Raw genomic sequence first — 57,671 nt, 5'->3', positions numbered from 1 at the left:
ACCGGCCCACAATCGATCTCTCAACGCTGCCGTTCTGGCCTGCTCGCCTGCCATTTGTTCACGGGCTTCTCGAGCGGCTTCGCCCATTCCAACCACCTGATGGGTAGCCAGTGTTCCCGAGCGCATACCCCGCTCATGGCCACCACCGTGCATCTGCAACCCCAATTGAGACTGGCAAGCGCGGCGGACATAGAGCGCACCGACACCTTTGGGCCCATAAAACTTGTGCGCGGACAGACTCATCAAGTCCACATTCAGTTCATCCACACAAGTCGCCACTTTCCCCGCAGCCTGAGCCGCATCGGTATGCAGCAGTACCCCGGCCTCGCGGCACAGGGCACCAATCTCGGCGATGGGATTGATGGAGCCAACTTCGTTGTTGACCATCATCAAGCTGACCAGACGCGTATCGTCGCGAAGTGCTGACTGCACCTGACTGGAGTCGATGACTCCCTGTTCCTTGGGTGTCAGCCAGGTGACTTCAACGCCTTTCTCTTCGAGCCATTTGACCGGATCAATAATGGCCTTGTGCTCGACTACCGAGGTAATCAGGTGCCCTTTGAAATCCAGCGCTTCAAACACACCTTTTAATGCCAGATTGTTGGATTCTGTAGCACCACTGGTCCAGACCACCTCCCGTGGATCACAGCCCAGCAAATCGGCCACCTGCCCTCGGGCATTTTCCACTTTCTCTTCGGCCTGCCAGCCGAACATATGAGAGCGTGACGCCGGGTTGGCAAAGGTGGTTGGGAAGGTCAAACACTCGGCCATCGCCTTGGCAGCGGACTCCGACACCGGTGTCGTTGCTGCATAATCCAGATAAATGGGCGCTACCACTGATAAACCTTCTCTAAAAAATCTCTAATGCCTGCTTATTATGCCAAAGTCGCCTGAAGCAACTCTTGCTCACGATCCTGGCGAGCTGAAATTTCACGCACCTCGTTGCGATCGATCAAGTTCTGCAGGGTAATGCCCGACAAAAAATCATGTATCTGGTCACTCAGATCACACCAGAGGTGATGGGTCAGGCACTGAACACCGCGCTGGCAGTTGCCCTGCTTGTTGCAGTTGGTGGCATCGATGGATTCATTGACCGCATCAATAATGTCCGCCACTCGAATATCATCCGTGCCGCGATTCAAGCGATAACCACCGCCGGGTCCGCGCACACTCTTCACCAGTTCCTGAGATCGCAGCTTGGAAAACAACTGCTCCAGATAGGAAAGAGAGATTTCCTGTCGCTTGGAAATATCCGCCAGGCTGATGGGTTTCTTCTCACCGTGCAAAGCCAGATCCAGCATGGCTGTGACAGCGTAACGCCCCTTTGTGGTTAATCGCATAATGAATTCCTCTGAACAGTACAGGAGCGCATTATCCAAAAACCAACTATTTTAATCAAGTATTTAACCAATCATTACACTCAGGTATTTAACCGCATAATAATTATGGCTTATATCACGGCTCTTTTTGCTGCTTTTCAAGCTTTTTGTTGGTGTGATAGACAAAATTCTGAATCGCGGTGAGCATGCCGCGCATGATATTCAATTCCATCTGATCCAGACGGATACGGCTGTAGAGTCGGCGCATCCGAGTCATGGTCTGACGGGGATTCTCCGGGGTAAAGAAACCAAGGTCCGTCATGGTTTCCTCCAGATGCTCAAAATACATCTCCACATCTTTGTGACGGGCTGGCGGCACATCCCAGTCATCGAAGTGCGGCTCTTTACCCTCTGCCAGAGTCAACATTGCCATGCGCACCTCATAACAGAGTACCTGCACCGCAGTGGCCAGATTCAACGCGCTGTAATCGGGATTGGAGGGAATGTGCACGTGATAGTGACACTTGTGCAGCTCATCATTGGTCAAGCCCCGGTCTTCGCGGCCAAACACAACCGCTACGTCGTGGGTTTTGGCCTCGTGGATGGCTTTTTCACCAAACTCGCGGGGAGTAAACAGCGGCCATGGAATACGGCGACCACGAGCACTGGTACCCACTACCAGACCACAGTCACCAATGGCCTCTTCCAGAGTATCCACCACAATGGCACTGTCGAGCACATCCACCGCACCCGCTGCCCGCCACACCGCGCGATCGGCGGGATATTCTTTCGGGGCAACCAGATAGAGGCTGGACAACCCCATGTTTTTCATGGCGCGGGCCGCGCCGCCAATATTGCCGGGATGGGTGGTATTCACCAGAACCACCCGAACCTTTTTCAGCAGCTCTTCGGCGGAACCACTGGCAGAAATACGGTGCTCAGACATAACCAAATAGGGTTTCAGATCAAAAAGGGCGCGCATTGTACCAAACACAACGCCCGTTAACACGCTTTGGGCTATGCTATTGGTTCCGGGAGCGCTATAATCCGCCGCCTTTGGCCTCCCGCCACAAGTTAACCGTTTTAACTGTGGTTGCGAGATCGGCCCGCTCTTTTACATACAATCGTTGAACCTATTGATATTGGATGGTGCCCCATGGAACCCATGCTAACTATAGCGCTGCGCGCTGCCCGCAAAGCCGGTGAATTAATTGAACGCGCAATGGAGCGCGTGGACGTTGTTTCTTTCGAAGAGAAAGGCCGCAACGACTTTGTGACTGAAATTGATCAGGCTTCCGAAAAGGAAATCATCTATCACCTGCGTAAAGCCTACCCGGACCACACCATTGTGGGCGAAGAAACCGGACGCAGCGAAGGGGACAGCGATTACGAGTGGATCATCGACCCACTTGATGGCACCACCAACTTTATTCACGGCATTCCCCACTTCGCTATTTCCATCGCCTGTCTCTATAAGGGCCAGATTCAGCACGCCGTAGTTCTCGACCCAATCAAACGTGAAGAATTTACCGCCAGCCGTGGCAAGGGTGCCGCTCTCAACGGCCGCCGCATCCGTGTATCCGGTCGCAAGGGCCTGTCTGGCGCATTAATCGGTACCGGCATCCCGTTTAACGGCTACGCCTACGACAATATGATGCCCTATCTGGCCGCTCTGAATGAGATTGCCGGCCAAACCGCAGGCATTCGCCGCCCGGGCGCCGCATCTCTGGACCTGGCCTATGTCGCTGCCGGACGTTTTGACGGCTTCTGGGAGATGAACCTGAAATCCTGGGATATCGCAGCCGGTTTGCTGCTGGTTAAAGAAGCCGGCGGTATGGTCAGTGATTTCCGCGGTGGCAATGACTGCATGAAGAGTGGCAACGTTGTGTGCGCCTCACCGAAAGTGTTTAAACCGTTGCTGCAGGTTGTTGGTAAACATATGGGGAAAATTTAATCCCCGCTGCGTAAAACAAAAAAAGGGGCCATAGGCCCCTTTTTTTGTTTCTGATCAGACAATAACTCAGCCAGCTAAGGACAAATCAGCAAACTTTTGCTGCGAATAATCCGCATCACCAAACAGCACATTGATCATCATCAGGCGCTTAACGTAGTGACCCACATCCAGCTCATCGGTCATACCAATACCACCGTGAATCTGAAAAGCCTCATCGCCAACCAGTTTACCGGCACGGCCCACCATAACTTTCAAAGCCAGCACATCCTGAGCTGCTTCCGGCTTGCCCTCAGCCACAGAACAGACCGCGCGATAAAGCAGTGAACGGGTTTGTTCACAGGCCATAAACATTTCCACCATACGGTGCTGCAAAGCCTGAAACTTACCAATAGCCACACCAAATTGTTCACGGGTCTTGGTGTACTCAACGGTGGTATTTTTCAGTTTATCCATAATGCCAACCGCTTCAGCGCCTACCGCTACAGTAGCCTCCTGAACCACTTTTTGCAGCAGTGCCACACCCTGATCCTGCTCGCCAACCAGATCCGCGGCAGCAACAGTCACATCCTTGAACGCGACATTGGCAACCATCTGGCCATCCATCATGCGGAACGGGGTTTTAGTGACACCTGCTGCACTGGCATCCACCACAAACAGTGAGACACCTGAATCACTGATGGACTCGCCACTGGTGCGCGCAGCAACAATCAGCTTATCGGCCGCAGCACCATTGATAACCACAGACTTTTCGCCATTGATGACAAAACCATCACCACTGGACTGGGCAGTGGTTTCAACATTATTGAGATCGAAGCGACTCTGCTTTTCCGCAAAGGCGACAGCACCCTGTAGCTCCCCACCAATGATGGCAGGAATCAGGTTTTCCTGCTGTGCCGCCGTGCCACCATCGCGCAGCAAACCACCGAACAACAGAACCGTCGCCAAATAAGGTTCCAGCACCAGGCCTTTACCCAACTCTTCCATAACCACAACGTTGTCGGCCACACCGCCGCCAAAGCCGCCCTGCTCTTCGGTAAAGGGTACCGACAACCAACCCAACTCGGCAAAGGTCTGCCAGTTTTCTGCACTGAAACCTGCGTCGCTCTTGGCCAGTTTTTCGCGGGTGGTAAATTCGTACTGATCCTGAACAAATTTGCTGATGCTGTCACGCAGCATGTTTTGCTCTTCGGTAAATGAAAAATTCATAACGTCTTATCCTTTTTCTCTTATCAGCACTTACAGGCCAAGTACAAACTTGGAAATGATGTTTTTCTGGACTTCGTTAGAGCCGCCATAGACGGTTGCCGCGCGTCCATACATGTAGGAAATGCGAGCCTCATTGGCAAAATCATGACCACTGAGGTCTGCTTCGCCCTGAAGCGCCTGGGCTCCCATGTGGTAACCCGAAAGATCCATCCACATCTTTTGGATAGACTGCTGGATTTCGGTACCTTTGATTTTTAGCAAGGAAGACTCGGCACCCGGCGCACTGCCAGATGCGGTAGCCGCCAATACACGCAATTCGGTGTACTCCAGCGCCATCAGCTCGACTTCAATGTCGGTCAGATTTTTGCGGAATGCGGGATCTTCAATGATCGCCTTACCACCCGAGAGAATCTCAGCCGCGGCAGATTTCAACTCGCGAATCTGGCGCTTGGATTCAGCCACGCCCGCAATCGCGGTACGCTCGTGTTGCAACAAGGCCTTGGCGTAGGTCCAGCCTTTATCCTGCTCACCGATGCGGTTGGCAACCGGCACACGCACATTATTGAACTCCACTTCGTTCAAGGTGTGGCGATTATCGATACCGATGATCGGATTGACCTTGATCCCGGGGGACTTCATATCGATCAGCAGAAAGGTGATGCCGTCCTGATTCTTACCACTGGAATCGGTGCGCACCAGACAGAAAATCCAATCGGCGTACTGAGCGTAGGTGGTCCAGATTTTGGCGCCATTGACGACGTAATCATCGCCATCCAATTCCGCCTTGGTCTTGAGTGACGCCAAATCGGAACCGGAACCCGGCTCTGAATAACCCTGACACCACCAGTCATCGCTGTTGAGAATGCGCGGCAGGAATTTTTGCTTCTGCTCTTCGCTGCCAAAGCCATAGATCACAGGGGCAACCATGCTCAAACCAAACGGAATGGTATCGGGCGCACCAACCAGAGAGCGTTCATTTTCATAGATATAATTCTGGGTTGGCGTCCAGCCTGCACCGCCATACTGGGTTGGCCAGTTGGGGGCTACCCAGCCCTTGTCATTGAGCTTTCTCTGCCACTCAATTTGCGCATCTTTATAGGTGGCTTTGTCATCCAGCCTTGCTTTTAATTCATCGGTAAAAGTCTCTGTCAAAAAGGCTCTTACTTCTTCGCGAAACGCCAGATCTTCGGCGGACAATGTCGTATCCACAATTAATCCTCTCGATGTTACTGTTTAATCATTGTTTGTTTTGACTGCGCCCTTGCTCCTGAACACGCTGGCGATTATTCGCTACCGTATCCCGGGCCATGACCGCGGTGAACTCTTTAAAAACTTTGGCTTCGTAGGCCAGACCGGACTGCAAATCGTGCTGCCAGCCATAATCCATGGTGTCACGAATACTGGACATGGCCCGCGCGTCATTACTCAACATGGCATCGGCAAGCATTCTGGCCTTATCCATCAATTCTGAAGCCGGAACCACGTGATTTACTAACCCCCAGGACAGCGCCTCCTCGGCAGAAATAAAGCGACCTGTGAGGCTTAACTCTTTGGCGCGACTGATGCCAATCAAACGGGGGAGTTTTTGGCTCATTCCCCAGGAGGGAACCAAACCAACACGGGCGTGGGTATCAGCAAATTTGGCGGTATCACTTGCGATAAGAAAATCGCAAGCCAGCGCCAACTCAAAACCGCCAGTAATGGCACAACCATTGACGGCACCTATGACGGGACAGCCGCAATTTTGGACCGACTCAATGATGTCGCAACTGTCCAATCGCTCGAGAAACTGATCAGTACCTTCAGACAACTCTTTCAAATCCAGGCCTGCACAAAAAGCCCGATCGCCTTCTCCGGTAATAATGACAACCTGAATACTGGTATTGGATTTGACCTGGTTAAAAGCATTCGACAACTCCAGCAACAGATTGCTGGACATCGAATTCATCGCTTGCGGCCGATTGAGTCGAATGGTCGCGACGCCTGAATCCACTTCGAAAAGTATTTGTTGATATTGCATGAAACCTCCCGTGAGAAGCTCACCTTAACAACACTCAACACCCCGGCTAACGACTGATACTGACAACTTTTCTGACAATTTCTATCGGATAATTGTTACAATAGGAACGATTGACAGGGCCGTCGCAATAACAACAAAAATCAAAAAGGCACTTAGACCCACACAATGAAAATTAAACAGGAACTGTACTTCTACGTCGGCATATTTATCAGCGTAATCATTGTCACCTCACTGGTAACCTATTACCCGTCGACCGGCGGTGTATTTGGCAGCGAACGCGGAGGTTACAGCAACAAGGTAACCGCCCCTCTGGGTCTGTTTGCCGGCCATGACATCTGTATTGAGGCCATTCACAAAAACGCCAACGGCAAAGTCATCACCCTGACATCCGACGATAGAACCGCCAAATATCAGGGTTACAACGACTCCAATCAAATTACGTTTATCGCAGAAGTCCAGCCGCCCAATCGCCCATTTCTATCTGAGCAACGCTCGACCGTGCATGTATCCTTTCGCTGCACGACGTCAGCCAAGACCAACAAACTTTTGAGCTTATCCCAACACGTGGACGATATTCACGGCATCAATCAACAGTAACAAAGCTGTTTTAGGACAGCTTGGCGATGACCGGATTGGCGTAGATCCCCAGCAGGATATCCCTCTGCAAATCGTCAACTTTGCATAGGCGGGCCATCAGCGCCAGCTTTTGCGCATGGAAGTTTTCACTGTCGAACGCCTCCTGAGACGCCCCAACGGGCAAGTCACTGGCTTTGCCTGTGAGCATCTCATAAGCCAGCAGGTTACTTGGGTGCAACACGTAGTTATCCCAGATCTGACGATCAATTTCAGCCGCCACCTGATCTGTTGACTCGTATTCACCAGCAAGAACATCACCAAAGGCTACATGGACTGAGCCTTTATCACCGGCAATGCCCGCCGCAATACTGGCCACGTCTTCATGCTCGGACTTTTCATAATTGCCGGTCTGCTGCAGGGTGTGGAGCTCATTGGTTTTCGCCGCATCACAGGGGTCCCACTCATAGGAGATGGCTACCGGCACAATGTTTGATTCACCGATGTAGTCCGTGAGACTCATGGCCTTTGGCTTACTCAAGGCCAACATGCTGATCACCGCAGCGTTGGTGGCATCACGGCCATCTTTGGCCCGACCTTCACGCTGGGCAATCCAGAGATTGCTTTTTTCTTCAACAATGGAGTGGTGCATATAAGCCGACAAATGCTTGGAGGCTTTGAATTTTTCCCGATTGGTTTCTGCTGAGCGATTGACAATAAAACTCTTGTTCAAACGCATCAAATCCGACACATAAGGCTTGGTGAGCAGATTATCACCAATGGCAATCCGCACGGTGTCGTAACCGTTTGAATGCAGTGCCCAGTTAATAAACGCCGGGTCCATAGCAATGTCGCGGTGATTGCTGATAAACAGGTAGGGCTTATCGGGATCCAGCTTATCCAACCCGGAAATGCTGAAATGATCGACGCGCTTTTGCATCATCCGATCAAGATAACCGGAAACCAGTTGCTGTAAACCGGCAACGGAATCAATGCCATGCAACTGTCTCTGCAGCGCCTTACTCACCAGCGGTTTGAGCAACCAACCCATGCCGCTCGCCGCCTTGGGAAAGCGCAGACGACACAGTGCGTTGATCAGCTCCGGATCTTTCACCAGTCGATCCAGTGCCGGGCGCACTTCGCTGTCATTGTAGGGGCGAATATCATCAAAATTGGACATGGGGGTGGTAACTCTTACTGCAGTATTCAAGTGGGCTGCCGCGTCGATTTTAGACTGGCCGGTCATTTGGTGGCGCTATTTTCCCGCAAAACGGAAAAAAACTACAGCCCATTCTCCCGAATAACTTCATCCAGCGACTCTTGCAGCGCAATCATGCCATCTTGCAACTGCTCATCGCACAGATAAGGCGCGGGCCCCAGGCGCAGCCATTGACCGTGATAATCGGTATGCACCCCGCGATCGCGCATCTTCTCGCAAAGTGATCGGGCATGGGGACTGGTCAGTGCCATAAAGCCCCCCATGTATTCAACATCCACGGGCAAATCAATTAACTCCGCTGGCAAATCAAGCTCCCTGAACGCTTTCGCGATCAAGCTCATCTGGTGGTAATTGACGTCTGCGAGAAAATCCACGGTCAGCTCCCTGTCTTTAAAATAATCCAAAACCAGACAGGCTCGAAAATAAGGTAATGCATCAAAGGTGGAGCCATCAAAACTTCTGGCCCCTTCGGGGTAGACCAGCGGCTGTGTTGACGCCTGCTGACCCAGCGCATCAAAATGGCCAAACCAACCCGTCACCACCGGTTTAAAAGTACGGCCTTCGGGTACGTGCATAAAACAGTTGCCGTTCCCCATCTGACAATATTTTGCACCGCCACCCACCACAAAGGCTTGCTGCAGATTGTAATCGCGCATCGAAAACGGCTGCACATTGACACTCAGATAGGCATCCACAAACAACTCCGCCCCGAATTTCTGACACAGAGGCAAGAGAGTATCGAGCTCCAAAGCCTGCTGACCGGTAATAAAGTTGACGGATGACACACAGACGGCGAGGGTATCGTCGTTAATCTGGGCGGCGATTCGCTCTACCAGATCACTGGCTGGCATGGCCGGCACCCTCACCAGCTCAATGGACATAGCCTGCGTCAATGCCGCCAGCTGTCTGGAAATAGAGGGATGCTCCATATCACTGGTGACGATACGCCCCCCTTTGTGCAGGGGTAATGCAGATAGAAACCGGACAAACAGATCATGAACACTGGACGCCATGGCAATATCTCCAGCGTCCCCCTCCAACCGATTGGCAAATCCGCGTCGCAGTCGATCGGTTCGGGCAAACACCTCATCCCAGCGTTCTTCACCGTATTTGTTCAGACAATCCCAGTGTTCGTGATAGGCCTGTTCACAAACATCGGGCAAAGCCTGATGTATGTGGCCGGTTAACATGATCCGCTGGGCAACGGCGGCGTGGGTGTAATCTTTAGAAAGCAGGTTGGGGTATTGGCGGATGTCCTGAAGGCTGGTCATATCTCGTTCTTTATTGTTCTGGGGCTACCGGCATCACCACCGGCCTTAATCCTAATTATAGGACTGCCTTGGCGCCTTTGCAGTGTGATCTGGGATAAATAACCCGGTAAAATGGCCACTTAAACCGACAATGGAGCAAATGATGATCGCAAGCCTGGGCCAGTTAATCGATGCCATGGGTGTTGAATGCCAGATATTCGATATGGGGCGTCGCATTCAGGAAATCAGCAAGACCACTTTTCAGCAATTTGAGCATCAGGATATCCCCTACCCCAGTCCTTACACTCAAAAAGCCTGGCTTGGCATCAGCTTTTGGCCCGCGGACACCCCAGAGGCACTGACGCTCTGGTTTATCCAGCTGCCTCTGGATGAGCAGGGCAAGTTACTTCAGGCCGAGCGTGACCGCTTTCTGCAACAGCTGTTGGTGGGTGCCGGAAAGAATCTCCAGGCCGCCAAGCAGGGCAACCAATTCGAAGAAGTACTCAAGGGCAACCCCTATATCTTTACCCCGACACCCGAAAAGCAGGCGAGCATTAACGCCAAAATCCGGCAGAAGCTTAACCTCGGCCACAGCCAATACTTCGATGCCGCCATCCATTATCTGCAGAGTGACCTGAACAACTGGCAGGAATTGCCCCTGCAGGGACTGGCGGATGTAGCCTGCCACTGGAGAGAACTGCAAGCCCAACTTATTCAGGCCATTCCCGAATTGCCGGCACAACCATTGATCAGTCTGTGTCAACTGCTTGAAAGCGAGCCTCTCAACTCCGAAGTCAGCGCTGCACTGTATCAACGTTTGACCGGCTTACTGGCAGACACCGGATCAGTCAAAGACGACTCCGTAAAAAGCCAGATCATTGCACTGGTCAGAGGATTGTCCCATGCCACTGACATGGAGCTGAAACAGGAGGCTCTCAGGCAATGTCTCAATAGCCCTATCGCTTCCGACACGGAACTGCTCAGCACCATCGCCAGTCGCTGCCACATGGATCTGTTTGAACCCAGAATCTGCCAGATATTTCTGGAAAATCTGGCCCAACAACCCCCAACCGTGTTTAACGCACTGTTAAAAGACCTGCTGTTTATCCCAGCTTTGCGCCCCTACCTGTTGGATAACCTCAATCGCCACCCAAGTCCTGCGGTAAAATCGGCTTTCGATCAATTCACAACTTTAATTCGAAAAAATATGCACTAGAATTAGATACTTAGAGCAGATAACTCCGCACCAACTCAGATAAGAACAATTACCCTATGGATATCCTTGTCGTTGAAGACAGCACCAGTTTGCGTGCCACCATGAGCCACATCATTAAAGAAGCCGGTCATACCGCCCTTCAGGCAGAATCTGCGGAGCAGGCACTGGCGCTTCTCAAGGAGCAGTCGCCAGATATGATCCTGATGGATGTGGAACTGCCCGGCATGGATGGTTTTGAGGCAACCCGGCACGCCAGAAAACACTTGGGGGACAACTGGATACCCATCGTTTTCCTGACGGGCAAAAGCAGCGATCAGGACTATTTGCGAGGCATTGAAGCCGGCGGTGATGATTACATCATCAAGCCAGTCAGTGCGGTCATTCTCAAAGCCAAGATCTCAGCCATGGGGCGCATTGTCGAAATGCGGAACCAATTGCAAAAACTCAATCAGGAACTCGAGGCGCTGAGTCAAACCGACGGCTTAACCCAACTCTATAATCACCGCACCTTTATCCATCTGGCCCAGAAACAATGGGGGCAGGCCAACCGCTCTGGTCAGGCCGTGGCTCTGATTATGCTCGACATTGACCACTTCAAGCTCTACAACGACCACTACGGTCACCCGGCCGGTGATGAATGCCTAAAGAAGGTGGCCAAGGCACTGGAGAAGGTCGCGAAAAGGCCCGGGGACATCATTGCACGTTACGGCGGCGAAGAATTCATTATCTTTTTGACCGATACCGATGCGGAAGGGGCCAGACAGGTCGCCGAAGGCATCCGGGCGGAAATTGAAGCCCTGCAAATACCTCATGCCGAATCCCCAACCAATACCGTGGTAACCGCCAGCATTGGTGTTTCCACTTGCAGCAGTACCTCGGCAAGACGCCTCAACGACACCATAAAGCACGCCGATGTATTGCTCTACAATTCCAAGAATCACGGCCGCAACAGCGTCAGCGTGGATCAATACTTACCCTCCAAAACCATTTTGTTGGCCGATGACGACCCGTTTATCGTCAAGGTCATCAGCAGTCAGCTGGGCAGTCACTGTAAGGTGATTACCGCCAGCAACGGCTTGGAGTGCGTGGAATTAACCCGGGAGAACAAGCCCGATTTGGTGCTGCTGGATATTATGATGCCGGAAATGGACGGCCTTGAAGCCTGCCGACAACTCAAAGACAACAAGGAAACAGCCCGCATCCCGGTGATTTTGATATCCAAGTTGTCGGATCAAGATCAGTTGCAGAAAGTTAAAAAATCCGGGGCCAATGCCTTTTTGGAAAAGCCCATTGAAGAACTCCGACTGCTGTCAAAGATCAATCATTTTTTGACCTGAGCCCCTCGAGAGATTAATTCACATACTGGTTTTCAGGCAGAACCACAGCAGACAACGGGTGACATAGGCATCGGACTCATCACCGCCAATCTCGGCCCGGCTTAAGCTGCCATCACCATTGCTGTCGATACTCTCAAACAAACCGAGATAAGAGCGGTATTCAGCGACTGTTACCACTGCATCACCATTGGTGTCGAGCTTGTTAAAGCGAGATTTCAACAGCGCCTGACGACGCGCCTGATCCACGGCTTCGTATTCAGCAAAATTAATCTGGCGATCGGTATTGGCGTCCATCCGCTCAAACATTTGTTGCTTGTGCGCCACGACTTCCTGCTGGGTAATGCGCTGATCACCATCCACATCGTACTTGGCCAGCAACCAGGATTGCTCAGCGGAGGCCAGAGAAGCAAACAAGACTCCGGACATCGCCATTAGCAGTTTTTTCTTTAGGTCGGTCATTGCAAACCTCCTGCCTCTTTTGAATCAATGGCAGTCAGTTTATCGGGGACGATCTCAAAAAGCGGTTAACCGGTTCACAAAAACGATCAAAAGCTGATCAATCAGACCTCAGCGTCCGCTGTACCAGGTCACCGGATGGGCGTATTTATCAACCTGATCGGCAACGTTCAAGACCAACGCAAACAACGCCATGCGTACCAGAACACCGTTATCCGCCTGACGGAAAATGGCCAGATTGGGGTTTTGGTTGAGGTCATTATCCAACTCGTTGGCGTCGGCTCGGGAGTCTCTCGGCAAGGGGTGCATGATTACCGTATTGGGCTCGCAGAACTGGGTATAGATAGCCTGATTGAGACGAAAGCGGCCGCGATAAAGATCGGCTTCTTCCTTGGACTTAAAGCGCTCTTCCTGAATTCGGGTGGAATAGGCAATGTCCACATGGGTAATACTGTGGGTCAACTCTTCGGAAACCGTCACGTCGTGACCGGCTTCGCGAAGCTTTTCAACGATATCCTCCGGCATGGCCAGTTCGGGAGGGGATACCAGAGTAACCTGCACATTCTGGAACAGGCACAGCAACTTACACAGGGAATGAACCGTTCGCCCATGCTTGAGGTCACCGATCATGGCAATCCGCAAGCCATCAATGCCACGGTTTCTGTCTTTCAACTCCTGACGGATGGTGTAGAGGTCCAGCAACGCCTGACTGGGATGTTCGTTGGAGCCATCGCCGCCATTCAGCACAGGAACACGACTGGCGGCCGCAAATTCTGATACAGAACCCTCTTCGGGGTGACGCATGCAGATCACATCACTGTAACCGGACAGAACCCGAGCCGTGTCGTAGAGGGATTCTCCTTTGGTGATGGCTGAATTCTGAAAGCCGGTGGTTTCGCGAACCTCTCCGCCCAGCAGATTAAACGCAGCACCAAAACTCACCCGAGTACGGGTACTGGGCTCAAAAAACATATTCCCCAAAATGGCCCCTTCCAGCACCCGGGTAGCCTTGCGTCGCAGGGCATAGGGTTCCATAGCATCGGCCACTTCAAAAATACGCTCGATATCGGATCGTTCGAACTGGTTGATAGAGAGTATGTGAGCCCCGGTAAAGTCCATGCCACCGCCTTGTTGATTAAATTGCAAATTGATCGATTGCTTCTGACCGCTATTGTAGCGATAGGGTTCAAATTGCTCCACGCGAATTTCACATTTGGCGCATAAATAAGCTAACATTCACCTTTTATGACAGGCGCGACGGTCAGGCCTTAAGGCGACTCTCTTTGGAGTTTATTTTCCGTCCAACTTGCCGATAATTACGTTATACCGATTGTTTAAGGAATTCGAGTGTCAGCGCATACGCCAGCAACTCTGGTCAAATTCTGCTCAGCAGAAACCGCACAGAAAATACTTTCATCTCAACAGCTGAGATGGAGTGCGCCCAGCCGTTTTGATGATCCGTTTGAGCTCAATCACGAGTCCCAGCTCAACTTTGACCCTCACAAACTGCTGGACAGCGCGATCAAAGCGGCTTCGTCGATGATCTTTGCTCCGGACGATCCAAGGGGTAATACGCCACTGATCAATGCCATCAGGCGCTGGCGCGAGGAGGAGCGTTTCGACTCCCCGGAAGAAGCGACCGATGTACTGCGCGAACTGTTGTCTCGCATTGTCGATCACCGTCAAAAATCCATTGACCAGATGATGACCGACTGGCGCAAATTTACCCGCACCCTGCGCATTTGCAGCCTGACTGCCAAAGTCGACAATCTATCTGCCTGGCAGTACTTTGCCGATCATCACAAAGGCATTGCCATTCGTTTTCATGTGGGTGAATACAATCTACTCAAAGATCCGGTACAGGTTAAATACAAGCCCGCCAGACCGGAGATTTCAACACTGAAAGACGAGCTGCAAGTAGTTATGGGCGGCAGTCATCACGCAGCACAGAATCATTTCTCTGAGAAGTTTTCCATCAAGCCGACTTTCTGTTCTTCAGAGCAGGAGTGGCGCTGCATGGATCAAATTCAGGAGCAACCGGGAGCCACACCAAAAGATGAAAGTGACTGGTTTGAAGACCGCCGCTTTGAACGCAGTGAAGTTGACGCTGTCTATTTTGGTGCTTACACCCCGCCAGCGGCTAAAAAAGCGGTCTATTCACTTATTAAAGATCAGTACAGTCAGGCCAAGGTTTTCCAAGCCAAAGCCGCGGCCGATAAATACGAACTGGAATTCGAGCGCATTGCCAAATAAAGCAATTTGCACATAAAAAAGGCGACGTATTACACGTCGCCTTTTTTTGTTCTGCCGATTTCATCCAGCCAGTAACCCCTGACCATAAAGCAATAAATCCTCAAGGATCGCATTTTCATTTTGCGTTAAATCCCGCTCGTGTCGCAATTCGGCTACGCGCTTATATAACTGATCCACAGTAATACCCGCCTCCGCCTCGGGATCGGTCAGACGCTTTACTCGCCAGTTCTCCCATTCCTGTTGTTCTTGCGGCGTCAAGGTGTGCGCAAAGTGGCGGGCTCGATAGCGAAACATCATGGTCTGTAAGCGCGTGTCAGAAAATTCACGCTCAATAGCAGCCAGCGCATCCGGCGTGGCTCCTCTGACCTTCTGGCACAGGCGTTTATCTTCATCTTTAAGAAAACCGCCATAGAGCTGCTGTTCAGGATCCTGTGACTCCTTAAAAATTTGCCCTGTGTAAACTGACTGTAATTTGCGCGCGATATCAGCCCCGCGCAACTGCTGCCAGTGGCTTTCGCATTGTGCCAAATCAATATTCCAGCGCGCTGCGGCCTTTTGATCCAACAACTTAACCGTAGCCAGCACCGGACATTTGTTGACATGCACCACCTTGAGAGGAATCCTATCAACACCCTCTGGCAAATCTTCCTTGCGGGTAAACAAGCGCTCGGCAATTTGTTCTGCGGTTAACGTCAGCAACTCTTCGGGAGAAGCCGACAAATCAAACACTACCACACCGTTTTTATTAGTCGGATGCATAGCCAGAGGAATAACCACCGCCGCACAGCCGTTCTCAGCCGGGAACATGGAAGAGATGTGCAACAACGGTTTGCGGTTATGCAAATCTATCAAGGCATTAACCCGGTGCTTGTCGCGCAACTGATAAATGTAATCATACAGCCCCGGCTGTTTCTGCTTGATCAGCCTGGCAACAGCAATGGTTGCATGGACATCGGACAATGCATCGTGAGCATCCTGATGCGATAGGCCATTGGCTTGTGTCAGATGCTCCAGTTTGAAACTGGGTCGACCATCTTCGTGTACCGGCCACTCTATTCCCTCCGGCCTGATAGCACGTGTCAGTCGCACCATATCGATAATATCCCAACGCGAATTACCGTTGCGCCACTCTCGCTCGTAGGGATCATAGAAATTTCTGTAGAGCGTGTAACGGCTCACTTCGTCATCAAACCGCAATGTGTTGTAACCCACACCACAGGTTCCCGGCGCCGATAATTCAGCGTGCACTCTGGCAATAAACTCAGGTTCGGATACACCTTCTGCCAACGCTTTTTGCGGGGTCAACCCCGTCACCAGACAGGCATCCGGTTTCGGCAGTACATCCCGGGTTGGCTGACAGTAAAGCATCAATGGAGAACCGATAACGTTCAGATCTTCATCGGTTCGAATACCTGCAAACTGTGAAGCCCGGTCTTTGGCGGGGACTTCCCCCCAGGTTTCATAGTCATGCCAGTAGAGTGTTTTCATAAACTTTTGACCTGCATACAAGGCATCCAATTTGAACTATTGGACATAGACAACCGAGACTACAGGAAAGACAAAAAATTAAAAGCCAGCCCAAAGTAGGAATGGATAAAGAAGCGCAGGACTACTCGGCAATCCAGTCAAGTAATGGTTGCCACTGCTGTACATCTTTGGCGACCCGACTGGGGGGCAAATCGAACACACTGACACCGCTATCCATCGCTTTAATGTAATTTTGCGTATCGCGAATGGAAGTAATCAGAGGCACATTGACCTCGTTGAGAAAGGCATCAAGTACTTTAAAATAATTGGTATTGGCTTTGACCCGATTGGCAACCAACCCCACACTAAGCCCGGCATCTTCCATCCAATGGTTGCGATTCAGCGACATCAAAAAGCGAACCCCGGCCTTGATATCAGTGGGCGATGGCAACATGGGGATAATCAATTTATCGCCTGAACGGGCGATACCCTGAAGCGACTCCACACCAGCTGCAGCGGGTAAGTCATGGATAATATAATCGTAATCGTCATCCGCCTGCTCACCACGACTGGCAATAATCGGAACAATTCCAGCGCAACTTTTGGGGCGGCAACGTAGCCAGTCTGCCGATGACTGTTGTGGATCATGATCAACCAGCGCGACACTGGCACCGCGTCCGGCGTAGCAACTGGAGAGCTGGGCAGCCAGTGTGGTTTTGCCACACCCACCCTTGGGGTTTGCAACAAATATTTGCTTCATTTCCCTTTGGTACCGCCAATAATCCAGATCTACTGCCAACATTTAACCACAACTCTATGAATCTCCGGAGACTTAAAGTCCCGATACAGAGTATTTCGGCAGCAACTTAATGATATTGAGAAATAAAATAAGAAATCAGTAACCTGGAATATCCGCGTCTTTGGCATCCTGATGTAAGCGCAAATAATCGACCAACTGTTGATTGGTCTTATACAGCCGGCGACAGCTTTCCCGGGCAATATTTAAAATAAGAATGGAAAACAATGCCTTGTCAGTTTCAAACAGCTCGCCCAGAGTTTCACCGGAAAGCACCAGTAACTCGCTGTCTTCCATGGCAACCGTTGTGGCCGAATGGGGCTGAATGCCAATAACTGAGGTTTCTCCAAAACAGGTTCCCGGCTCCAACTCTGCCTTGGTCAAACGCAGCCCGGCCTCGTCAAAAACCAGCTTGACCCGCCCCTTCTCTACAATATAAATGTAGGTCGCGCTCTCCTTCTCGCGAAAGATCACCTCACCCTCTCTGTAGATGACTCGCTTAAGACGGGTAAAAATCTGATGCAGTTGTGACTCTTGCAGGCCACCAAAAATAGGTATCTTTTGCAGAAGCGGCAAAACTTCCGAAAAGCTTGTCAAAGACTCCTGAGCGACCTTTTCACTCATAAGACACCTTGGTATTCAATGATCCAGCTGGGAAAACCATCCTAGCCTGCAGAAAGTAACTCAATCTTATAACCATCGGGATCTTCCACAAACGCCAGGATGGTACTGCCATGCATCATGGGGCCAGCCTCACGCACGACCTTACCACCATTACTGCGAATATCCTCACAGGCCTGATAGACATCAGTCACCTCAATGGCAATATGACCATAGGCTGAGCCCATCTCATAAGCTTTGGTATCCCAATTGTGCGTCAACTCCAGCACAGTGCTGTCGGACTCCTCGCCATATCCGAGAAAAGCCAGAGTAAAACGGCCATCGGGAAAATCCTTGCGTCTCAGCAATCGCATCCCCAGAACTTCAGTATAGAAGGTTATGGAAGCATCCAGATCAACTACTCGCAACATGGTATGTAATAAACGCATAATCGGCTCCTAGTGATGATTATGGTGGTTCATTTGTGAATGATCCATGGAACCATGGTCCATATTCTCGTGATCCATAGACCCGTGATCCATAGACCCGTGATCCATCTTGGAATGATTATAAGGCACCCAGATGGTCCAGACCCCAAAAGCAATAATCAGCAACGCCATGAATGTACGCAATGCCTTTTTCTGGATGATGTGCTTCAGCTTTTCAGCGAAGAGGCCCGAGGCCAATACCGTCGGCAGAGTCCCCAGACCGAAGGCCAGCATGACGCCCATTGACCCAGCTGGGTTGCCCTGAGCCATACCATAGGCCAAAGCGGTATACACCAGACCACAGGGAAGCCAGCCCCAGATCATGCCCAGCAACATTCCCTGACCTGTATTTTTTACTGGCATCAAGCGTTTACCCAATGGCTGAACATAGCGCCACAGCAAGCCACCCAACTTCTCCAGATAGGTCAGCCCCTGCCACCATCCAGCCAGATACAGCCCCATGGCAATCAACAGCAGGCCCGCGATCACTCGCATCGCACTCAAGTCATGCCCGCCTGACAGCTGCAGGCTCAACAGCCCAGCCAGCAAGCCGATCAAACCGTAACTGGCAATACGGCCAATGTTATAACTCAGGAGAATTCGCCAGCGCTTGCCGCGCTCTGCTTCGGGGATCGAAAAACTGAGTGCCGCCATAATACCGCCACACATACCGATGCAGTGCATGCCGCCCAGCAAGCCAACCAGAAAAGCTGAAACGAAAGGCATCAGAAACGGCAGCTGGTCCATCAGAATATCCATATTGTCCCTTACTGCTTGGTTTCTTCGGAATCAGGGGTTGCGACTGCAGAAGTCGCATCCCTGCCCTTAGACCCTTCGACCGGAGGGTGATCATCATCAAATAGAATACGGTGAGCCTCTGTGTCGAGATCATCATACTGGCCACTGTTCACAGCCCAGAACAGAATCTTTACGGCAATCACCACAAACACCAGTGCAACAGGCACCAGTAAATACAAACTTTCCATCTCTTATACCATCAATGAGGCGACATCTTAGAAATACGCAGCGCATTAAGTACCACCAGCAAAGAGCTGAGGGACATACCTATGGCTGCCGCATACGGAGGCACCAACGCCATAGCCGCCAAAGGTAACGCCAGACCATTGTACATCAGGGCCCAGGTCAGGTTCTGCGCAATGATCCGACGGGTTCGCACAGCACAATCAAAGGCTCTGTCGAGGGCCATCAGATCATTACTCAACAGAATACTGTCGGCACGGGTCTGAGCAAGGTCGGTTGCACCACCCATGGCAACTGAAATGGCCGCACCACTTAAAACCGGTACATCATTGATGCCATCACCAACCATCAATACATGGTGCTGAGTATCCTGCAAACTTTTAACATAGCGCAGCTTGTCATCAGGCGACATATTCGCCTGCCAATCATCAAACCCCAACTGACCCGCTACACGCTCCACCTCTGCACTTGCATCACCACTGAGCAGCTCAACGCGAATCCCTCTTTGTTTGAGCGCATGCACCAATGGCTGAGCCGAATCTCTGAGCCGGTCCTGCAAACACAACCAGTGGTATTGAACCACAACAGCATCATCAAGCTGCGCCAACACCAGCCACTGACCTGACTGCTCTGGCGAAGCGGAGTCGGCCTCCTCACCCAGCGCAAATTCAGGCTTACCCAAACGATAGTGCACACCCTCCACCACACCGGCGACTCCCGCACCAATAATCTGTCGGGTAGAATCTGCTCGCAACGCCCCGGACCATTCATTAAAGGCTCTGGCAATGGGGTGACGTGATCCCTCTTCCAATGCAGCGACAACATTCAATAAAGATTTTGCATCAGCCAGCTCGATCTGGTGAAGAGTCTCCCCATAAACTGCAACCAACTGTGGCTCACCTTCGGTCAGCGTTCCGGTTTTATCAAATATCACGCGATCAATACTGGGCAACTCTTCCAGCACATGACCACGGGTCACCAGCAATCCATGTCGTCGCAGCCAGGCGATTGCGGTAGTCAGGGCCGCCGGGGAAGCCAATGACAAGGCACACGGACAGGTAACCACCAGTACTGAGAGGGTCACCCAAAAAGCTTTACTGCTATCAATAAAAAACCAAACGCTGGCAACAAGTGCGGCCACCACCAAGACCACCGCCACAAAATACCCGGCCAGACGATCCGCCATAGCCACCTGCGCAGGCTTTTCCTGCTGGGCCTGCTCTACCAGTCGTTCAATAGCTGACAGCCGGGTCTGTTGCCCCACTGCTGTTACCCGAATTTCCAGAGCACTTTCTGTGTTGATGGTACCGGCTATCACCTGACTGCCAGACTGCTTCTGAATGGCCTCCGCCTCACCGGTCAACAACGCTTCAACGACACCACTTTGTCCCCGTTCGACAACACCGTCGCAGGGCATGGTAGAGCCTGCAGGCACCAGAACCTGATCACCAGCCTCCAGAGCTTTCAGTGGCACAAACTGCCACTCCTGTTCTTGCTCCAACCAACGTTGCGCGGTCAGTGGCAGAATTTGCGCCATGTGAGAACTGTCAATGCCATTGCGGTGGCGTGCGCGCATCTCCAGATAACGGCCGGTCAGCAAAAAGAAGGTGAACATGGAGACCGAATCGAAATAGACCTCACCACCGCCAAACAGGGTCGCCCAGACACTGGCAGCATAGGCTCCGCCAATAGCAAGAGATACCGGGACATCCATCACCAGATGTCGTACTTTGATGGCTCGCCAGGCAGCCACAAAAAATGGTCTGGCACTATAGAAAACCACCGGCGTGGCCATAATCAGGCTCAACCAGCGAAAAAAGGCTTCCCAGGATGCTTCTGCGCCAGTGTAGAGCGTCACGGCAACCATGCTGACCTGCATCATGCCAAACCCGGCAATGGCCAGTCTCATCAGGGCCTGACGTTTTTCTTTTTCCTGTAGCGCCAACTGGCGGTCTTCGGTGGCGGGAATGGGTTGATAACCAATAGAGGCCAAAGCCTGCATAATCTGGCTCAACTGAATTTTATTCACATCCCAGTCCACCAGACAGCGGTGAATCGAGGCATTGACCTTGACTTGAACTACACCCTCGAGACTGGATAAAAATTTCTCAATCAACCAGACACAGGCAGCACAGGAGATGCCCTCGAGCAGGAGTGAGGCTTGCATAACGCCCGGTGCAACCTCCAGTGCAAACTCCCGTTGCACGTCCGGGGCGTCAAACGCAACAAAAGAAACATCCGCCTCATCAGGACGGGCGCTGGATTCTGTACGAAAATTATAGAATTGCCCCAGGCCACCATCGACAATGGCAGAGGCTACAGCCTGACAACCGGGACAGCAAAAACTGCGCTCCTCGCCATCGATCGCGAAAGAGTAGTGGGAATGTGGCGGGACACTCAGACCGCAATGATAACAATCACTCATCGCCACCAAAGGCCAACTGGTTGCCAGAACTCAGATCAATCTCGCCGACAATACGCCATTTGACCCCGGAACTGTCCTCAGGCACTACCGGTGAAAGGCGGATATACCAGCGGTTATCCATGGCATGATCCAGCTCGGCAATGTAATAGCCTTCAGAAACTTTACGCATGGTCAGGCGCAGATCGTAATCGGCCTCAACCGGATGATCCAGTCCCAGCGCCAAAGCCTCTGGTAAGACTGACATATCGTCAGCGGTTAGCTTAAGTATGACTTCACCAACCGTCATATCGAAAACCAGCTCACCAGTCAGGCCCAACTGCTTGGCAGCCAGATCTTCTTCAATACTCTGATTAATCATGCGCCCGACTTTGTAGTAATTATCTTTGACCACATCGTCTGCGCCCTTGAAGGAAATCGCCAGCAATCCCGCGCCAACAAATACAATAAGAATCAAAGGCGATAATACAAACCAGGCCCAGGTCTGACGGTACCAGGGTTTAACATCTAAGGAATCGGTATTACTCATAAACAATTCTGAACTGATCAATAAAAAGCCACCGCATTATGCGGTGGCCATATCATACGCTATTTGCAAACGACTTACGCTACTTACCGATCACTTCGAAGGTCCGATAAAGCTGGCTTCTTCAGTGGCCGTTATTGATGCATCGTCCTTGGCGGTGACAGTGATATAAACCGTGGTCTTGGTTTCCTTGAGCTGTTCTTTCGGCACAGAAATCCGAACCGGCATGGTGAAAATTTCACCTTCTTCCAGCTCCAACGCCCGGAAGCCTTTCAGTTTAAAATCGCCATCACCCGATACAGAGATGTCATAGGCGTGGGCATCACGATCCATATTATTGATTTTCACCGTGTAGACATTCTGAACATCACCCTTACTGATGCGATACATTTTGGTACCACGATCCCGAATGACATCCACAGACACCGGCTGACGATTTCCAATCACATAGATAAACGCCACAATCATGGCAATCACGGCAAAGCTGTAGCCAAACAGACGCGGACGAATAAAGTGGGTTTCACCATTCTCCAGTTGGTCCTGAGAGGTAAAACGAATCAGACCGCGATCATAATCCATCTTGTCCATGACCTGATTACAGGCATCCACACACAAGCCACAGTTAATACATTCGTACTGCATGCCATCGCGAATATCGATATCCACCGGACAAACCTGAACACACCAGGAACAGTCAATACAGTCCCCCTTGCCCTCGGCCTTATAATCGGTGTTTGGCTTGCGAGGACCGCGAGCTTCACCACGGGCCTTGTCATAGTGCACCGCCAGAGTATCGGAATCATACATCACCGCCTGAAAGCGGGCGTACGGGCACATGTACTTACACACCTGCTCACGCAACCAACCTGCATTGGCGTAGGTAGCGACCATGAAGAAGAAAGTCCAGAAAGCCGCAGCCGGGTGAATATCCCAACTCACAAAGCCATCGGCACCAATGGTGGGCCACAACCCTGTTAAGAGCTCCCTGACACCATAGAAATAACCAACGAAGGTCACCCCCGTAATGAAGGCGATAAGAAACCAGAGAAAATGCTTACTGCCCTTGCGCAGTATTTTCTCCGTATTCCAGGCCTGCTTGTCGAGTTTGATCATCTTATTGCGATCGCCTTCGCAAAAATGCTCAGCCCAGATAAACATCAGAGTCCACACTGTCTGCGGGCAGGTAAAACCGCACCAAACCCGGCCAAACAGCACCGTTACGGTAAACAAACTGAAGGCGGCAATAATCAGGATCCAAGCCAACAACATGCCATCCTGAGGCCAGAAGGTCATCCACAGGATGTGGAATTTACGGGCAGGCAGATCAAATAACATGGCCGGACGGCCATCAATCACCAGCCACGGCATCAGCAAAAAGCCGATAATCAGAGGCAGACCCGTATAGCGGCGAATACTCTGATAGAAACCGGAGATCTTGCGCGTATAGACCTTGCCCTGATCCTCATACAACATCCGATAGCGGATATTGGGTTCATCCTTTTCTTCCACTGTAGGAATCTTTTCGCCCATGGGTACCTCTCCCCTCAATCTAATCTGGTGGCCAATGTAACAGCCTGAGAACTTCGGAAATTTGATATAGATTAGATTTTACTAATTTAAACTGAATTCACTAACGAGTATTTCAAATAAGTCTGTTCGATAAATTTTAGGCCAAAAAAAGCCCCTTATTTCAAGGGGCTTTTTCAACTACTCAAACAACCAAGTAATTACTCTTCGTCCTGCGACAGACTGTAGACGTAGGCGGTGAGAAGATGAATCTTCTCTTCGCGCAGCATCTCCTGCTGGGCAGGCATCTTATTGGCACGACCATTACGGATGGTGTGACGGATGTTCTGGGCAGTACCTTCGTACAACCAAATATCATCGGTCAGATTAGGCGCACCGACAGCCTGCATGCCTTTACCCTCGGCACCGTGACACGCTGCACAGTTTTGGGTAAATACCGTTGCACCAATCTTGGCTTTTTCAGCGTCGTGCTCCAAGCCTGACAGAGACAGTACGTACTCTGCAGCAGCCTGAACATTGTCTTCACCAATGATCGGGCCAAACGCTGGCATATTACCCATACGGCCATACACCAGAGTGTGCTTGATTGCTTCAGGTGTACCGCCGTAGAGCCAATCGTTATCGGTCAGGTTCGGGAAGCTGTAGTTACCACCGCCGTCAGCGCCGTGACATACCGCACAGTTGTTGGCGAAGATACGGGTACCCATTTTCAGCGCGCGAGGATCCTGAGCCAGCTCTTCAATAGGCATGGCAGCCAGTTCCTGATAGATGCCACCGAATTGCTCCTGTGCTTTCTGCTCTTCACGCTCCAACTGGTTAACGGAAGTCCAGCCCAACAGACCTTTCCAGCTGCCCAGTCCCGGATACAGAGCCAGGTAAATCGCTGTAAAGATCAGGGTGCCAACAAACAGCTGGAACCACCACTTTGGCAGCGGGTTATCGTATTCCTGGATACCGTCGTAGGTATGACCAGTGGTTTTGTTTTCGGGATCATCGTCATCGCTAACAGCAACTTTACGGTTACTGAACAGCACCCAAGTCACCAAGATCAGGTTGATCAGGGTCAGACCGATAATCCACACGTTCCAAAAAGTACTCATAATTATTCCTGCCTTACTTCATCATTTCTCAGACGAAGGGGTTTCAGAGTCAGTTGAAGGTTCGTCGGCAAATGGCAAGTTAGCAGCATCCTCAAAACGCTTTTTGCGTCTTGGGGCAAAAGCCCACCAGCAAACACCAGTAAACATGACGGCAATTAATACCGTTGCGAATGCTCTTGCGTCATTAATATCCATAAGTAAACCTTCAACCACTTGCTCGTGTTATTAACGTTGCTCTTAGCGCTTCTTCTGCAACAGAATGCCCAGCTGTTGCAAGTAAGCAACCAGAGCATCCATTTCAGTAGTGCCATTCACTGCCGCTTTCGCGCCAGCAATATCTTCATCGGTATAGGGTACGCCCACAGCACGCAAAGCAGCCATTTTCTTACCCGTGTCTTCACCAGTGAGGATATTGTCGAACAACCAAGGGAACGCCGGCATGTTGGACTCAGGTACAACGTTACGCGGGTTGTACAGGTGAGCCTTGTGCCACTCATCAGAGTAACGTCCGCCTACACGAGCCAGGTCAGGGCCAGTTCGCTTGGAACCCCACAGGAATGGGTGATCGTAAACAGACTCACCGGCTACAGAGTAGTGACCGTAACGCTCAACTTCGGCACGCAGAGGGCGAACCATCTGCGTGTGACATACGTGACAACCTTCACGGATGTAGATGTCACGACCTTCCAGCTGAACAGCAGTCCACGGCTTCATACCTTCGATTGGCTTGGTGGTTTCATCCTGGAAAAACTGCGGAACAATTTGTACCAGACCACCGAAGCTGACGGCCACAACGGCCAACAGCATCAACAAACCAATATTCTTTTCTACTACGTCATGATTCTTCACTGCGGCTCTCCTTATGCTGCTTGAGGCTGTGCACTAGCAACTTCATCTTCGTCGCTAGTCAGTGTGCGATAGGTGTTGTAAGCCATCAGCAGCATGCCGATCAGGAAGAAGGCACCACCAAGGATACGAACGAAGTAACCTGGGTAGCTAGCCTCTACCGACTCAACAAAGCTGTAAGTCAGAGTGCCGTCAGCGTTAAATGCACGCCACATCAAACCTTGCATGATGCCGTTCACCCACATGGAAGCGATGTACAAAACAGTACCAATAGTAGCCAGCCAGAAGTGGGTATAAATCAACTGAGTGCTCCACATTTTGGTCTTGTTGGTCAGTACTGGCAGCAAGTGATAGATAGCACCAATAGAGATCATGGCAACCCAGCCCAAAGCACCGGAGTGTACGTGACCTACGGTCCAGTCAGTGTTGTGAGACAGAGCATTAACAGTCTTAATGGACATCATTGGGCCTTCAAAGGTAGACATACCGTAGAAGGACAGAGAAACCACCAGGAAGCGCAGGGTTGGATCCGTGCGCAGTTTATGCCAGGCACCGGACAGGGTCATGATACCGTTGATCATACCACCCCAGCTTGGAGCCAGCAGAACCAGAGACATCACCATACCCAGGCTTTGCGCCCAATCGGGCAGCGCTGAGTAGTGCAGGTGGTGACCACCGGCCCAGATGTACATGCTAATCAGCGCCCAGAAGTGAACGATGGACAGCTGGTAAGAGTATACAGGGCGACCGGCTTGCTTAGGTACGAAGTAGTACATCATGCCCAGGAAGCCTGCAGTCAGGAAGAAACCAACCGCATTGTGACCGTACCACCACTGGATCATCGCATCCATGGCACCGGAGTACATAGAGTAGGATTTGAAAGCGCTTACAGGCACAGCCATGTTGTTAACCACATGCAACAGGGCAATCACGATAATGAAAGCACCGTAGAACCAGTTGGCAACATAGATGTGAGACGTCTTACGCTTGACAATGGTCCCGAAGAACACAATGGCGTAGGCAACCCAAACCAGAGTAATCAGAATATCGATGGGCCATTCCAGCTCAGCGTATTCTTTAGCAGAGGTAATACCCAGAGGCAGAGTAATGGCTGCACTGAGAATAACCAGCTGCCAACCCCAGAAGGTGAATGGCACCAGAAAACCGCCAAACAGAGACGTTTGACAGGTGCGCTGAACCACGTAGTAGGAGGTTGCGAAAAGAGCACAACCACCAAACGCGAAGATCACCGCATTGGTGTGCAGCGGTCGCAGACGCCCAAAGTGCGAATACGGCTGCAGAATGTCATTCAATTGTGGCCAGTACAACTGTGCCGCAATCAAGACGCCGACTGCCATTCCGACCACGCCCCAAACGACGGTCATCACGGCAAATTGGCGGACTACTTTGTAGTCATATGCTGGCTGATCGCCAGACGTTGCCAAGTTACTACTCATAGTGTCTTCCTAGTTAGTATTTAAAATGAAGTAGTTTTTGCTCACTTCTTCGAACACAACCCCTCCCCAAATAGAGTAGAGAGTTCGATGTGCGGCATTTTGCCGCATCAAGTAAGAGCTATTTTTGACCCGCATCAACACTTCCAGACAAAAGCCCACAACTGCCTGAAATACGGGATCAATTCTCTCCCATCGCGCCCAAAAGCACGCCCACTTACAGTTGCGAGCGCCCTTTCTTGGCAGCAATTCTCATACGCAGTGCGTTCAGCTTAATAAAGCCCTCAGCATCCTTCTGATCATAGGCACCGGCATCGTCTTCGAAAGTGGCAATTTTTTCATCAAACAGACTGTCTTCCGAGCGACGACCAGCGATACTCACAGAACCCTTATAAAGCTTGACGCGCACATCACCGTTAACAACCGACTGAGACTCATCAATGGCAGCCTGAAGCATTTTGCGCTCAGGGCTCCACCAATAGCCGTTGTAAACCAACTTGGCGTACTGGGGCATCAATTCATCTTTCAGGTGTGCCGCTTCACGGTCCAGAGTCAGTGATTCAATCGCACGGTGAGCCTTCAGCATCACAGTACCCGCCGGCGTTTCATAACAACCACGGGATTTCATGCCCACATAGCGGTTTTCAACGATATCCGCACGGCCCACGCCGTTTTCGCCAGCCACTTTATTCAGGTACTCCATCACGGTAGCCGGAGACATCTGCTCACCATTAATGGCTACGATATCGCCATTTTTGTAGGTCAACTCAACGTAAGTCGGCTTGTCTGGAGCATCTTCGGGCGCCACAGTCCAGCGCCACATTTCCGGATCCTCTGCTTCCCACCATGGATCTTCCAAGTTGCCACCCTCATAAGAAATGTGCAGCAGGTTAGCGTCCATGGAATATGGGGATTTTTTCTTACTGCTGGCGTAATCCACTGGAATATTGCGCTCTTCACAGTATTCCATCAGTGTCTCACGGGACGTCAGATCCCACTCGCGCCAAGGAGCGATTACCTGAATACCCGGCTTAAGTGCATAGGCACCCAATTCAAAGCGGACCTGATCATTACCCTTGCCGGTCGCGCCATGGGAAATGGCGTTAGCGCCGGTTTCATTGGCAATTTCAATCAAGCGCTTGGCAATCAACGGACGAGCGATGGACGTGCCCAACAGGTACTCACCTTCGTAAACCGCATTGGCACGAAACATTGGGAAAACAAAATCACGCGCAAATTCTTCGCGCAGGTCATCAATGTAGATTTCCTTGATACCCATGGCCTCGGCTTTGGCTCGGGCCGGCTCCACTTCTTCACCCTGACCAATATCAGCAGTAAAGGTAACCACTTCGCAGTTATAGGTTTCCTGCAACCATTTTACGATTACAGAGGTATCCAGGCCGCCAGAGTAGGCGAGCACCACTTTATTCACGGATGACATAATCTGACCTCAGAGATAACAAGCACCACCCCGGTATGTAGAGAACCGGTCCGAATAAATCACAGACCGCAATTTATTCTGGTGAATGCTGAGTAGAATTCGGGCGCGAATTGTAGCCGTTTCCTCAACAGAATCCCACCTGAATCATAGGGATAGACGTAATTGAGCAAAATTTCCAGAAGGAGAATCTAGCAGTGATTAGTTGCGCGCCAGTTCCGGCACGCTGGGACCACCATTTTTTTGCAGGCGAATAGTGACCCGGCGGTTCTGTGCCCGCCCCATTCGGGTCCGGTTGGTGGCCACAGGGTAGCGTTCGCCATGCCAGCGAACCTGAATCTGATCGGGGGGTATGCCTTTTTGCCTCAGAATGGTTGCCACCATTTCAGCACGCTTTTTGGACAACTCAAGATTTTCCCCGCGATTGCCCACAGCATCGGTGTGACCATCAATAAAAAATGATTGCACGGAAGGATCTGCTTTTACATAAACCGCAATATGCTCCAATTTTTTCAGCTCACTGGGGCGCAATGAATCCCTGCCGGAGGGAAAATAAATTGCCGTGCGCTCAATTTGACGGAAGTTTACCGGCAGCAATGTGGCCAGACACTCCATAAACTGGCGATAGGCCCCGGTAAAATTGACCGAGCTCAAAACCACCCGGGAAGACTGCTCCGCGCCATACCATGGCTTGCGGGTAATAACGATTTTCTGACCGGCCAACAACTCCGCCAGAATACGCTCAGTGCGAGCCTCTTCCAGAGTCAAAGGGTCTTTACCCTGCTTCACCGACACCAGCCCCAGATTCACATTTTTACCACGAGGCTTCCATACCGGCGCCTCAGACACCAGTGAAGCCTTACCTGTTTTAAAACGCTCCCTTGATGGCTTTAAATCGAAGGTCGCTGCCTCGCCAGCCTCTTTGTAAAACACCCCTTTGCCATAAAAGGGGATATCGTGCGTCATGCGGCACTCAAAAATTGAGCCCTCAACCATCCAGGACGACTCATCCATGGGCGTCTGATAAGTGGCCGCCCAACTGTGGGCAGCCATAAATTTCAACACGACAAGAACTAGTAACCACTTACCCACAGCAAACCGCCCAACAATCTGTAAAATATAAAGGTGATAATAGCTTATCGGCCTGATCCAACTGTGCTTTAACCCTGTTTTTCGGTAGCATGCGCACCATTGAACACCTACAGGTATTCCCAATGACTCAGACTCTGACCATTTTGCGCCCTGATGACTGGCACATTCACCTTCGTGACGGTGATGCACTCGCAACTACCGTTGTTGATGCCGCCAACAGCTTTGCCCGTGCGATCATCATGCCCAACCTTGTCCCCCCCGTACTCAACGCCGAGCAGGCCATGAGCTACAAGGAGCGAATTCTGGCAAATCGTCCAGAGGGCAATACCTTTGAGCCCCTCATGGTGCTTTATCTGACGGACAACACCACGCCCGAGATGATCGCTGAAGCCCATCGTGCCGGCGCTGTCGCCTGCAAACTGTATCCTGCAGGTGCGACTACCAACTCCGACTCCGGTGTGACCGATATCAATAACACCTACCCGGCCCTCGAGGCCATGCAAAAGTACGGCATGAAATTCCTGCTGCACGGTGAAGTTACCGACTCCAGCATCGACATTTTTGACCGCGAAAAAGCCTTTATTGATCGCACCCTGAGCGTACTCAATCAAGATTTTCCCGATCTGAAAATGGTGATGGAACACATCACCACCAAGGATGCGGCCGACTTTGTCGCCGAAGCCAGCGACAATATGGCCGCCACCATTACCGCACATCACTTGCTTTATAATCGCAACCACATGCTGGCCGGCGGCATTCGCCCTCACTATTACTGCTTGCCCATCCTCAAGCGATCCACCCATCAGGAGGCCCTGGTAAAAGCCGCCACCAGTGGCAACCCTCGCTTTTTCCTGGGCACCGACTCTGCTCCTCACGCCAAGGATAAGAAAGAAGCCGCCTGTGGATGTGCCGGCAGCTATACCGCCTACCACGCCATAGAGCTCTATACCGAGGTTTTTGAAGAAGCCGGCGCACTGGATAAGCTAGAGAATTTTGCCAGCACCTTTGGCCCAGATTTTTACGGTTTACCCCGCAATACCGACACCATTACTCTGGTACGCGAACCCTGGCAGGTACCCGAAAATCTGCAACTGGCCGACCAACCTCTGGTTCCCGTCAAAGCGGGTGAACAACTTAACTGGAAAGTTAAGCGTTAAGCCGTTTCTCTCAAAGCAAGGAATTAACATTGACCAGCCTGGAACCCGCCGTGGACCTCGACAAAGACCAAGCCAAAAGCCTGCTAGCTGAACGCTTTCGAGGCTTTTTGCCCGTTATCGTAGACGTTGAAACCGGCGGCTTTAATGCAGATACCGATGCCCTGCTGGAAATTGCTGCTGTGACTTTGCGCATGGACGATGACGGCGTCCTGCATCGTCATGAAACTTTTGATTTTCACCTTGAACCCTTCGAAGGTGCCAATATCGAGCAGTCCGCCTTGGACTTTACCGGCATTGATCTTGAGTGCCCGGAGCGAGATTCGATCCCGGAAATGATGGCCCTGCCCGACCTGTTCAAACCAATCCGTAAGGCGGTCAAAGAAAACGGCTGCACCCGTGCTGTCATGGTGGGCCATAACGCCCATTTTGACCTGGGTTTTGTCAACGCTGCCGTTAACCGCTGCGACATCAAACGCAGCCCGTTTCACCCCTTCAGCTGCTTTGACACAGCCACATTGAGCGGACTGGCTCTGGGGCAAACCGTTCTCGCCAAAGCCTGCCAAACGGCTGGCATTGAATTTAGCAACAGCGAGGCTCACTCTGCAGCCTATGACGCAGAAAAGACAGCCGATCTGTTCTGCCTGATTGTCAATCGCTGGAAGGAACTGGGTGGCTGGCCACTGCCCTGACGTTTTGCCTCATTTAAAACCTTGAGTCACTTTACCTGTCTACTATCACACAGGCAGATTCTGAATGACTCGCTAATATTGAATCTGAAACTAATCAATATCAGCAAAGAGGGTTCCTTATGAAACACATTATTCTTGCCGCCATCATTGCCGCCACCCCCTTATTAACAGCCTGCGGCGGTGGTGACTCCAACATTCAAACTCACAGCAACACCCAGGGTCAGGAACTGATGGACCTGAAAACAGCCTATGACAGCGGCATACTTACAGAAAAAGAGTACGAAAAGGCCAAAAAAGAAATCCTGAAGCGATAACCTGTAGTTGGTTTTTACAGGGCAAAAAAAACCCCGCTATTGCGGGGTTTTTAAAGACAGAGCCGTAATTACAGCTTGTCAGCGTTTTCGCTCAGGTAAGAAGCAACACCATCCGGAGAGGCAGTCATACCTGCATCACCCTGGTTCCAGCCAGCAGGACATACTTCACCGTGCTCCTGATGGAAGGCCAAAGCGTCAACCATACGCAACATCTCATCCACGTTACGACCCAGCGGCAGGTCATTCACCACCTGGTGTCGAACCAGACCGTCTTCGTCAATCAGGAAAGAGCCACGGAAAGCTACACCACCTTCGGCTTCAACATCATAGGCCTGACAAATCTCGTGCTTAACATCAGCGACCAGAGTGTACTTAACAGGGCCAATGCCACCTTCGTTGACAGGGGTATTACGCCAGGCGTTGTGAGAAAATTGAGAATCAATGGAAACACCAATCACTTCAACACCGCGCTTGGTAAACTCATCCATGCGATGGTCAAATGCCAACAGCTCAGAAGGACAAACAAAAGTGAAGTCCAGTGGGTAAAAGAAAATTACCGCTTTCTTGCCTTTGATCGTTTCAGACAAAGTGAAAGTGTCAACAATTTCACCGGAACCCAATACTGCTGCAGCTGTAAAGTCTGGAGCTGCCTTACCTACCAAAACGCCCATTGTTATCTCCTATGATTACAAAGTAGAGCCAAAAACTTAGTTAACTTAACCGGAATCAATGCCATAACTGGCACCTTTTCCAAACGGCCTGCTTATAAATCGAACTATAAGCACACCATAATCTAATAGCGAGCAACTATCTTACACGCCTGACATGCGCAGTCTCATTAATTTTTTATATCGTAACCATTTAGCTTCACTAAAAAATAAATGAGAAACATTCGCAAAACCTTTTGACAATAATTCTCATTTGTAATAAATTATCAACACCAAACAAACGAAGCCAAACAGCAAGATATATAGCCATGTACGTCTGCCTCTGCAAGGGAATCACCGATAATCAAATTAAAGACGCCGTTTTCGGTGGCGCGTCCAATCTGCGAGAGGTTCGCAAACAACTGGGAGTCATGAGCCAGTGTGGTAAATGCGGCATCATGACCAAGCAAATTGTCGAGGAAACCCTGAGCGACAGAAGTGTCGAAGAGCAGAGCAATCTGTTCTACGCAGTAAGTTAAAGCTTCACGTATTTACCAACAAAAAAGCCAACTCAATGAGTTGGCTTTTTTGTTTAGAGTGCGGAGTGAACTATATGTGATTAAATAATGACTCGCTGCTCAACCCCTGCTTCTCAAGTATGTCACGCAAACGCTTGAGAGCCTCAACCTGTATCTGTCTGACTCGCTCGCGGGTCAAACCTATTTCACGACCAACCTCTTCAAGCGTGCTCATTTCATAGCCTCGCAGACCAAAACGACGAGTAACCACCTCACGCTGCTTGTCAGTCAACTCCGTCAACCAGCCATCAATGCTATCACTCAAGTCACTGTCCTGAAGTAAAGCCGCTGGATCAGACACCTGCTGATCAGGAACTGTTTCCGCCAAAGTGCGATCAGCGGAAGGTCCAATGGGCACATCCATGGAGGCAACGCGCTCGTTCAAACCCAGCATTTTCTGAACATCTTCGACAGGCTTATCCAGCAGATCGGCAATATCTTCTGGCGTTGGCTCATGATCCAGCTTTTGCGCAAGCTCACGGGCTGCACGCAAATAGACATTAAGCTCTTTAACCACATGAATCGGCAAGCGGATGGCCCGGGCCTGATTCATGATCGCTCGTTCAATGGTCTGCCTGATCCACCAAGTGGCGTAAGTCGAAAAACGGAAGCCCCTTTCAGGGTCGAATTTTTCCACCGCGCAAATCAAACCCAGATTACCTTCCTCGATCAAATCCAGCAGAGCCAGACCCCGGTTAACGTATCGACGAGCAATCTTAACAACAAGCCTTAAATTACTCTCGATCATGCGCTTGCGAGAGGCATCACAACCACGCAGCGCCTTTCTGGAAAAGTAGACTTCTTCTTCTGCGGTAAGAAGGGGGGAAAAACCAATCTCATTAAGGTAGAGCTGTGTCGCATCCAGATTTTTATGAAAGCGACCATCATCATCGGTTCGACTGGGACGTCGTATTCTCTCTTTGATACTTCTTTCAGGACCACCTTCTTCCAGGCTCAAACCTTCGGTGCTGTCGAAAGAGTTCAGATCCATTAAAGCGCCATCACGCTCTTCAGTCTGTGGTTTTGTTTCTTGTACGGCCATGCTCTTGCCCCATTTTATTGGTTCTAAGTACTGGCACAGCCAACCACAGGGGCGTATTGACCTCTGGCAGTCGCAGTGCTTGTATCCTTATCCCCTTGGACTATTTTTTTATTCGCGTGAGCTTAATGCTCACTTATTTATTTTTATCGTCGAACTGTTATACGAGCTATTTATTACAGAATGCAGTCTCTCCACGTCAGGAACGTTTCGGCAGATACCACAGAGGGTTAACTGGCTTTCCTTCCTTACGAATTTCGAAGTGGAGTTTATTTCTATCGGTACCGCTTGAGCCAATTTCGGCAATTTTCTGACCCGCTTTAACCGCCTGCCCTTCTTTCACCAAAAGGCGACGATTGTGGGCGTAAGCACTGAGAAAGGTTTCACTGTGCTTGATGATCAAAAGGTTGCCGTAACCCCTCAAGCCGCTACCGGCATAAACCACCACTCCCGCACCTGCAGCAACCACAGGCTCCCCCAAATTTCCCGCAATATCAACACCTTTATTCAAGGCATTTTGGGATGAAAATGTTGCCAGCAACTTACCTTTAGCAGGCCAACGCCATTTCACCGACCCAGAACTGGCCAATATTTGCGATTTGGAACGAGCGTTTGATGTTGTGGTTTTTGAACGATTAACAGGCGCTTTTGCCGGTTTGCTGACCACTTTCTTGGAAACCGGCTTCACCTGCGAAGACTTGGCCTTGCCGGACAAGCGGATCAACTGCCCCGGATAAATCGTGTAAGGCTTAGCAATGCCATTATTACGAGCCAGAGTTTTATAGTCGTGACCATATCGCCAAGCTATTGAAAACAGGGTTTCCCCTCTGGCAACCACATGTTGATTGAGTTTTTGAGAAGGCGGACCAGCACGATCAGACACTGGCGCACTTGGATTGGGAGAAGCACAGGCCGTAAGCAGCAGCAAAGCGTTCAAAATATTGAACACTTTAAAGTGACACATTATTCCTCTCAGGGTCACAAACACAGTGCCTGTCCCCCTCCCCTATCGGTTTGTTGCACCGCCTTATAGAAAGCACGGTTATTAAACTAATTTATTTTTATAACAAAAAAGTCTTCGCCTTTTCGATCAAACCTAAAAAATCAGTCTAATTTCTACCTGATTTTTCCGCAGATTTGGCCAGTTTATCCAGACTTCTGTTGCTGCAGTTTTTCAGTGCCCAACACCAGAATCACCCCCAGACAGAAAAATAGTATCGCCCAAGGTAATCCCGAAGACACATTCATTATTTCTTCATATCGCCATGGCGAGATCACCGAATCAACCAACGGTCGGACTTCGCCATGGCGATCCATCACGGATTCCACCGTGACACGCCAGGGCCAGAGCATGACCAACGACCCCATCAGAAATCCGGTTAGAACCGCCATTGTCGCTTCATGATACTTATGTAATAACCACCCCAGAAGATGGGAGAAGGTCAACAACCCCACGCCACAGCCTGCAGCAAAGACTGCCAGAACAGGGATATTCAGATCACCCACGGCCTTAATAACAATGGGGTAAAGCCCCATAATCAATAACAGGAAGCCCCCGGAAATACCCGGCAACAACATGGCACTGATGGCAACAGCCCCCCCTGCCATCAGCACCCACCAATCATCTGGTAATTCGGCCGGACGCAACTGTGAAATCATTATGGCCACGGCCAGCCCAACCATCGCCTGCAACGCCCGTCTGGGCGTCCAGTCATCCACCTGCCGAAACAGATGAATCGAGGCCGCCAACACCAACCCGAAAAAGAAAGACCAAACCTGAATAGGCCACTCTTCCAGACAATAACTGACAACATTGGCCAAAGAAAACACACTGAAGGCGATACCGGCCAGCAGCGTAAACAGGAAATTGCCGTTGATATGCCGCCATGCCGCGACTATACCCTCTCGATACAACAGGGTCAGAGCATGATGATCACAGCGTCGCAGAGAGGCAATCAACTCTTCATAGATACCGGTAATAAAAGCAATGGTGCCACCCGAAACCCCCGGCACCACATCGGCGGCACCCATGGCCATACCGCGTAAAAAAAGCAGACCATAGTGCCTGCTTTTTCCTGAGTTCGTAGTCTGAGGTGAATCAGGGCTGACCACTAGCGCGCCGTCCCGGACAGCATGGGCACAAATTTGGCCCCTTCCAGCACACGAGAAATGAATTCATCCGAGTCGCCATCGCGAATCACCATGCGCAGCTCCTGAGTATCGCCGCCAACCGGAATCACCAGCACGCCATTGGGCGCCAATTGATTGAGAAGTTCCTGAGGCACCTCACGTGGTGCAGCACAAGAGATGATACCGTCGTAGGGGCCACGATCAGGCCAGCCAAAATTACCATCGGCATACTTGAGTTCAACATTACGTAGACCCAACTTGCGCAAGCGCTCACGGGCCTTATCCTGCAAGGGCTTGATTCGCTCAACACTGTAAACCTGTTTTACCAACTGGGCCAGAATCGTCGTTTGATAACCAGAGCCGGTACCAATCTCCAAAACTTTATCGAGTTTTCCAGCAGCACCCAACAGCACTTCGGTCATGCGCGCCACAATATAGGGCTGAGACAAAGTCTGACCATAACCAATCGGCAGCGCTGTATCTTCATAGGCGCGATGCGACAGGGCTTCATCGAGAAAAATATGTCGCGGTGTATCCGCAATAACATCCAGAACCTGAAGGTCTGTCACGCCCTGATCGGATAGACGTTGCACCAGTCGCTGCCTCGTTCTCTGCGAGGTCATGCCAATGCCTTGTAAATGGAGATTGCTCACTGTTTTCCCAAATCAAAAATCAACAAAAACGGCCCTCAAAACCCGCCCGGAGCCAAACACAGCGACTATAACACAACCTGAGCTTGTGACACGTCCCGCAAATAGCACAACTCCCGCAGAATCGCCGTTGCGTAGGTACCGGGAGGCAAAGCAAAGGACAACTGCAACTGTTCATCGTCCAGCTGCCAGTTGAGCTTATCCGGTAACAGCCTTAATCCCCGCCGCTCCTGTTTCAAGCCAACATGCTCCATGCCATCGCGCCATGCTGCCATGGGCGCCAGCACCGCCTCTTCCAGCTCCAGACAAACACCCTGGGACAGAGGCCTTCCCCTGCCCCATAGCGGGCCAGAAAAATCCTCGGGATCGCCCTCAAGCTCTGTATCCCAGGTTTTCTCCTGCACGCGGCGACTTAATACGCTGTTGAACAAGTAGGAGCGAGCCGCAGACATGGCCATGGTGCGACGCTGGCGATTATTGATCTTTTGCCCCTCCACCAACAATCGGTTGGCCAACTCCAGATTGCCCGCTTCACGACCAAATCGCTGCTCACCAAAGTAGTTAGGGACGCCCTGCTCAGCAATCACCGACAAGCGCTGTGACAGGGTTTCGATGCGGCCATCGAGATTGCGCAGCACCAACTCAAACCGATTGCCCAAATGACTGCCGCGGCGCAGCTTGCGACAATGCCGATCTACCCTAAGCAACTGTACCGACTCGGAATTCAGTTGCTGCCAGTCCGGCTCGTCCCCCTTGGGAAGATAAACGCTGAACCATTGGCGGGTAACGGCGTGACGATCCTTCAAACCACAGTAGCCGACATCCGCAGGACCAACTCCGGCCAGTTTGGCAATCTGGCGCGCCAGCCAATCGGTATTATCACCGCGCTTTTGCAAATGCAGCACAACGTGCTCGCCACTGCCGGTAAATTCAAAATCCAGCAACTCATCCACAAAGAAATCTTCCGGCACACAGCGAAAGTCGGCCTTAACCTGCGGCTCACCATAGGCGTATGCCCAGTTCAAAGAGAAATCGATATCCATTATGCAATCATCGACTCTATCAGCGCTTACTGCCACGACGGGAGCCCGGGCGATTACCATTGGTTTTACCGCCAGCCCGGCCCGCACCTTTGCGATTATTGGTGGAACGACGAGGCTTCTGGCCTTCACTGTCGCCAAAGCTGCGGCCCTGTGCGCCCGCTGCTTTACTGTACTTTTTATATTTACCAGCGCCGCGATCGTCGGCCGGAATCAAGCAGCGCTCACCATCGCCAATTAAATCCTTGCGCTTCATCTTGATCAGCGCTTCGCGCAGAAACCCCCAACTCTTGGGATCGTGGTAGCGCAAAAAAGCCTTTTGCAAACGGCGCTGTTCCAACTTGCGCGGCGTGTAGACCTTGTCTTTGCCTTTGTATGTCAGCTTTTTCAGCGGATCTCGCTGGGAGTGGTACATGGCGGTTGCCAGCGACATGGGTGACGGATAAAACGTTTGCACTTGATCCACCCGGAATTTATTGCGCTTGAGCCACAACGACAGATTGAGCATGTCCTCGTCTTCGCAGCCGGGGTGACCCGCAATAAAGTAGGGGATCAGATACTGCTCTTTGCCCGCCTCTTTGGAAAACTTGTCGAACATACGCTTGAAGCTGTAGTAGGTATCCATCCCCGGCTTCATCATTTTATCCAGGGTGCCCTTCTCACTGTGCTCCGGGGCAATTTTCAAGTAGCCACCCACATGATGGGTCACCAGCTCTTTGACGTACTCCGGATCTTCCACCGCCAGGTCGTAGCGCAGCCCCGAGGCAATGGCGACCCGTTTGATGCCGGGCACTGCCCGGGCCTTGCGATACAGCTCGGTGGTGGGCGAGTGATCGGTCACCAGATTTTTACAAATGGTAGGGAACACACAGGATAAGCGCCGACAACTGGCGTGAATCTTGGGGTCCTTACAGTTGAGGAAGTACATATTGGCCGTTGGCCCACCCAGATCGGAAATAGCGCCGGTAAAACCCGGCACCTTATCGCGAATATCTTCCAGTTCTTTGATCACAGATTCGTGGGAACGACTCTGAATTACCCGCCCCTCGTGCTCGGTAATGGAACAAAAGGTACAGCCACCGAAACAACCACGCATGATATTGACCGAGGTTTTGATCATGTCATACGCGGGTATTTTGGCGTCACCGTAACTCGGGTGCGGCCGGCGCTGGTAGGTCAGGCCGAAAATGCCGTCCATCTCCTCTGTTTCCAGCGGAATCGGTGGCGGGTTGACCCACAACTCCTTATTGCCATGACGCTGGACCAGCACCCGGGCATTACAGGGGTTGGACTCCTGATGCAGAACCCGGGAGGCATGGGCATACAGCACCGCATCACTTTTGACCTTTTCAAACGACGGCAAGCGCACACAGGTGTTATCCAGATCCCAGTCACTGCGCCCCTGCAGAGGCATGGGAATAATTTTTACCGGCTCTTCTTCAGCTTCGGCCGAATCCAGCTTACTGCAACTGCCACCCTCATTGGATTCATAGTCGTAGGGGTTGGGCAGCGCATCAATATGACGCGGCCAGTCAATCCGGGAGGAATCAATTTCAACCCAACCCTCGGGTACCTCACTGCGAATCACTGCGGTACCGCGGATATCGGTCAACTCCGAGACGGCTTTCCCCAGCGACAACTGATGTGCCACCTCGGCAATGGCCCGCTCGGCGTTTCCATAAAGAAGAATGTCACCAGTAGCATCCAACAGCACCGAGCGGCGTACCTGATCACTCCAGTAGTCATACTGGGCAATGCGACGCAAACTGGCCTCGATGCCACCCAGTACCACCGGCACATCACTGAAGGCCTCTTTACAGCGCTGACTGTAAACAATCACCGCGCGATCCGGGCGCTTGCCGGCTTCTCCACCGGGGGTGTAGGCATCGTCGTTGCGAACCTTGAGGTCGGCGGTATAGCGATTGATCATGGAATCCATATTGCCGGCGGTAACCCCGAAGAACAGATTGGGCTTACCCAGCGCCTGAAAAGCCTCTGCACTGCGCCAATCGGGTTGGGCAATAATGCCCACACGAAACCCCTGAGATTCCAGAAAACGCCCCATCACCGCCATCCCAAAACTGGGGTGATCCACATAAGCGTCGCCACTGACCAGAATAATGTCGCAGCTGTCCCAGCCCAATTCATCCATTTCCGCCCGCGACATGGGCAAATAGGGTGCGGTGCCATAGCACTCGGCCCAATACTTGGGGTAGCCGAACAAAGGATCTGCTTTCAGGGGGACGGCCTGGGGACGGGACATGGGGATTTCTCTGGCAAAGTTCAATAACCCACCAATTTTCTCAAATTTAGCCCCTCGGGAACAGAGCTATAGCTGTTCATCCAAAGAAAACCACCATGCGTATTGCCCGAAATTACAAATTCATACATTTATAACCCTTCTTAACCCCGGATGAAGGCTCGCTGCGCAGACACCCAATGCAAAAGCGCTTAGAATTTAGCGAATAAATGCAAACGAATAATTTCATTGAGAGCTCAATGCCACTACACCACCTCAAATGCAGCTTAATTCTAGCCACTGGGTTGTTTCTGGCCGGCTGCCAAACCAGTTATCTGGCCCCCGAGGTAGAGACTCAGTGGCAACAGCAGCCGGCAGCTACACCGGAATTCTCCGAGCTGCAAAACTGGCTGCAGCACTTCAGCGATCCACAACTGAACCAACTGGTTGATAAGGCTCTGGCCCAGAATCTGGATCTGCAACAATCTCTGGCCCGAGTCAGAGCCGCAGAACAGCAGGCCATCATCAGTGGCGCCACCCGGTTACCGGCCATTGATCTCAACGGTTCGGGGCAACGCCAGAAGCTGACCACCGGTAATTTCAGCGAAAATTACGGCACCGATCTGCAGCTCAGCTGGGAAGTGGATCTTTGGGGCAAGCTCAGTGACAGCGCTCAGGCCGGCAAGTTTGAACTGCAAGCCGAACAGGCCACGCTGGAATCGGCCCGATTATCTCTGGCCGGGCAGGTGGCCAAAGCCTGGTTTGACCTGCAAACCGAGCAACGCCTGTTGCAACTGTTTCAGGAGCGCGTCAGCAATCTGACCCGCAATCTGGAAATCATCGAGAGCGGTTATCGTCAGGGCATCAACAGTGCACTGGATCTGTATTTGGCCCGCAGCGATCTGGCCTCGGAGAAAAGTCAGCTTCACAATCAGAGCAATGCCCGCCTGCAAGCGATCCGCACACTGGAAATCTTACTGGGGCAACACCCTAGCGGCGATCCCGCCATTGTGGCGCAACTGCCAACCTCAATCATTGCCCCGGCCAGCTTACCGCAGGACATCCCTCTGGCAATGGTATTCCAGCGCCATGACTTACAGGCCTCTTACAGCAACTTGCTGGCCGCCGATCGCGAAGTGGCCGTTGCCCACAAGGCTCGCTATCCGGGCCTGAGAATCTCCGCCGCGGGCGGCGACAGCAGCAATCAATTTGGCAAACTGTTTGATCAAAGCTCTCTGACCTGGAGTGTTTTGGGCAGCATTACCCAACCGATTTTTGCGGGTGGCAGCCTCAAGGCCCAACAGCAAAAGAAGCAGTTTGAGCTGCAACAGAAAGAACAACAGTTTTTGCAGGATGTCCTGATCGCCTATCAGGAAATCTACAATGGCCTCGACACCGAGAAAATCCTGCAACAGCAACTGCAGGAACTGACCGCCGCCGAAGATTTTGCCGAAGCGGCGCAATCCCTGTCCTTTGAAGAATACCAACAGGGACTGCAGGACTACACCACCGTACTGGAATCCCAACGGCGCGCCTTCGCCGCCCAGAGCGAGGTTATTAATGTCCGCAATACCCTGCTGAAAAACCGCATCAATTTTTATCTGGCCACCGGTTCTCAATACTGAACACCGCTGACTGACACAACCACAGAAGCTGAATAATGGAACTGACACGCAACAAATTTATCATCGCCATCGCCGTACTCGCGGGCTTTCTGCTACTGAGTTATCTGATCGCGAGCAACAAGCCTCAGGGTAAGTTTCGGCCACAGGGCACCCAGATAGAATTGGCGGTAGAGGCCTACACGGTGCAATCCCAAAGCTATCAGTTTCAACTCGACAGCTTTGGCAATGTGCAACCGCGCACCCAGAGTTTGTTGGTAGCTCAGGTCAGCGGCCAAATCGTCAACATCAATCCCGCCTTTCGCGATGGCGGATTTTTCAAGGCCGGCGATGTCCTGATTAATATCGATGACCGCGACTACCTGGCCAGCGTCAACATGGCCAAAGCCGAATTGATGCAAGCCAAACTGTCACTGGCCGAGGAAAAAGCCCGGGCCAATCAGGCATTGATTGACTGGCAACGACTGGGCAACGGTGAACAAGCCACCGATCTGGTATTGCGCAAACCACAACTGGCTGTCGCCGAAGCGCAAATCCTGTCTGCCGAGGCCAACTACGAAAAAGCCAAACTGGATTTGCAACGCACCAAAATTACCGCTCCCTATAACGGCCGGGTGAAAACCAAGAATGTCGATATCGGCCAGTTCGTCAACAGCAATGCCCAACTGGCCACCATCTTTGCCACCGATGTGCTGGAAGTTCGTCTGCCACTGAAGAACAGTGACTTGCCCTTTATTACCCTGCCCGAAAATTTCCAGGACGCACAGTCCCGACCGGAGCATTACCCCAATGTCATCATCGGCAGCGATCTTGGCAGTTATCAGGAGTGGCGAGGCAAGATTGTCCGCACCGAGGCCGCCATTGATGACGACAGCCATCAACTCTATGTGGTGGCCCAGATAGACAAGCCGTTTGTTAAAGACGACAAACATGTATCGCCGCTCAAGATCGGTCAGTACGTCACTGCCACCATTGAAGGCTCAAAACTCAGTGACGTATTGATTATCCCGAACGGCAGCATCTATCAGGGCAGCTATGTCTATACCGTCAGGGATGACGTTCTGCAGCGTCAACCGGTCACCATCGGTTTTCAGAACGACAGTGTGGCATTTATTGAATCCGGGCTTAACGCAGGTGACAGGTTAGTTACCTCACCACTGGGGCAGGTCACCAGTGGCACCCGGGTTACCATTAAAAATACCGAGCAGCAGGCTCGCGCCGGAGCCGAGCAGCCATGATCGCCTGGTTTACCCGCAACGACGTTGCCGCCAACCTGTTGATGGCAACCATTATCTTTCTCGGTATTTTTTCATTAAAAACCCATATACCACTGGAGGTCTTCCCCACCTTTCAACTGGAGGTGGTCACGGTGGAGGTATCGCTGCGCGGCTCCACACCGGAAGACGTGGAAGAGTCTGTTTCGATTCGCATCGAGGAAGCGGTACAGGATCTTGAAGGCATTAAAAAAATCAGCAGCCGCTCTACCGAAAGCAATGCACTGGTGAATATTGAAATCGAATCCGGCTACGACTCCCGGGATCTGTTAAACGACATCAAAACCCGGGTTGATGCCATCAACACCTTTCCCGCAGAGGCCGAAAAGCCCGTCATCAGTCTCGGAATTCGCAAGCGTGACGTCATCAGTGTCGCCATTGCCGGGCACTTTTCCGAAGCCGAGATCCGCCAGCAGGCTGAACGGGTACGGGATGAACTGTTGCGTATTCCCGGGATCACCCAACTGGAACTCTCCGGTGTCAGGGATTACGAAATCAGCATCGAGGTATCTTCGGATAAATTGCGTCAATACCAGTTGCAACTGGCCGATGTTGCCGACGCGGTAAAAAGCACGTCTCTGGATTTATCGGCCGGCAACGTCAAAACCCAGGGCGGCGACATCCTGCTGCGCCTGAAAGGCCAGGCCTACAACCGCACCCAGTACGAGAACATCATTGTCGCCTCCACCCAGGACGGTTCTCTGGTTCGACTCAAAGACATAGCAGTGGTCAAAGACGGCTTTGTCGAGGACGCCATCCACACCCGCTTTAATGGCAAACCGGCGGCACTGATCGATGTTTATCGGGTAGGCGATCAGAGCGCCATTGACGTCGCCGACAAAGTCAAAGATTACGTCGATCAACAACAGGCATTCCTGCCGCAAGGTTTTGAAATCAGTTACTGGTCAGATCGCTCCCGCATCGTCAAAGCCCGTCTGACCACTCTGGTGAACAACGCCATTCAGGGCGGTATTTTGGTGCTGGCACTACTGACCATGTTTCTGCGCCCCTCGGTGGCCTTCTGGGTATTTATTGGTGTACCCGTCAGTTTTATGGGTGCCTTTATCTTTATGCCGTTTATGGGCGTCACCCTGAACATCGTCAGTCTGTTCGGTTTTATTCTGGTGCTGGGCATTGTAGTGGACGACGCCATCGTCACCGGCGAAAACATCTACCGCCATATAGAGATGGACGGCAGCGGCGAACGCTCGGTGATCCGCGGAGCCGAGGAAGTCGCGATCCCGGTAACCTTTGGGGTATTGACCACCATTGCCGCGTTTATTCCCATGACTCTGATCGAAGGGGTGCGCGGTGAAATCTTCCGCCAGATCGCACTGGTGATCATCCCGATCCTGTTATTCTCTCTGATCGAATCAAAGTTTGTTTTGCCCTCTCACCTGAAACACGTCAAAGCCAAACAACCGGGCAACGAGGGACGTTTCTCACGCTTCCAGCGTCGCTTTGCCAAAGGCTTTGAACAGGCCGTACTGCGCTATTACCAACCGGTACTGAGCTGGTGCATCGGTCACCGCTACGCGGTACTGGCCAGCTTTATCGGTTTGTTTATTGTTATTGCCACCATGATCGGCAGTGGCTGGATGCGCTTTGTCTTTTTCCCCAAAGTGGAATCCGAAACCTCTCGTGCCACACTGTCCATGCCCTCGGGCACCCCGTTTGAAGTGACCGATCGCCACGTACAATTTATTACCGAACAAGCCATCAAACTCAAAGAGAAATACCGCGACCCGGACACGGGGGAATCGGTCATCCTCAATATTTACTCATCATCCGGTAACGGCGGCACCCACAAGGGCAGAATCCGCTTTGAAATATCCTCCCCGGAAGATCGCGCCATCAAGATCACCAACACCGAACTCACCAATGAGTGGCGCACCATGATTGGCACCATACCGGGCGTAGAGCAACTGACCTTCCGCTCGGAAATCATGCACGCCAACGATCCCATCGATGTGGAGCTGACCGGTTCAAACTATCGGGATCTGGAAGCCGTCGCCGACCAGATCAAGGAATACCTCGACCACGTCCCCGGTGTGTTTGATATCAGCGACAGCATGTCGGACGGCAAGGAAGAAGTTCGCCTGGTACTCAAGCCCGAAGCCTATGCTCTGGGCCTGACCGACTCCATGATCATCAGTCAGGTGCGTGAAGCCTTTTATGGATACGAGGCCCAGCGCATTCAACGGGGTCGTGATGACGTGCGAGTCATGGTGCGCTATCCCCGGGACGAGCGCCGCTCGCTGGCCAACCTCAAGGATCTGCGGGTCACCACCGCTGACGGCCGCAAGATTCCGGTCGCCCAGGTGGTCGATCTGGTTCCCGGTAAAAGTCCGACCGCCATTTACCGCAACAATCTGGCCCGAACACTCAATGTCACCGCTGACATCGATAAGAATTCGGTCAATATGACGGTGCTATCACAAGAACTGAAAGCCTTTATCGACCAGCAACTGATCCAGTACCCCGGCGTCAAATACAGCCTCGAAGGAGAGCAACAGGAACAGAGTGAGTCCATGGGCAGCATTGTCTATGGTTTGATCTTTGTGTTTTTTGCCATCTACGCGCTGCTGGCGATTCCGTTCAAATCCTACGCCTTGCCATTGATTGTGATGTCGATCATCCCCTTTGGCACCATTGGCGCCATTCTCGGTCATTGGCTGATGGGCAAGCCTCTGACTTTCTTCAGTATTCTCGGCATCCTCGCGCTGATTGGCGTGGTGGTAAACGACAGTCTGGTGCTGGTGGAATTTATTAATCAGCAACGCAAAAAAGCCAAAGCCGGCTTGATGGAAGCCATTCAAACCGCCGGCGCCGCACGCTTCCGTCCGGTGCTACTGACGTCACTCACCACCTTCTTTGGTCTCTTGCCGCTGTTGTTTGAACAGAGTACCCAAGCCCAGTTTCTGATTCCCATGGCCATTTCACTGGCGTTCGGCATCATCTTTGCCACGCTGATCACTCTATTGTTGGTACCCGTGAACTACGCCATCGCTTACGAACTGAAGAGAAAAATTCTCCCCCCGAAAAAGAGGTAAGTCATGAGCCGGGTAATTTTATGCGCCTTGGTCTTGATGCTGAGCGGCTGCGGCGCTTACACCACCATCTCCAACGTCTGGGTTGCCCCGGATATCCAACAGCGAAATCTGCAGGGTACGCTGGTCATCGCAGTGACGCATCAGGAATCGGTCCGCATAGATTTTGAAGATGCCTATACCAAAGTCCTTCGAAGAAACGGTGTAAAAGCCATTGCCAGCCACACCCTGATCGGTGGCACTCTGGACCAATCCGACAAACAGGACATTATTGCCGCAGCCCGACAGGCCGGCCTCGACACCCTGCTCGTCTCCCATTACGCCGGCACCGAGGAAGAGCCGGTGTTCCACCCCGGACAAAGGTATTACACCGTGGTTCCCGAGTACGGTCCCTACTACCACGACCGGGGCTTTGACGGTCACTACGGCCGGTTGATTGAATTGGGTTCCACCCCGGATGTGTGGACCACCAATCGCTACGTCTTTATTGTTTCCGATCTGTATCAAACCGACAACGGGGACCACCTCTGGCAAGCCACCTCAGAAACCATCAGTCCCAGGAACAAAAAAGCACTCAGGAACGCGTCGATTAAAGCGTTTATAAAACAGATGAAGTCACAGGGGTTATTGTGAAATCAAACAACAAGTTGCCCTGATGACCAACAGTAAACAGTCGCTCTGCCTGGGACCGACGGCACGAAGTGGCAATCGCTAGAGAATACTCTGGGCAAAGTCTTCAAAAAACACCCCCTGAGAACCATCGGGCAATACTTTTGAAATCTTAACCGCATCATCCTCTATCAATCTCAGGGTGTAAGGCTCTATCGATTGACCATCAGGACCGGTAACAATCAGGACATTGGGTTTTATGGAATCTTCCAGCAGTGTGGGCAAAACCAGCCCCAATCGTCCGTCATCTATTTCCACCACACTGCCCACCGGGTAGACGCCAATGACACGGATAAACTTGATCACCAAAGCCTCATCATAGTGACTGCCACGCAGCGCCATCAGAGTTTTCAGCGCCTCCAGTGAAGAGCTCCCGGAACGATAGCTGCGGTCGCTGGTTTGGCTGTCGAATGTATCCGCGATGGCAATGATTTTACTCAAATACGGAATGTCATAACTGGACTTACCCGCCGGGTAACCTTGACCATCCAGACGTTCGTGATGGCTGACAATCGCTTCCAAAATATCAGAAGAAAAGTCATTATCGGCTCGCAGTAATTCGAGAGAAAAAAGCGGGTGTTTTTGAATCAGACTGATTTCATCAATCGACAGTTCATCCTTCTTTGAAAGAATGGCTTGCGGCACCTGCATCATTCCCATGTCGTGCATCAAAGCCGCCAATCCCAACTCTTCAAGCTCCTGACGCTCCAGACCGACCTCCATTCCCAGCATAATACTGAGGATGGTAACCCTCAGAGTATGATCAACCAGATAACTGGAGTGCGAATCCGTCAAGGACAACCAACGCAATACCGCCGGATTTTTGAAAGCACTGTCGACATGATGGCCCACCAGAGATTTTGCCAGTTCAAGACTTTCTTTATCCAGGTGTCTGGATTCAAAAATAGACTTCAACAATAAAATCGAGCGATCATAAATCGGCTTACATTCTTTGAATGCCTGATCGACGGATTCTGAAAATGGTTGCATCTCTATGCGCTCAGGTTTTAAACCTTCCACCCGACTTTTGACCACATCAATATACACATAGCGACAGGCCGCCCTCAGTTGGCTCAAGGTCTGCTCATTTTTGATCCGGAATCCCCTGACCAAAAAAGGCGATTGATCCCACGGGATATCCAGTTTTGCGACGTACATGCCAATACGCAGTTCTTTGACTGAAATTTGAACCCTTTCTTTGTACAGCTTGTTTCCACGTAAAGATTTTTTGAGCATTCTGATCCTATTCGGTCTTCTCCGACCACGGGGGAAATGGACAGCCTGTGCCCCGACCCAGCGGCCAATCATTTTAAAATAGCGGGAACATCAGAAAAATCTAACGTTCACTATGGGTATACCACTTCCCCAACCACACCATTTGATGACAATCAAAAACCGAAAATTCAAGGGAGCCAATCCCAACATGGTAAAAACGGAGGGTTGACGTACCAATCCCCCCAAAAGAAAAGGACATAAATCCGTACAAAGCTCTTACAGAGGGTCATCCATCCCCATCCATGCAAAAAAAATGGCCAGCAGGGCCGGCCATTAATTCTGTGCAGCAATTATTGCAATCAGTTGGTGCGTGACAACATATATTTCGCAACCGCCAGACGGGTTTCCTCATCCAGATAGTTCTGCGGTGGCATCTCCGGGTAGTCATCACGCTTCTTCACCGGGTTGGCAATATAGTCGGCCAGCCCCTGAGGATTATCCATATACAAGGCCTGAATCAGCTGAACCGGAGGCCCGATCATACGGCCATTGTAGGTGTGACAACCGGTGCAAACACCCAGATAGGCAATCTTGCCCTTGTCTTCGCCCTTGATTTCACGGGGCGGCACCGGCTCATCCAGCAGATAGGTATCGATGCTGTCGGTGTTGGTGAAATCACAGGTACCAAAATCACCAATACCCACGTGGTTATAGCGATGGCGGTTGATGATACAGCTGTCACGACTGACACCCACACGCACAATATCCACCGGCCCGGACTTTAACTCGGTCAGCATCAACGCCTTTACATCGTCAATGGTGTCATAACCGTTATTGAGCATGACGTTATCGAGAATCATGACTTTATCAGCCGCCGGATCCGCACCGGGATCGATGGTGGTGTTGGGCGCATTGTCATGATCGGTGATGATAATCGCCGCGGTTTTGTTATTGGAAAAGATATTACCTTCCACCACCACTTCATCAGCCGCCATAATCAGCAAGCCGGTTCCGGCTGGAACACCGGCAACGGTAGAACCGGGGGCTCCAAAGTTCGGTGTATTGTTATTCACCACAAAATTGTTACGGAAGATCACGTCGTAGGTAGTCTTGATCGGCAATCCCGGTGTAATAAACGCCAACAGTCCGCCCGTGTTGTTGTGTACGTAGTTGCTTTCAACAATGGCATGACGGCTGTTTTCAATCTCAATGCCCGCCACACTGTCGAACACTTCGTTGTAAGCCACGTGAATGTTGTCGCTCATACCGACATAGATTGCCGCGTCTTCAATACCGGATATAACGTTGTGCTCCACCACCCCGTTTTTGCCCAGCTGAGGAAAAATACCGTACACACCGGTATCGACAATGTGATTGTTGCGAATTTCAAAATTGTTACCGGCCTGCCCCATGATGGCGTTGCCTTTGTATTTCACAATTTTCAGGTTCTCGACAACAAAATTATTACCGGAGTAGAGAATCGCATCGTTGAGTTTTCCCTGGCCATCCAGAGTCGCGCGTTCGCCTTTTTCAATGACACCGATGATGCTGATATTGTCTTTATCCACATACACGGTCTCATGATAGCTACCGGGAAAAACCTGAATGGTGTCACCCGGCTGGGCACTTTTCACGGCTTCCTGAATTGAGTCGCCGGGCTTGACCGCAATGGTTTTACCCTCGGCAATCACGGCCGCTACCTGACCGCTTGTCTGAGACAACTCGGCATCCTGATCCTGTTTGTAGCCACCGCTGTAAGCTGCGCCATTGGCGCTGGAGGTAATGACCACCTCACTGCTGCTCTGCCCCAGATAAAGCCCTCCGACAAACGCCGCCGTGGCCAGCGTAATGGCCGCTAGAGTTCCCGTCCGCATTGTGTTTCTCCTGTTGTCGTTATTATTAACGGTTGTAATTTTCTCGTGGTTGACTGGCGCCAGATGTCTGCGCCAGCGTGTCCGGTTGTTGCACACCCAGCACCGGCGGCATACCCGAAGGGACGCGCTCTGGCAGTACCGGTCTGAAGGTTTCGTCGGTCAGTGTCTTCATAAATTCGACGATCAGATCCAGCTCGCGATCCGTCAGATCCGGCTCCCAGATATGCCAGTGAATCTGCATGTCGACCCCTTCGGGGACCGCGTGGCCACGACCTTTGTTATAGAACTCGGTGGCATCGCGAAGATTGTCGAATACTCCGGAGTGCATGTAAGGCGCCGTCATATTGATATTACGCAGTGTCGGCACCTTGAACCCGCCCTTGAGCTTGGCCGCGTTGTAAGTGGCTTCCGCCCCCACATCCAGCGGCATGCCCTCTGGCTCCGGCGTACCAATCACCGCAATCTGGTTATTGGTAAACAGGGGTGGCTGGTGACATTCAGAACAGCGGGCCACAAACGAGCGAAAAACATTGAGACCGGCTATTTCCGTTTCAGTCAATGCTTCGTGATTGCCGTGCACATATTGATCGTAGCGGCTGTTGAGGGAAATCAAAGACGTTTGAAAGGCCGCCAGTGAGGTATAGATTTCTTCCAGAGTGATGGTGTCGTCACCGGGAAAGGCTTCGGCAAACAGCCCTCGATACGCTTCACTGGCGTTGAGGTCGGTCAACAGTTTGGCCGGGGTATTGGCCATTTCAACCTCGGCATACAGAGGGCCTTCGGCCTGCTGTTCGAGGGAACTGGCACGAGCATCCCAGAAAAAGCTGGTAAGAAAAGCGGAGTTCCACAAGGTTGGCGCAGAGCGTGTGCCCTTGAGACCGCCCACTCCCGTAGAAATTGCCCGGCCATCGGCAAAGCCTTTGTCCGGGTCGTGGCAACTGGCGCAGGACTGGCTGCCATCACCCGATAGCAGCGGATCAAAGAACAGGTAACGACCCAGATCAATTTGTTGCGGCGTAAAACCGTCCCGGTGTTGTGGCAACTCGGTTTGGGTGCCACCGACACCACGCCCCTGCACCGAGGTGTAAAACTGATAGAGGTTGCGCAATTCACAGCGGTTATCGACAGTCAGCTCAAAACTGGGCGGGCACTGACTGGCCAGCTCGATCAATTGCGTCGGCTCTGCCGTGCCAGTTTGTGCCAGAGTCTGGGCACTCACGGCAAGACCGAGCACCGCCAGTAAATATCTCAACACCGGAAACCCCCGCTACTGAGCCTGAGCGGTTATATAGGCGATCACCGCATCCAGGGTCGCCTCATCCGGCAGCACCTGAGCCATCATATTCATCTGCCGTCCCAGACGATCCGTGTCATCGGTACCGCGGGCTCCGGATTTAAAGTGATTGAACTGGCGCTTCAGATAAGCCGCAGACAACCCGGCAAGACGCGGCGCCTGAAGCATGTCATTGCCCTCGGCTTTGCCGCCGTGGCAGCCCCCGCAGGAGGCGTGATAATAATTGTTGCCCTTGCGCAAATCACCGTCGGCAAGGGGCGTTTTAACCGGGGCCAGTGAACTTACATAGGCGGCCACATTGGCGGTATCGGCGTCGCTTAAAGTCTCAACCAGTGCCGGCATCTGGGCTGCGTAATGATCCTCAGAGCCGCGCAGACCGGATTGATAGGCCTGAATTTGACGGGCAATATAGGGCGCCTGTTGCCCTGCCAGCGCTGGCGCCCCCAGAGCATCATTGCCCTGTGCCTGATCGCCGTGACAGGCAACACAGGATTGATAGAGCGCCTCGCCGGCAACCGGGTCTGCGGCATAGGCCGGGGCTATCCATAAAACCGCTGTAGCCACCCATAAGACCGCGGCAGCCACCGATGAGGCCGCGGCAGCCACCCAAGTGGAAACATAATATTTAAACGTCATATCGCACCATCAGTATTCTTATCATTATCTCGCCGGGGCCGATCCTCTGTGCAGGAGCTCACAACATTCCGACAAATCTGGTAGCGAATATTGTCCGGGAAAACCCCGAAAATCTTATTTATTTTAGAAATTCGTCATGGATCTTCAAAAAAAGGGGACGATTTATGGCAATTTTTTGCGATTCAAGACGAAACCATGCTGTTGCGAAACTCCGTCGGGGTCTGCTCCAGCGTTTCCTTGAAAGCTTTGTTGAAGGAACTCAGGGAGCGATAACCCGCATCCAGCGCAATATTCAGTACCGGCGTATCCACCTCGTCAGGATTGGCCAGCCGTTCCCGGGCTTCGCGAATGCGATAGGTATTGAGAAAATCATTGAAATTGCGATAACCCAGTCCGGCATTGATGACTTTTCGCAAGCGGTATTCCGGCAAATCCATCCGCGAGGCCAGCTGGCCAATGGTCAGTCCCATTTCACGGTAGATATGATCGCCTTCCATCAACCCGTTTAAGTTGTCGAGAATTTCCGGAGGGACTTCCTCTTCTGCCCTGACGGCATCGTCTGTCTCTGCCTGCTTGTTGCTGACTGCCGTGCCATTGGACTCTGCCGATGACTCACCGTGGCTTACCCGGGACGACTCAACAGCAGGCTTCAGACCATCCGCCCCGGTCACCTTGGGCAAAAATGTCTCCGTCTTGTAGTCCAGCAAAATGGCATTGGTCACCAATACCACCAGCCCCAAGGGCACATACTGCCAAACCGGTAACCAGTCAGCGCCACTGAAGAGCACCTCGCGCACCAGCAGCAAGGTCATGATATAGACACCGCCCAATCCGCAGAACCAGAAACGCAGGGTCCGGCGAGACTGAACCAGATCGGCCCGCCAGGTTCTGACCACAGCCACCAGTGCCAGACTCATGAGCACGAACTCCAGCGTCTGCGGCAAGGTAAAGAACACCAGCTGATTACTGAAACCGCCCTGAATACGGATCAAAGAGCCCACAAAAGGCAAAAATACGGTAATGGCCACCAGCCCGATTTTCCAGGCCCGCAAGCGGAAATGATCATCAAACAAGCTGGCACTGAATAGCCAGAACAGCCCCGGCACAAAAGTCTGCACCGTGGATAACACCATCCGCCAGCCGGGTGTTGTTGCCAGAGGCGTCAACAAATAACCACTGACCGCCAACAGGAAAGCCACATAGAGCTTTTCCTGAACTGACCAGTTACAACAACGGCGCAACAATAGAAGTAGGCTCAACAGAATCTGGGACAAGGCAAACGCCAGAGCGGCAGCTAGCACCAATTCGTTATTGGCTGAGGCGGTCATTGAAACTCTCCATTTGATGGTCACGAATAATTATTATGGGTGTGACTCGCCTTCGCCAGAAGGCGGCGCTATGATGACGGCTGTTTTAAGCGCTGGCAATCCTTGCGTAATTAGACCTTTGTAAGACCCTCGACGGAATACCCCTCAGTTACCATGAACTCGAACGACCAGCTCTTTGAAACCCCCTTTGGTGATTACAGCCTGCAAAGGTTTCCTCCCGCCACCGGTAAATCACCACTGCGTGCCTGGGATGCCGCCGATCAGTACCTGCTGCAACAACTCAGCGAGCAGCCCATGGCCGACACCGACCGACTGTTACTGCTCAACGATCAGTTCGGAGCCTTGGGACTGGCGTTGCATCCATGGCAGCCACAGAGTAGCGGCGATTCGTTTCTGTCCCAACAGGCCTGCCGCAACAATCTGCAATTCAATAACTTGTCAGCCGACAGCCTCACGCAGCTCGACAGCCTGTCTGCACCCGAAGGCCCGTTTGATGTGGTTCTGATCAAAATCCCTAAAACCCTGGCCCTGCTGGAAGATCAGTTATACCGGCTGCGGCCCCATCTGACAGAGACCACCCGGATTCTGGCTGCCGCCATGGCCCGGGATATTCACACCAGCACCCTGCAGCTGTTTGAACGGATTATCGGTCCGACCAAAACCTCACTGGCCCGTAAAAAAGCCCGCCTGATTTTCTGCCACCCGCAGGCGGCACAATTAGACGGCGCATGTGCAACCGACTCGCCCTACCCCAGTGAATACACCCTGCCTGAAACAGGCTGGCACCTGAGCAATCACGCCAATGTTTTCTCACAGGCCAAGTTGGATATAGGCACCCGATTTTTTATGGAGCATATCGACAAGCTGCCCGCGGCTGAACAGATCATTGATCTTGGCTGTGGCAACGGTTTGCTCGGATTGCTGGCAGCCGAGCGACAACCGGAGGCCCGGATAGCCTTCTACGACGAATCCCATATGGCTCTGGCCAGCGCGCAGGAAAACTGCCGCCATATTTTAGCCAATCCCTCACGAGCCAGCTTTCATCTGGACAACGCCTTGGCCAGTGCTGACAGCAACAGCGCCAATCTGATTCTGAACAACCCGCCGTTCCATCAGAAAAATGTCGTCGGCGATCACATTGCCTGGCAAATGTTCAAGGACGCCAAACGGGTGTTGCAAGCCGATGGCGAGCTCTGGGTAATTGGCAACCGCCATTTGCAATACCACGCCAAACTCAAAAAGCTGTTTGGCAATTGCCAAACCGCAGCGAGCAACAATAAATTTGTGTTGCTGGTATCTCGTAAACGCTAATACCCTCCGGTAGAATCGGCCTAAAGTATTTTCGACTATTGCAATGATTGACGACATCATCCAGAACGTAGAGCGCTTTCTTGCTCTGCGACGTTTCAAAGACCCCGCCTTTGCTGACAAGCTGCAACAACTTCAACAGTGGCAACATGAGCGTATGTCTGAAACCTATTGGGTGTTGCTGGCGTCAGAAGCCGAAGCGGATCTGATCAAATTCTTTTTTGACGACATCTACGCCGGTCTGGATCTTGAACATCTGGGCAACAAGCTCAACAAAACCGCCAAGTTGCTCAACAAGTTATTCACCGATCTGGAAATGGTTCATCTCGCCATCGAATTCAATGCTCTGACCGGAGAGCTGGATGAAGAAATGACCGAGGAATTGTTTTACCGAATGCAGGTGGATGAAATCACACCGGACAATTACGCCACCGCCTTTAACAATATCGGCGGTGAACAGCGTCGCTATCAACAATTGAGCCTGATTCTGAAGTTCACCACCGAGGCCGATGACATCATTCACGATTCAGTGGTCTACAACGCCTTCAAGCTGGCGAAATACCCGGCCAAACTGGGCGGCGTTGGCCCACTTTACGATGTGATTGCCCGCGGCTTTAAAGCCGTGCGTCACACCCCCAAACCACTGCTTCTGACCCAGTCCATTCTCGATCACGAAAGACGCATCTACGATCACATTCTGGCAACGGGGCAAGCCTTTTTCCCCACCTACTCTGAAACAGCGGAAACCAGCGCGACAGAACACCGACCACACTGATTAACGCAACTGTTAAAGCGAATGCGGCCAGATCAGTATCAGGGTCACAGGCAGTGAGACAATCAGACAAACCTGGGTCCAGTACAGGGCTTTTTGCCACAAGGGTTGCTGGTGACTCATGGGGTACTCTCCTCTCAAATAAGATCCAAACGACTGTCATTCAAGCCCATCAGTGAAAACGCTCAGGGTAACCGGCGGCAACATTACTTCTGGCCACGCTTTGCCAGAGAGGCAGCACCTTGTCTGCCACCGGTTTCTCCAGCGCCCGCAGGGATTGCCAGAGCTCACTGACAGGGTCCGTGATGTGCCTGTCTGAAAGTCTTTCCGCCACCGCTGCCAGCAACCAGTCCACTGGCATTTTGCTGGCTTTGAGCACATAAGCCATATCCAGCGCCGTACTGGCATAGCGCTCCTGTGCCATGGATGAAGATGGCTCCAAATCCAGTACCAGTTCAGCGAGGTCCAGCGCGTTGCCGAAATAATAAACCGCCTCCTGCCAATCCCCCTGCAGCACCGACTCACTGGCCGCCGTCATCAAGTGGTACCACATGTCTCGGGCCCGCTCCGGATACTCGGTGTAGCGTTGTCGATGGCGTGGGCAGATAAATTTCATTGCTGTGGTACTCCTGACGGTTGGGGTCTCAACTCAATTAATGCAAATGATATTTATTCTCATTTAAATATTCAAGTATTTATTGGGTCAGAAGATTGTGGCTTAAAATTTTTATACGGCTGGTACGAAAGGGTGGATGGTTGCGACAGAGGAATGGGGGGCGAGGAGATCCCACCAATACTGGAAATTGCTCCTGCATTTCCAGCATACACCCCATCCATGGGGATATCGCCGCTTATTTACATGGATGTAATGTATGCAAGTTTTGCAGGAGCAAAAACTTGTCCTGCGCATCCCTGCGCCCGCGGCATACATGCCATCCCTGGAATCGCCACTCCTGCGCATCCATGCGCCCGCGGCATACATGCCATCCCTGGCAATAAAAAAGCCAACCCGAGGGTTGGCTAAAAACGTAACAAAAGTTAGAAAAAGAGAATAATCAACTGCCTTGACTGAGCGCTCCTACATCACGGCGCACCATTGCTTCGGCCATTTCACGGATACTGGCGGGATCGTCAATGGTGGAAGGTATGGAGTACTCCTCGCCATCGGCAATCTGGCGCAGCAGTTTGCGCAGAATTTTACCGGAACGGGTTTTCGGCAAGCGCTTGACCACAATCGCGGTTTTAAAGCACGCCAGCGCACCAATACGGTCGCGTACATCGGCCACCAACTCCTGCTCCAGAGTTTCTTCGCTCATGTCTTCGCCGTCCTTGAGCAGCACAAAACCAATCGGTAGCTGGCCTTTAAGACCGCAGTTGATACCAATCACAGCGCACTCGGCCACGGCTTTATGATCGGCAACAATTTCTTCCATCTCACCGGTGGACAGGCGATGGCCGGAGACATTAATCACATCGTCGGTTCGGCCCATAATGAATACGTAACCGTCATCGTCGATATAGCCGCCGTCGCCGGAACAGTAATAGCCCGGGAAGGCCTCGAGATAGCCAATGTGGTAGCGATCGAAGTCGCCCCAGATGGTAGGAAAACAACTCGGGGGCATGGGCAGTTTCACCGCGACACTGCCCTGCTCGTTGGGGCCAACTTCTTTGCCCTCGTCATCGAGAATGCGCACATCAAAACCGGGGCTGGGCTTAGTCGCCGAACCGGGCTTGGTTGCCATCGGCTCCACCCCCATCAGGTTGCCGCAGATGGCCCAGCCGGTTTCCGTCTGCCACCAGTGATCCACCACCGGCAGACCCAACAGGTTTTTAATCCACTCGTAAGTGGGCGGATCCAGACGCTCACCGGCGACAAAAATGGTTTCCAGACTGGATACGTCATACTGCTTCAGCAGCTCGCCATTGGGGTCTTCTTTCTTGACCGCACGGAAGGCCGTCGGGGCTGAAAACAGGCCTTTGACCTTGTATTCCTCAGCCACCCGCCAGAAGGCTCCGGCATCCGGGGTGCGCACTGGCTTACCCTCATAGAGCACTGTCGACAGTCCCGCCAACAGTGGCCCGTAGACAATATAGGAGTGCCCCACAACCCAGCCCACATCGGAGGCGGCCCAGAAAACATCGCCAGCATCCATGTTGTAGATGGCCTTCATGCTGTATTTCAGTGCCACCGCATGACCACCGTTGTCGCGCACCACACCCTTTGGCTTACCGGTGGTGCCGGAGGTGTAAAGAATATAGAGAGGGTCCGTCGCCTTCACCGGCACGCAGGCCGCCGGTTCACAGTCGGCAATGGCCTCAGCCCAGGTTACGTCACGACCGGCCTGCATCTCAGCCTGAGCCTGCTCGCGCTCGAGGATGATGCAGCAATCGGGCTTGTGTGCGGCAATATTGATGGCCTCATCCAACAGGGGTTTGTAGGGGATCACCCGATCCACTTCAATACCGCAGGAGGCGGTAACAACCACTTTGGGTGCCGCATCATCGATGCGCACCGCCAGTTCCTTGGCGGCAAAGCCACCAAACACCACCGAGTGGATCGCACCCAAACGGGCCACGGCCAACATGGCCACAGCGGCCTCTGCCAC

55 protein-coding genes (2 of these 55 cut by a window edge) are annotated in these 57,671 nt (G+C 51.9%); 16 read left to right on the top strand and 39 right to left on the bottom strand.

Annotated elements, in window-relative coordinates:
- The 3 genes from ACPXV9_RS03100 to trmJ all read right to left on the bottom strand — a co-directional run.
- Nucleotides 1-837, bottom strand: the 5' portion of a protein-coding gene (locus ACPXV9_RS03100; RefSeq protein WP_423894492.1) for an aminotransferase class V-fold PLP-dependent enzyme. It extends 312 nt beyond the left edge of the window; 837 of the gene's 1,149 nt are visible here — the first part of the coding sequence; its start codon is at nucleotides 835-837; its stop codon lies beyond the left edge, outside the window.
- Between the two features lie 38 nt (nucleotides 838-875).
- Nucleotides 876-1,340 carry a Fe-S cluster assembly transcriptional regulator IscR gene (gene iscR / locus ACPXV9_RS03095; RefSeq protein WP_423894490.1) on the bottom strand — a complete coding sequence of 155 codons (465 nt, stop codon included), beginning with the start codon at nucleotides 1,338-1,340 and terminating at the stop codon, nucleotides 876-878.
- Between the two features lie 115 nt (nucleotides 1,341-1,455).
- Entirely contained in the window at nucleotides 1,456-2,265 is an 810-nt protein-coding gene (gene trmJ, locus ACPXV9_RS03090) for a tRNA (cytosine(32)/uridine(32)-2'-O)-methyltransferase TrmJ (protein WP_423895034.1), read from the bottom strand.
- A gap of 210 nt (nucleotides 2,266-2,475) precedes the next feature.
- Between trmJ and ACPXV9_RS03085 the strand changes: the two genes are divergently transcribed.
- Entirely contained in the window at nucleotides 2,476-3,273 is a 798-nt protein-coding gene (locus ACPXV9_RS03085) for an inositol monophosphatase family protein (RefSeq protein ID WP_423894488.1), read from the top strand.
- A 66-nt stretch (nucleotides 3,274-3,339) separates the two neighbouring features.
- Here the strand turns inward: ACPXV9_RS03085 and ACPXV9_RS03080 are convergent, their stop codons facing one another.
- The 3 genes from ACPXV9_RS03080 to ACPXV9_RS03070 are packed head-to-tail and all read right to left on the bottom strand — an operon-like array spanning nucleotide 3,340 to nucleotide 6,499.
- Nucleotides 3,340-4,479 carry an acyl-CoA dehydrogenase family protein gene (locus ACPXV9_RS03080; protein WP_423894486.1) on the bottom strand — a complete coding sequence of 380 codons (1,140 nt, stop codon included), beginning with the start codon at nucleotides 4,477-4,479 and terminating at the stop codon, nucleotides 3,340-3,342.
- A 30-nt stretch (nucleotides 4,480-4,509) separates the two neighbouring features.
- Nucleotides 4,510-5,688, bottom strand: a complete 1,179-nt coding sequence (locus ACPXV9_RS03075; RefSeq protein WP_423894484.1) for an acyl-CoA dehydrogenase family protein — start codon at nucleotides 5,686-5,688, stop codon at nucleotides 4,510-4,512.
- 28 nt (nucleotides 5,689-5,716) lie between these two features.
- Entirely contained in the window at nucleotides 5,717-6,499 is a 783-nt protein-coding gene (locus tag ACPXV9_RS03070) for an enoyl-CoA hydratase (RefSeq protein ID WP_423894482.1), read from the bottom strand.
- 165 nt (nucleotides 6,500-6,664) lie between these two features.
- Between ACPXV9_RS03070 and ACPXV9_RS03065 the strand changes: the two genes are divergently transcribed.
- Nucleotides 6,665-7,096 (top strand): hypothetical protein, encoded by a 432-nt coding sequence (locus ACPXV9_RS03065; protein ID WP_423894481.1) that lies wholly within the window; start codon nucleotides 6,665-6,667, stop codon nucleotides 7,094-7,096.
- Nucleotides 7,097-7,106: 10 nt separating this feature from the next.
- On the opposite strand, the gene ACPXV9_RS03060 is transcribed toward ACPXV9_RS03065, so the two are convergent.
- Both ACPXV9_RS03060 and ACPXV9_RS03055 read right to left on the bottom strand, forming a co-directional pair.
- The gene (locus tag ACPXV9_RS03060; protein ID WP_423894480.1) at nucleotides 7,107-8,252 is read right to left on the bottom strand and encodes a 1-acyl-sn-glycerol-3-phosphate acyltransferase; all 1,146 of its coding nucleotides are present in this window, start codon (nucleotides 8,250-8,252) and stop codon (nucleotides 7,107-7,109) included.
- 101 nt (nucleotides 8,253-8,353) lie between these two features.
- Entirely contained in the window at nucleotides 8,354-9,562 is a 1,209-nt protein-coding gene (locus tag ACPXV9_RS03055) for an aminotransferase class V-fold PLP-dependent enzyme (protein WP_423894479.1), read from the bottom strand.
- A 142-nt stretch (nucleotides 9,563-9,704) separates the two neighbouring features.
- Here ACPXV9_RS03055 and ACPXV9_RS03050 point away from each other — a divergent pair, with 142 nt between their 5' ends.
- A complete protein-coding gene (locus ACPXV9_RS03050) occupies nucleotides 9,705-10,757 on the top strand; it encodes a DUF3549 family protein (protein WP_423894477.1) in 1,053 nt (350 codons plus the stop codon).
- A gap of 56 nt (nucleotides 10,758-10,813) precedes the next feature.
- A complete protein-coding gene (locus ACPXV9_RS03045; RefSeq protein ID WP_423894476.1) occupies nucleotides 10,814-12,094 on the top strand; it encodes a response regulator in 1,281 nt (426 codons plus the stop codon).
- Nucleotides 12,095-12,112: 18 nt separating this feature from the next.
- On the opposite strand, the gene ACPXV9_RS03040 is transcribed toward ACPXV9_RS03045, so the two are convergent.
- Nucleotides 12,113-12,553, bottom strand: coding sequence for an EF-hand domain-containing protein (locus ACPXV9_RS03040; protein ID WP_423894474.1), 441 nt, complete (start codon nucleotides 12,551-12,553; stop codon nucleotides 12,113-12,115).
- A gap of 108 nt (nucleotides 12,554-12,661) precedes the next feature.
- Nucleotides 12,662-13,669, bottom strand: coding sequence for an aspartate carbamoyltransferase (locus ACPXV9_RS03035; protein ID WP_423895032.1), 1,008 nt, complete (start codon nucleotides 13,667-13,669; stop codon nucleotides 12,662-12,664).
- Nucleotides 13,670-13,897: 228 nt separating this feature from the next.
- Between ACPXV9_RS03035 and ACPXV9_RS03030 the strand changes: the two genes are divergently transcribed.
- On the top strand, nucleotides 13,898-14,803 hold the full coding sequence (locus tag ACPXV9_RS03030) for a DUF2971 domain-containing protein (protein WP_423894473.1): 906 nt from the start codon (nucleotides 13,898-13,900) through the stop codon (nucleotides 14,801-14,803).
- A 60-nt stretch (nucleotides 14,804-14,863) separates the two neighbouring features.
- On the opposite strand, the gene sbcB is transcribed toward ACPXV9_RS03030, so the two are convergent.
- The 15 genes from sbcB to ACPXV9_RS02955 all read right to left on the bottom strand — a co-directional run bounded on the left by sbcB (nucleotide 14,864) and on the right by ACPXV9_RS02955 (nucleotide 29,501).
- Nucleotides 14,864-16,291, bottom strand: a complete 1,428-nt coding sequence (gene sbcB / locus ACPXV9_RS03025; protein ID WP_423894471.1) for an exodeoxyribonuclease I — start codon at nucleotides 16,289-16,291, stop codon at nucleotides 14,864-14,866.
- Between the two features lie 121 nt (nucleotides 16,292-16,412).
- Nucleotides 16,413-17,030 carry an AAA family ATPase gene (locus tag ACPXV9_RS03020; protein ID WP_423894469.1) on the bottom strand — a complete coding sequence of 206 codons (618 nt, stop codon included), beginning with the start codon at nucleotides 17,028-17,030 and terminating at the stop codon, nucleotides 16,413-16,415.
- A gap of 135 nt (nucleotides 17,031-17,165) precedes the next feature.
- Nucleotides 17,166-17,690, bottom strand: coding sequence for a cyclic nucleotide-binding domain-containing protein (locus ACPXV9_RS03015; RefSeq protein ID WP_423894468.1), 525 nt, complete (start codon nucleotides 17,688-17,690; stop codon nucleotides 17,166-17,168).
- A gap of 41 nt (nucleotides 17,691-17,731) precedes the next feature.
- The gene (gene gloA, locus ACPXV9_RS03010) at nucleotides 17,732-18,115 is read right to left on the bottom strand and encodes a lactoylglutathione lyase (RefSeq protein ID WP_423894466.1); all 384 of its coding nucleotides are present in this window, start codon (nucleotides 18,113-18,115) and stop codon (nucleotides 17,732-17,734) included.
- 9 nt (nucleotides 18,116-18,124) lie between these two features.
- Nucleotides 18,125-18,913, bottom strand: coding sequence for a sulfite exporter TauE/SafE family protein (locus ACPXV9_RS03005; protein WP_423894464.1), 789 nt, complete (start codon nucleotides 18,911-18,913; stop codon nucleotides 18,125-18,127).
- Between the two features lie 8 nt (nucleotides 18,914-18,921).
- Nucleotides 18,922-19,140 carry a cbb3-type cytochrome oxidase assembly protein CcoS gene (gene ccoS, locus ACPXV9_RS03000; protein ID WP_423894462.1) on the bottom strand — a complete coding sequence of 73 codons (219 nt, stop codon included), beginning with the start codon at nucleotides 19,138-19,140 and terminating at the stop codon, nucleotides 18,922-18,924.
- An 11-nt stretch (nucleotides 19,141-19,151) separates the two neighbouring features.
- Complete coding sequence (locus tag ACPXV9_RS02995; protein ID WP_423894460.1) at nucleotides 19,152-21,560, bottom strand: heavy metal translocating P-type ATPase; 2,409 nt, start codon at nucleotides 21,558-21,560, stop codon at nucleotides 19,152-19,154.
- Nucleotides 21,553-22,086, bottom strand: a complete 534-nt coding sequence (locus tag ACPXV9_RS02990) for a FixH family protein (RefSeq protein WP_423894459.1) — start codon at nucleotides 22,084-22,086, stop codon at nucleotides 21,553-21,555. The genes ACPXV9_RS02995 and ACPXV9_RS02990 overlap by 8 nt, the downstream gene beginning before the upstream one ends.
- A gap of 90 nt (nucleotides 22,087-22,176) precedes the next feature.
- A complete protein-coding gene (ccoG, locus tag ACPXV9_RS02985) occupies nucleotides 22,177-23,613 on the bottom strand; it encodes a cytochrome c oxidase accessory protein CcoG (RefSeq protein WP_423894457.1) in 1,437 nt (478 codons plus the stop codon).
- A gap of 197 nt (nucleotides 23,614-23,810) precedes the next feature.
- A complete protein-coding gene (ccoP, locus tag ACPXV9_RS02980; RefSeq protein WP_423894455.1) occupies nucleotides 23,811-24,710 on the bottom strand; it encodes a cytochrome-c oxidase, cbb3-type subunit III in 900 nt (299 codons plus the stop codon).
- Between the two features lie 21 nt (nucleotides 24,711-24,731).
- Nucleotides 24,732-24,905, bottom strand: a complete 174-nt coding sequence (locus ACPXV9_RS02975) for a cbb3-type cytochrome oxidase subunit 3 (RefSeq protein ID WP_423894453.1) — start codon at nucleotides 24,903-24,905, stop codon at nucleotides 24,732-24,734.
- A gap of 42 nt (nucleotides 24,906-24,947) precedes the next feature.
- Nucleotides 24,948-25,559: a cytochrome-c oxidase, cbb3-type subunit II gene (gene ccoO / locus ACPXV9_RS02970; protein WP_423894449.1), complete on the bottom strand. Its 612-nt coding sequence runs from the start codon at nucleotides 25,557-25,559 to the stop codon at nucleotides 24,948-24,950.
- 11 nt (nucleotides 25,560-25,570) lie between these two features.
- Nucleotides 25,571-27,013 (bottom strand): cytochrome-c oxidase, cbb3-type subunit I, encoded by a 1,443-nt coding sequence (gene ccoN, locus ACPXV9_RS02965; protein ID WP_423894448.1) that lies wholly within the window; start codon nucleotides 27,011-27,013, stop codon nucleotides 25,571-25,573.
- 214 nt (nucleotides 27,014-27,227) lie between these two features.
- Nucleotides 27,228-28,451, bottom strand: a complete 1,224-nt coding sequence (locus ACPXV9_RS02960) for an argininosuccinate synthase (protein WP_423894446.1) — start codon at nucleotides 28,449-28,451, stop codon at nucleotides 27,228-27,230.
- Between the two features lie 198 nt (nucleotides 28,452-28,649).
- Entirely contained in the window at nucleotides 28,650-29,501 is an 852-nt protein-coding gene (locus ACPXV9_RS02955) for a flagellar protein MotY (protein WP_423894444.1), read from the bottom strand.
- Nucleotides 29,502-29,662: 161 nt separating this feature from the next.
- On the opposite strand from ACPXV9_RS02955, the gene pyrC reads away from it, so the two are divergent.
- The 3 genes from pyrC to ACPXV9_RS02940 all read left to right on the top strand — a co-directional run bounded on the left by pyrC (nucleotide 29,663) and on the right by ACPXV9_RS02940 (nucleotide 31,700).
- Nucleotides 29,663-30,697, top strand: coding sequence for a dihydroorotase (gene pyrC, locus ACPXV9_RS02950; protein WP_423894442.1), 1,035 nt, complete (start codon nucleotides 29,663-29,665; stop codon nucleotides 30,695-30,697).
- Nucleotides 30,698-30,726: 29 nt separating this feature from the next.
- Nucleotides 30,727-31,386 carry a ribonuclease T gene (gene rnt, locus ACPXV9_RS02945; RefSeq protein WP_423894440.1) on the top strand — a complete coding sequence of 220 codons (660 nt, stop codon included), beginning with the start codon at nucleotides 30,727-30,729 and terminating at the stop codon, nucleotides 31,384-31,386.
- A 119-nt stretch (nucleotides 31,387-31,505) separates the two neighbouring features.
- Nucleotides 31,506-31,700, top strand: a complete 195-nt coding sequence (locus tag ACPXV9_RS02940; protein WP_423894439.1) for an SHOCT domain-containing protein — start codon at nucleotides 31,506-31,508, stop codon at nucleotides 31,698-31,700.
- A gap of 68 nt (nucleotides 31,701-31,768) precedes the next feature.
- On the opposite strand, the gene ACPXV9_RS02935 is transcribed toward ACPXV9_RS02940, so the two are convergent.
- The gene (locus ACPXV9_RS02935) at nucleotides 31,769-32,371 is read right to left on the bottom strand and encodes a peroxiredoxin (protein ID WP_423894437.1); all 603 of its coding nucleotides are present in this window, start codon (nucleotides 32,369-32,371) and stop codon (nucleotides 31,769-31,771) included.
- Between the two features lie 305 nt (nucleotides 32,372-32,676).
- Between ACPXV9_RS02935 and ACPXV9_RS02930 the strand changes: the two genes are divergently transcribed.
- Complete coding sequence (locus ACPXV9_RS02930) at nucleotides 32,677-32,886, top strand: bacterioferritin-associated ferredoxin (RefSeq protein WP_423894435.1); 210 nt, start codon at nucleotides 32,677-32,679, stop codon at nucleotides 32,884-32,886.
- A gap of 70 nt (nucleotides 32,887-32,956) precedes the next feature.
- Here ACPXV9_RS02930 and rpoS read toward each other — a convergent pair whose 3' ends face one another.
- The 6 genes from rpoS to ACPXV9_RS02900 form a co-directional block, all read right to left on the bottom strand.
- Nucleotides 32,957-33,967: an RNA polymerase sigma factor RpoS gene (gene rpoS / locus ACPXV9_RS02925; RefSeq protein ID WP_423894433.1), complete on the bottom strand. Its 1,011-nt coding sequence runs from the start codon at nucleotides 33,965-33,967 to the stop codon at nucleotides 32,957-32,959.
- A gap of 196 nt (nucleotides 33,968-34,163) precedes the next feature.
- A complete protein-coding gene (locus ACPXV9_RS02920; protein ID WP_423894432.1) occupies nucleotides 34,164-34,952 on the bottom strand; it encodes a peptidoglycan DD-metalloendopeptidase family protein in 789 nt (262 codons plus the stop codon).
- Between the two features lie 158 nt (nucleotides 34,953-35,110).
- Complete coding sequence (locus ACPXV9_RS02915) at nucleotides 35,111-35,995, bottom strand: DUF368 domain-containing protein (protein ID WP_423894430.1); 885 nt, start codon at nucleotides 35,993-35,995, stop codon at nucleotides 35,111-35,113.
- 80 nt (nucleotides 35,996-36,075) lie between these two features.
- Nucleotides 36,076-36,717 (bottom strand): protein-L-isoaspartate(D-aspartate) O-methyltransferase, encoded by a 642-nt coding sequence (locus ACPXV9_RS02910; RefSeq protein ID WP_423895030.1) that lies wholly within the window; start codon nucleotides 36,715-36,717, stop codon nucleotides 36,076-36,078.
- Between the two features lie 95 nt (nucleotides 36,718-36,812).
- On the bottom strand, nucleotides 36,813-37,790 hold the full coding sequence (truD, locus tag ACPXV9_RS02905; protein WP_423895028.1) for a tRNA pseudouridine(13) synthase TruD: 978 nt from the start codon (nucleotides 37,788-37,790) through the stop codon (nucleotides 36,813-36,815).
- A gap of 16 nt (nucleotides 37,791-37,806) precedes the next feature.
- Entirely contained in the window at nucleotides 37,807-40,047 is a 2,241-nt protein-coding gene (locus ACPXV9_RS02900; RefSeq protein WP_423894428.1) for a YgiQ family radical SAM protein, read from the bottom strand.
- Between the two features lie 236 nt (nucleotides 40,048-40,283).
- Between ACPXV9_RS02900 and ACPXV9_RS02895 the strand changes: the two genes are divergently transcribed.
- From ACPXV9_RS02895 to ACPXV9_RS02880, 4 genes are read left to right on the top strand one after another with little or no spacing between them, the layout of a single operon-like run.
- Nucleotides 40,284-41,648: an efflux transporter outer membrane subunit gene (locus tag ACPXV9_RS02895; protein ID WP_423894427.1), complete on the top strand. Its 1,365-nt coding sequence runs from the start codon at nucleotides 40,284-40,286 to the stop codon at nucleotides 41,646-41,648.
- A gap of 35 nt (nucleotides 41,649-41,683) precedes the next feature.
- Nucleotides 41,684-42,883: an efflux RND transporter periplasmic adaptor subunit gene (locus ACPXV9_RS02890; RefSeq protein WP_423894426.1), complete on the top strand. Its 1,200-nt coding sequence runs from the start codon at nucleotides 41,684-41,686 to the stop codon at nucleotides 42,881-42,883.
- Nucleotides 42,880-45,972 carry an efflux RND transporter permease subunit gene (locus tag ACPXV9_RS02885; protein WP_423894424.1) on the top strand — a complete coding sequence of 1,031 codons (3,093 nt, stop codon included), beginning with the start codon at nucleotides 42,880-42,882 and terminating at the stop codon, nucleotides 45,970-45,972. The genes ACPXV9_RS02890 and ACPXV9_RS02885 overlap by 4 nt, the downstream gene beginning before the upstream one ends.
- Before the next feature lie 3 nt (nucleotides 45,973-45,975).
- On the top strand, nucleotides 45,976-46,602 hold the full coding sequence (locus ACPXV9_RS02880) for a hypothetical protein (RefSeq protein ID WP_423894423.1): 627 nt from the start codon (nucleotides 45,976-45,978) through the stop codon (nucleotides 46,600-46,602).
- A 78-nt stretch (nucleotides 46,603-46,680) separates the two neighbouring features.
- Here ACPXV9_RS02880 and ACPXV9_RS02875 read toward each other — a convergent pair whose 3' ends face one another.
- The 5 genes from ACPXV9_RS02875 to ACPXV9_RS02855 all read right to left on the bottom strand — a co-directional run bounded on the left by ACPXV9_RS02875 (nucleotide 46,681) and on the right by ACPXV9_RS02855 (nucleotide 52,985).
- Nucleotides 46,681-47,874, bottom strand: coding sequence for an HD-GYP domain-containing protein (locus ACPXV9_RS02875; RefSeq protein ID WP_423894421.1), 1,194 nt, complete (start codon nucleotides 47,872-47,874; stop codon nucleotides 46,681-46,683).
- Between the two features lie 338 nt (nucleotides 47,875-48,212).
- Nucleotides 48,213-49,727: a parallel beta-helix domain-containing protein gene (locus ACPXV9_RS02870; protein ID WP_423894419.1), complete on the bottom strand. Its 1,515-nt coding sequence runs from the start codon at nucleotides 49,725-49,727 to the stop codon at nucleotides 48,213-48,215.
- Nucleotides 49,728-49,752: 25 nt separating this feature from the next.
- Nucleotides 49,753-50,982 (bottom strand): cytochrome-c peroxidase, encoded by a 1,230-nt coding sequence (locus tag ACPXV9_RS02865; RefSeq protein ID WP_423894417.1) that lies wholly within the window; start codon nucleotides 50,980-50,982, stop codon nucleotides 49,753-49,755.
- Nucleotides 50,983-50,994: 12 nt separating this feature from the next.
- Nucleotides 50,995-51,657: a c-type cytochrome gene (locus ACPXV9_RS02860; RefSeq protein WP_423894416.1), complete on the bottom strand. Its 663-nt coding sequence runs from the start codon at nucleotides 51,655-51,657 to the stop codon at nucleotides 50,995-50,997.
- A 182-nt stretch (nucleotides 51,658-51,839) separates the two neighbouring features.
- Entirely contained in the window at nucleotides 51,840-52,985 is a 1,146-nt protein-coding gene (locus ACPXV9_RS02855) for a helix-turn-helix domain-containing protein (protein WP_423894414.1), read from the bottom strand.
- A 153-nt stretch (nucleotides 52,986-53,138) separates the two neighbouring features.
- Here ACPXV9_RS02855 and ACPXV9_RS02850 point away from each other — a divergent pair, with 153 nt between their 5' ends.
- Complete coding sequence (locus ACPXV9_RS02850; protein WP_423894413.1) at nucleotides 53,139-54,296, top strand: methyltransferase; 1,158 nt, start codon at nucleotides 53,139-53,141, stop codon at nucleotides 54,294-54,296.
- Between the two features lie 43 nt (nucleotides 54,297-54,339).
- Nucleotides 54,340-55,068 (top strand): FFLEELY motif protein, encoded by a 729-nt coding sequence (locus ACPXV9_RS02845; RefSeq protein WP_423894411.1) that lies wholly within the window; start codon nucleotides 54,340-54,342, stop codon nucleotides 55,066-55,068.
- A gap of 169 nt (nucleotides 55,069-55,237) precedes the next feature.
- Here ACPXV9_RS02845 and ACPXV9_RS02840 read toward each other — a convergent pair whose 3' ends face one another.
- A complete protein-coding gene (locus tag ACPXV9_RS02840; protein ID WP_423894409.1) occupies nucleotides 55,238-55,681 on the bottom strand; it encodes a hypothetical protein in 444 nt (147 codons plus the stop codon).
- Here ACPXV9_RS02840 and ACPXV9_RS02835 point away from each other — a divergent pair.
- Nucleotides 55,658-56,089 carry a hypothetical protein gene (locus ACPXV9_RS02835; RefSeq protein ID WP_423894407.1) on the top strand — a complete coding sequence of 144 codons (432 nt, stop codon included), beginning with the start codon at nucleotides 55,658-55,660 and terminating at the stop codon, nucleotides 56,087-56,089. The two genes, ACPXV9_RS02840 and ACPXV9_RS02835, sit on opposite strands and share 24 nt — an antisense overlap.
- A gap of 31 nt (nucleotides 56,090-56,120) precedes the next feature.
- Here the strand turns inward: ACPXV9_RS02835 and ACPXV9_RS02830 are convergent, their stop codons facing one another.
- Nucleotides 56,121-57,671 carry the 3' portion of a propionyl-CoA synthetase gene (locus tag ACPXV9_RS02830; RefSeq protein WP_423894406.1) on the bottom strand. 354 nt of this gene lie beyond the right edge of the window, so 1,551 of the gene's 1,905 nt are visible here — the last part of the coding sequence; its start codon lies beyond the right edge, outside the window — the gene reads right to left on this strand; its stop codon occupies nucleotides 56,121-56,123.

The sequence above is a fragment of the Candidatus Pelagadaptatus aseana genome (assembly GCF_040362265.1).
Taxonomy (GTDB): Bacteria; Pseudomonadota; Gammaproteobacteria; order Pseudomonadales; family Cellvibrionaceae; genus Pelagadaptatus; species Pelagadaptatus aseana.
The sequence above is the reverse complement of the archived record's forward strand: the minus strand, read 5'-3'. Positions and strand labels throughout refer to the sequence as shown.

Excerpts from the sequence above, each read along its gene's own strand:
- ACPXV9_RS03085 (WP_423894488.1), top strand. The coding sequence starts at position 2,476 with ATGGAACCCATGCTAACTATAGCGCTGCGCGCTGCCCGCAAAGCCGGT.
- ACPXV9_RS03020 (WP_423894469.1), bottom strand. The coding sequence starts at position 17,030 with ATGAAGCAAATATTTGTTGCAAACCCCAAGGGTGGGTGTGGCAAAACC.
- ACPXV9_RS02840 (WP_423894409.1), bottom strand. The coding sequence starts at position 55,681 with ATGAAATTTATCTGCCCACGCCATCGACAACGCTACACCGAGTATCCG.
- ACPXV9_RS02850 (WP_423894413.1), top strand. The coding sequence starts at position 53,139 with ATGAACTCGAACGACCAGCTCTTTGAAACCCCCTTTGGTGATTACAGC.
- trmJ (WP_423895034.1), bottom strand. The coding sequence starts at position 2,265 with ATGTCTGAGCACCGTATTTCTGCCAGTGGTTCCGCCGAAGAGCTGCTG.
- ACPXV9_RS02880 (WP_423894423.1), top strand. The coding sequence starts at position 45,976 with ATGAGCCGGGTAATTTTATGCGCCTTGGTCTTGATGCTGAGCGGCTGC.
- ACPXV9_RS03040 (WP_423894474.1), bottom strand. The coding sequence starts at position 12,553 with ATGACCGACCTAAAGAAAAAACTGCTAATGGCGATGTCCGGAGTCTTG.
- ACPXV9_RS02895 (WP_423894427.1), top strand. The coding sequence starts at position 40,284 with ATGCCACTACACCACCTCAAATGCAGCTTAATTCTAGCCACTGGGTTG.
- ACPXV9_RS03045 (WP_423894476.1), top strand. The coding sequence starts at position 10,814 with ATGGATATCCTTGTCGTTGAAGACAGCACCAGTTTGCGTGCCACCATG.
- ACPXV9_RS02890 (WP_423894426.1), top strand. The coding sequence starts at position 41,684 with ATGGAACTGACACGCAACAAATTTATCATCGCCATCGCCGTACTCGCG.
- ACPXV9_RS02900 (WP_423894428.1), bottom strand. The coding sequence starts at position 40,047 with ATGTCCCGTCCCCAGGCCGTCCCCCTGAAAGCAGATCCTTTGTTCGGC.
- ACPXV9_RS03060 (WP_423894480.1), bottom strand. The coding sequence starts at position 8,252 with ATGTCCAATTTTGATGATATTCGCCCCTACAATGACAGCGAAGTGCGC.
- ccoG (WP_423894457.1), bottom strand. The coding sequence starts at position 23,613 with ATGGGCGAAAAGATTCCTACAGTGGAAGAAAAGGATGAACCCAATATC.
- ACPXV9_RS03055 (WP_423894479.1), bottom strand. The coding sequence starts at position 9,562 with ATGACCAGCCTTCAGGACATCCGCCAATACCCCAACCTGCTTTCTAAA.
- ACPXV9_RS02845 (WP_423894411.1), top strand. The coding sequence starts at position 54,340 with ATGATTGACGACATCATCCAGAACGTAGAGCGCTTTCTTGCTCTGCGA.
- pyrC (WP_423894442.1), top strand. The coding sequence starts at position 29,663 with ATGACTCAGACTCTGACCATTTTGCGCCCTGATGACTGGCACATTCAC.
- ACPXV9_RS02910 (WP_423895030.1), bottom strand. The coding sequence starts at position 36,717 with ATGACCTCGCAGAGAACGAGGCAGCGACTGGTGCAACGTCTATCCGAT.
- ACPXV9_RS02855 (WP_423894414.1), bottom strand. The coding sequence starts at position 52,985 with ATGACCGCCTCAGCCAATAACGAATTGGTGCTAGCTGCCGCTCTGGCG.
- ACPXV9_RS02990 (WP_423894459.1), bottom strand. The coding sequence starts at position 22,086 with ATGAGTAATACCGATTCCTTAGATGTTAAACCCTGGTACCGTCAGACC.
- ACPXV9_RS02930 (WP_423894435.1), top strand. The coding sequence starts at position 32,677 with ATGTACGTCTGCCTCTGCAAGGGAATCACCGATAATCAAATTAAAGAC.
- sbcB (WP_423894471.1), bottom strand. The coding sequence starts at position 16,291 with ATGAAAACACTCTACTGGCATGACTATGAAACCTGGGGGGAAGTCCCC.
- ACPXV9_RS02860 (WP_423894416.1), bottom strand. The coding sequence starts at position 51,657 with ATGACGTTTAAATATTATGTTTCCACTTGGGTGGCTGCCGCGGCCTCA.
- ACPXV9_RS02875 (WP_423894421.1), bottom strand. The coding sequence starts at position 47,874 with ATGCTCAAAAAATCTTTACGTGGAAACAAGCTGTACAAAGAAAGGGTT.
- ACPXV9_RS02940 (WP_423894439.1), top strand. The coding sequence starts at position 31,506 with ATGAAACACATTATTCTTGCCGCCATCATTGCCGCCACCCCCTTATTA.
- gloA (WP_423894466.1), bottom strand. The coding sequence starts at position 18,115 with ATGCGTTTATTACATACCATGTTGCGAGTAGTTGATCTGGATGCTTCC.
- ACPXV9_RS02885 (WP_423894424.1), top strand. The coding sequence starts at position 42,880 with ATGATCGCCTGGTTTACCCGCAACGACGTTGCCGCCAACCTGTTGATG.
- ACPXV9_RS03050 (WP_423894477.1), top strand. The coding sequence starts at position 9,705 with ATGATCGCAAGCCTGGGCCAGTTAATCGATGCCATGGGTGTTGAATGC.
- ACPXV9_RS02835 (WP_423894407.1), top strand. The coding sequence starts at position 55,658 with ATGGCGTGGGCAGATAAATTTCATTGCTGTGGTACTCCTGACGGTTGG.
- ccoP (WP_423894455.1), bottom strand. The coding sequence starts at position 24,710 with ATGAGTACTTTTTGGAACGTGTGGATTATCGGTCTGACCCTGATCAAC.
- ACPXV9_RS02955 (WP_423894444.1), bottom strand. The coding sequence starts at position 29,501 with ATGGCTGCCCACAGTTGGGCGGCCACTTATCAGACGCCCATGGATGAG.
- ACPXV9_RS02960 (WP_423894446.1), bottom strand. The coding sequence starts at position 28,451 with ATGTCATCCGTGAATAAAGTGGTGCTCGCCTACTCTGGCGGCCTGGAT.
- ccoN (WP_423894448.1), bottom strand. The coding sequence starts at position 27,013 with ATGAGTAGTAACTTGGCAACGTCTGGCGATCAGCCAGCATATGACTAC.
- iscR (WP_423894490.1), bottom strand. The coding sequence starts at position 1,340 with ATGCGATTAACCACAAAGGGGCGTTACGCTGTCACAGCCATGCTGGAT.
- ccoS (WP_423894462.1), bottom strand. The coding sequence starts at position 19,140 with ATGGAAAGTTTGTATTTACTGGTGCCTGTTGCACTGGTGTTTGTGGTG.
- ACPXV9_RS03070 (WP_423894482.1), bottom strand. The coding sequence starts at position 6,499 with ATGCAATATCAACAAATACTTTTCGAAGTGGATTCAGGCGTCGCGACC.
- ACPXV9_RS02870 (WP_423894419.1), bottom strand. The coding sequence starts at position 49,727 with ATGCGGACGGGAACTCTAGCGGCCATTACGCTGGCCACGGCGGCGTTT.
- ACPXV9_RS02975 (WP_423894453.1), bottom strand. The coding sequence starts at position 24,905 with ATGGATATTAATGACGCAAGAGCATTCGCAACGGTATTAATTGCCGTC.
- ACPXV9_RS03080 (WP_423894486.1), bottom strand. The coding sequence starts at position 4,479 with ATGAATTTTTCATTTACCGAAGAGCAAAACATGCTGCGTGACAGCATC.
- ACPXV9_RS02935 (WP_423894437.1), bottom strand. The coding sequence starts at position 32,371 with ATGGGCGTTTTGGTAGGTAAGGCAGCTCCAGACTTTACAGCTGCAGCA.
- ACPXV9_RS03005 (WP_423894464.1), bottom strand. The coding sequence starts at position 18,913 with ATGGATATTCTGATGGACCAGCTGCCGTTTCTGATGCCTTTCGTTTCA.
- rpoS (WP_423894433.1), bottom strand. The coding sequence starts at position 33,967 with ATGGCCGTACAAGAAACAAAACCACAGACTGAAGAGCGTGATGGCGCT.
- ACPXV9_RS02915 (WP_423894430.1), bottom strand. The coding sequence starts at position 35,995 with ATGGGTGCCGCCGATGTGGTGCCGGGGGTTTCGGGTGGCACCATTGCT.
- ACPXV9_RS03015 (WP_423894468.1), bottom strand. The coding sequence starts at position 17,690 with ATGAGTGAAAAGGTCGCTCAGGAGTCTTTGACAAGCTTTTCGGAAGTT.
- ACPXV9_RS03065 (WP_423894481.1), top strand. The coding sequence starts at position 6,665 with ATGAAAATTAAACAGGAACTGTACTTCTACGTCGGCATATTTATCAGC.
- ACPXV9_RS02995 (WP_423894460.1), bottom strand. The coding sequence starts at position 21,560 with ATGAGTGATTGTTATCATTGCGGTCTGAGTGTCCCGCCACATTCCCAC.
- ACPXV9_RS03035 (WP_423895032.1), bottom strand. The coding sequence starts at position 13,669 with ATGGACTTTACCGGGGCTCACATACTCTCTATCAACCAGTTCGAACGA.